Source organism: Salmonella sp. A1325 (assembly GCF_056991255.1).
The window spans coordinates 484,381-541,721 of sequence record NZ_JAMLWO010000001.1; the positions used below are offsets into that span (position 1 = coordinate 484,381).

General features: G+C 48.5%; 62 protein-coding genes and 2 tRNA genes (2 of these 64 only partly in view). 20 read left to right on the forward strand and 44 right to left on the reverse strand.

The features are described from left to right. Positions 1-502, forward strand: the 3' end of a protein-coding gene (gene punC / locus NAZ64_RS02510) for a purine nucleoside transporter PunC (RefSeq protein ID WP_076935191.1). It extends 665 nt beyond the left edge of the window; only the last 502 of its 1,167 coding nucleotides appear in the window; its start codon lies beyond the left edge, outside the window; it ends in the stop codon at positions 500-502. A 328-nt stretch (positions 503-830) separates the two neighbouring features. Then, the gene (gene cfa / locus NAZ64_RS02515; protein WP_000098879.1) at positions 831-1,979 is read left to right on the forward strand and encodes a cyclopropane fatty acyl phospholipid synthase; all 1,149 of its coding nucleotides are present in this window, start codon (positions 831-833) and stop codon (positions 1,977-1,979) included. 41 nt (positions 1,980-2,020) lie between these two features. On the opposite strand, the gene NAZ64_RS02520 is transcribed toward cfa, so the two are convergent. Continuing rightward, positions 2,021-2,662, reverse strand: coding sequence for a riboflavin synthase (locus tag NAZ64_RS02520; protein WP_000493971.1), 642 nt, complete (start codon positions 2,660-2,662; stop codon positions 2,021-2,023). Between the two features lie 216 nt (positions 2,663-2,878). Between NAZ64_RS02520 and mdtK the strand changes: the two genes are divergently transcribed. The 3 genes from mdtK (at position 2,879) to NAZ64_RS02535 (ending at position 4,567) form a co-directional block, all read left to right on the forward strand. Further along, positions 2,879-4,252, forward strand: a complete 1,374-nt coding sequence (gene mdtK, locus NAZ64_RS02525) for a multidrug efflux MATE transporter MdtK (RefSeq protein ID WP_001175081.1) — start codon at positions 2,879-2,881, stop codon at positions 4,250-4,252. A gap of 151 nt (positions 4,253-4,403) precedes the next feature. Further along, positions 4,404-4,480: transfer RNA gene (locus tag NAZ64_RS02530), tRNA-Val, on the forward strand. Positions 4,481-4,490: 10 nt separating this feature from the next. Further along, positions 4,491-4,567: transfer RNA gene (locus NAZ64_RS02535), tRNA-Val, on the forward strand. 158 nt (positions 4,568-4,725) lie between these two features. Here the strand turns inward: NAZ64_RS02535 and ssaU are convergent. From ssaU to spiC, 30 genes are all read right to left on the reverse strand, one after another. Further along, the gene (gene ssaU / locus NAZ64_RS02540; protein ID WP_220569220.1) at positions 4,726-5,784 is read right to left on the reverse strand and encodes an SPI-2 type III secretion system apparatus protein SsaU; all 1,059 of its coding nucleotides are present in this window, start codon (positions 5,782-5,784) and stop codon (positions 4,726-4,728) included. Beyond that, the gene (gene ssaT, locus NAZ64_RS02545) at positions 5,781-6,560 is read right to left on the reverse strand and encodes an SPI-2 type III secretion system apparatus protein SsaT (RefSeq protein ID WP_000193733.1); all 780 of its coding nucleotides are present in this window, start codon (positions 6,558-6,560) and stop codon (positions 5,781-5,783) included. The genes ssaU and ssaT overlap by 4 nt, the downstream gene beginning before the upstream one ends. Next, a complete protein-coding gene (gene ssas, locus NAZ64_RS02550) occupies positions 6,561-6,827 on the reverse strand; it encodes an SPI-2 type III secretion system apparatus protein SsaS (RefSeq protein WP_000999982.1) in 267 nt (88 codons plus the stop codon). Further along, a complete protein-coding gene (gene ssaR / locus NAZ64_RS02555; protein ID WP_000056367.1) occupies positions 6,824-7,471 on the reverse strand; it encodes an SPI-2 type III secretion system export apparatus protein SsaR in 648 nt (215 codons plus the stop codon). The genes ssas and ssaR overlap by 4 nt, the downstream gene beginning before the upstream one ends. A gap of 67 nt (positions 7,472-7,538) precedes the next feature. Then, positions 7,539-8,507, reverse strand: coding sequence for an SPI-2 type III secretion system cytoplasmic ring protein SsaQ (gene ssaQ / locus NAZ64_RS02560; RefSeq protein ID WP_220569221.1), 969 nt, complete (start codon positions 8,505-8,507; stop codon positions 7,539-7,541). Then, the gene (gene ssaP / locus NAZ64_RS02565; protein ID WP_115286055.1) at positions 8,488-8,862 is read right to left on the reverse strand and encodes an SPI-2 type III secretion system apparatus protein SsaP; all 375 of its coding nucleotides are present in this window, start codon (positions 8,860-8,862) and stop codon (positions 8,488-8,490) included. Before ssaP ends, ssaQ begins: the two co-directional genes overlap by 20 nt. Continuing rightward, positions 8,843-9,220, reverse strand: coding sequence for an SPI-2 type III secretion system apparatus protein SsaO (gene ssaO / locus NAZ64_RS02570; RefSeq protein ID WP_000449092.1), 378 nt, complete (start codon positions 9,218-9,220; stop codon positions 8,843-8,845). Before ssaO ends, ssaP begins: the two co-directional genes overlap by 20 nt. A gap of 2 nt (positions 9,221-9,222) precedes the next feature. Further along, on the reverse strand, positions 9,223-10,524 hold the full coding sequence (gene ssaN, locus NAZ64_RS02575) for a SctN family type III secretion system ATPase SsaN (RefSeq protein ID WP_115286056.1): 1,302 nt from the start codon (positions 10,522-10,524) through the stop codon (positions 9,223-9,225). Next, on the reverse strand, positions 10,514-12,559 hold the full coding sequence (ssaV, locus tag NAZ64_RS02580) for an SPI-2 type III secretion system apparatus protein SsaV (RefSeq protein WP_001258216.1): 2,046 nt from the start codon (positions 12,557-12,559) through the stop codon (positions 10,514-10,516). The genes ssaN and ssaV overlap by 11 nt, the downstream gene beginning before the upstream one ends. Continuing rightward, a complete protein-coding gene (gene ssaM, locus NAZ64_RS02585; RefSeq protein ID WP_000383706.1) occupies positions 12,544-12,912 on the reverse strand; it encodes an SPI-2 type III secretion system apparatus protein SsaM in 369 nt (122 codons plus the stop codon). The genes ssaV and ssaM overlap by 16 nt, the downstream gene beginning before the upstream one ends. Before the next feature lie 57 nt (positions 12,913-12,969). Then, complete coding sequence (gene ssaL, locus NAZ64_RS02590; protein ID WP_000238886.1) at positions 12,970-13,986, reverse strand: SPI-2 type III secretion system apparatus protein SsaL; 1,017 nt, start codon at positions 13,984-13,986, stop codon at positions 12,970-12,972. Next, positions 13,952-14,626 carry an SPI-2 type III secretion system apparatus protein SsaK gene (ssaK, locus tag NAZ64_RS02595; protein WP_115286059.1) on the reverse strand — a complete coding sequence of 225 codons (675 nt, stop codon included), beginning with the start codon at positions 14,624-14,626 and terminating at the stop codon, positions 13,952-13,954. Before ssaK ends, ssaL begins: the two co-directional genes overlap by 35 nt. Continuing rightward, positions 14,623-15,171, reverse strand: a complete 549-nt coding sequence (locus NAZ64_RS02600) for a type III secretion system domain-containing protein (protein WP_115286796.1) — start codon at positions 15,169-15,171, stop codon at positions 14,623-14,625. Before NAZ64_RS02600 ends, ssaK begins: the two co-directional genes overlap by 4 nt. A gap of 17 nt (positions 15,172-15,188) precedes the next feature. Next, positions 15,189-15,938, reverse strand: coding sequence for an SPI-2 type III secretion system apparatus lipoprotein SsaJ (ssaJ, locus tag NAZ64_RS02605; RefSeq protein WP_151353810.1), 750 nt, complete (start codon positions 15,936-15,938; stop codon positions 15,189-15,191). Next, positions 15,935-16,183, reverse strand: a complete 249-nt coding sequence (gene ssaI, locus NAZ64_RS02610; protein ID WP_001562742.1) for a SctI family type III secretion system inner rod subunit SsaI — start codon at positions 16,181-16,183, stop codon at positions 15,935-15,937. Before ssaI ends, ssaJ begins: the two co-directional genes overlap by 4 nt. Positions 16,184-16,194: 11 nt before the next feature. After that, a complete protein-coding gene (locus NAZ64_RS02615; RefSeq protein ID WP_000444713.1) occupies positions 16,195-16,485 on the reverse strand; it encodes an EscG/YscG/SsaH family type III secretion system needle protein co-chaperone in 291 nt (96 codons plus the stop codon). After that, a complete protein-coding gene (ssaG, locus tag NAZ64_RS02620; RefSeq protein ID WP_000350226.1) occupies positions 16,463-16,678 on the reverse strand; it encodes a type III secretion system needle filament protein SsaG in 216 nt (71 codons plus the stop codon). Before ssaG ends, NAZ64_RS02615 begins: the two co-directional genes overlap by 23 nt. A gap of 93 nt (positions 16,679-16,771) precedes the next feature. Next, a complete protein-coding gene (gene sseG / locus NAZ64_RS02625) occupies positions 16,772-17,461 on the reverse strand; it encodes a pathogenicity island 2 effector protein SseG (protein ID WP_000805835.1) in 690 nt (229 codons plus the stop codon). Then, a complete protein-coding gene (sseF, locus tag NAZ64_RS02630) occupies positions 17,458-18,240 on the reverse strand; it encodes a type III secretion systems effector SseF (protein WP_220569222.1) in 783 nt (260 codons plus the stop codon). Before sseF ends, sseG begins: the two co-directional genes overlap by 4 nt. A gap of 15 nt (positions 18,241-18,255) precedes the next feature. Beyond that, positions 18,256-18,690 (reverse strand): SycD/LcrH family type III secretion system chaperone SscB, encoded by a 435-nt coding sequence (sscB, locus tag NAZ64_RS02635; RefSeq protein ID WP_000979963.1) that lies wholly within the window; start codon positions 18,688-18,690, stop codon positions 18,256-18,258. A 51-nt stretch (positions 18,691-18,741) separates the two neighbouring features. Then, complete coding sequence (gene sseE / locus NAZ64_RS02640) at positions 18,742-19,158, reverse strand: LcrR family type III secretion system chaperone SseE (protein WP_000249602.1); 417 nt, start codon at positions 19,156-19,158, stop codon at positions 18,742-18,744. 2 nt (positions 19,159-19,160) lie between these two features. Further along, positions 19,161-19,748 (reverse strand): SPI-2 type III secretion system translocon protein SseD, encoded by a 588-nt coding sequence (gene sseD / locus NAZ64_RS02645; protein WP_220569223.1) that lies wholly within the window; start codon positions 19,746-19,748, stop codon positions 19,161-19,163. A 15-nt stretch (positions 19,749-19,763) separates the two neighbouring features. Beyond that, positions 19,764-21,218 carry a type III secretion system translocon protein gene (locus NAZ64_RS02650; protein WP_220569224.1) on the reverse strand — a complete coding sequence of 485 codons (1,455 nt, stop codon included), beginning with the start codon at positions 21,216-21,218 and terminating at the stop codon, positions 19,764-19,766. A 3-nt stretch (positions 21,219-21,221) separates the two neighbouring features. Beyond that, positions 21,222-21,695, reverse strand: a complete 474-nt coding sequence (gene sscA / locus NAZ64_RS02655) for a SycD/LcrH family type III secretion system chaperone SscA (RefSeq protein ID WP_220569225.1) — start codon at positions 21,693-21,695, stop codon at positions 21,222-21,224. After that, positions 21,692-22,282 carry an SPI-2 type III secretion system translocon protein SseB gene (gene sseB / locus NAZ64_RS02660; RefSeq protein WP_076935180.1) on the reverse strand — a complete coding sequence of 197 codons (591 nt, stop codon included), beginning with the start codon at positions 22,280-22,282 and terminating at the stop codon, positions 21,692-21,694. Before sseB ends, sscA begins: the two co-directional genes overlap by 4 nt. Positions 22,283-22,288: 6 nt before the next feature. After that, the gene (gene sseA / locus NAZ64_RS02665; RefSeq protein ID WP_076935179.1) at positions 22,289-22,615 is read right to left on the reverse strand and encodes an SPI-2 type III secretion system chaperone SseA; all 327 of its coding nucleotides are present in this window, start codon (positions 22,613-22,615) and stop codon (positions 22,289-22,291) included. A gap of 210 nt (positions 22,616-22,825) precedes the next feature. Then, positions 22,826-23,068, reverse strand: a complete 243-nt coding sequence (gene ssaE / locus NAZ64_RS02670; protein ID WP_000210201.1) for a YscE family type III secretion system co-chaperone SsaE — start codon at positions 23,066-23,068, stop codon at positions 22,826-22,828. A 7-nt stretch (positions 23,069-23,075) separates the two neighbouring features. Next, positions 23,076-24,287, reverse strand: coding sequence for a SctD family type III secretion system inner membrane ring subunit SsaD (gene ssaD / locus NAZ64_RS02675; protein ID WP_076935178.1), 1,212 nt, complete (start codon positions 24,285-24,287; stop codon positions 23,076-23,078). Then, a complete protein-coding gene (gene spiA, locus NAZ64_RS02680; RefSeq protein WP_483640868.1) occupies positions 24,268-25,761 on the reverse strand; it encodes an SPI-2 type III secretion system protein SpiA in 1,494 nt (497 codons plus the stop codon). The genes ssaD and spiA overlap by 20 nt, the downstream gene beginning before the upstream one ends. 1 nt (position 25,762) lies before the next feature. Then, a complete protein-coding gene (spiC, locus tag NAZ64_RS02685; RefSeq protein WP_001562740.1) occupies positions 25,763-26,164 on the reverse strand; it encodes an SPI-2 type III secretion system protein SpiC in 402 nt (133 codons plus the stop codon). A gap of 400 nt (positions 26,165-26,564) precedes the next feature. Here spiC and NAZ64_RS02690 point away from each other — a divergent pair, with 400 nt between their 5' ends. The 4 genes from NAZ64_RS02690 to mlrB all read left to right on the forward strand — a co-directional run bounded on the left by NAZ64_RS02690 (position 26,565) and on the right by mlrB (position 32,035). Beyond that, positions 26,565-29,327, forward strand: a complete 2,763-nt coding sequence (locus NAZ64_RS02690; protein ID WP_220569226.1) for a two component system sensor kinase — start codon at positions 26,565-26,567, stop codon at positions 29,325-29,327. 30 nt (positions 29,328-29,357) lie between these two features. After that, positions 29,358-29,996, forward strand: a complete 639-nt coding sequence (locus tag NAZ64_RS02695; RefSeq protein WP_000666335.1) for a two component system response regulator — start codon at positions 29,358-29,360, stop codon at positions 29,994-29,996. Positions 29,997-30,174: 178 nt separating this feature from the next. Then, positions 30,175-30,903 (forward strand): MerR family transcriptional regulator, encoded by a 729-nt coding sequence (locus NAZ64_RS02700; protein WP_000122320.1) that lies wholly within the window; start codon positions 30,175-30,177, stop codon positions 30,901-30,903. 172 nt (positions 30,904-31,075) lie between these two features. After that, complete coding sequence (gene mlrB / locus NAZ64_RS02705; protein ID WP_220569227.1) at positions 31,076-32,035, forward strand: transcriptional regulator MlrB; 960 nt, start codon at positions 31,076-31,078, stop codon at positions 32,033-32,035. 95 nt (positions 32,036-32,130) lie between these two features. Here the strand turns inward: mlrB and fumD are convergent, their stop codons facing one another. From fumD to ttrS, 3 genes are all read right to left on the reverse strand, one after another. Next, entirely contained in the window at positions 32,131-32,343 is a 213-nt protein-coding gene (gene fumD, locus NAZ64_RS02710; protein WP_000165779.1) for a fumarate hydratase FumD, read from the reverse strand. Between the two features lie 97 nt (positions 32,344-32,440). Further along, positions 32,441-33,061, reverse strand: a complete 621-nt coding sequence (ttrR, locus tag NAZ64_RS02715) for a tetrathionate respiration response regulator TtrR (protein WP_220569228.1) — start codon at positions 33,059-33,061, stop codon at positions 32,441-32,443. After that, the gene (gene ttrS / locus NAZ64_RS02720; protein WP_220569229.1) at positions 33,036-34,814 is read right to left on the reverse strand and encodes a tetrathionate respiration histidine kinase TtrS; all 1,779 of its coding nucleotides are present in this window, start codon (positions 34,812-34,814) and stop codon (positions 33,036-33,038) included. The genes ttrR and ttrS overlap by 26 nt, the downstream gene beginning before the upstream one ends. Positions 34,815-34,995: 181 nt before the next feature. Between ttrS and ttrB the strand changes: the two genes are divergently transcribed. The 10 genes from ttrB to lpp all read left to right on the forward strand — a co-directional run bounded on the left by ttrB (position 34,996) and on the right by lpp (position 46,784). Beyond that, entirely contained in the window at positions 34,996-35,730 is a 735-nt protein-coding gene (gene ttrB, locus NAZ64_RS02725) for a tetrathionate reductase subunit TtrB (RefSeq protein ID WP_001531132.1), read from the forward strand. Beyond that, positions 35,731-36,753: a tetrathionate reductase subunit TtrC gene (ttrC, locus tag NAZ64_RS02730; RefSeq protein WP_220569230.1), complete on the forward strand. Its 1,023-nt coding sequence runs from the start codon at positions 35,731-35,733 to the stop codon at positions 36,751-36,753. Beyond that, complete coding sequence (ttrA, locus tag NAZ64_RS02735) at positions 36,746-39,808, forward strand: tetrathionate reductase subunit TtrA (RefSeq protein ID WP_483640869.1); 3,063 nt, start codon at positions 36,746-36,748, stop codon at positions 39,806-39,808. The genes ttrC and ttrA overlap by 8 nt, the downstream gene beginning before the upstream one ends. Before the next feature lie 322 nt (positions 39,809-40,130). Beyond that, complete coding sequence (locus NAZ64_RS02740) at positions 40,131-41,357, forward strand: ribokinase (protein ID WP_437144550.1); 1,227 nt, start codon at positions 40,131-40,133, stop codon at positions 41,355-41,357. Between the two features lie 11 nt (positions 41,358-41,368). Further along, a complete protein-coding gene (locus NAZ64_RS02745; RefSeq protein WP_220569233.1) occupies positions 41,369-42,106 on the forward strand; it encodes a glutamine amidotransferase in 738 nt (245 codons plus the stop codon). A 58-nt stretch (positions 42,107-42,164) separates the two neighbouring features. Further along, positions 42,165-43,058, forward strand: a complete 894-nt coding sequence (locus NAZ64_RS02750) for a proline iminopeptidase-family hydrolase (protein WP_020839384.1) — start codon at positions 42,165-42,167, stop codon at positions 43,056-43,058. A 21-nt stretch (positions 43,059-43,079) separates the two neighbouring features. Further along, entirely contained in the window at positions 43,080-44,423 is a 1,344-nt protein-coding gene (locus tag NAZ64_RS02755) for an APC family permease (RefSeq protein WP_131046365.1), read from the forward strand. A 163-nt stretch (positions 44,424-44,586) separates the two neighbouring features. After that, the gene (gene ynhH, locus NAZ64_RS02760; protein WP_418143684.1) at positions 44,587-44,817 is read left to right on the forward strand and encodes a protein YnhH; all 231 of its coding nucleotides are present in this window, start codon (positions 44,587-44,589) and stop codon (positions 44,815-44,817) included. A 7-nt stretch (positions 44,818-44,824) separates the two neighbouring features. Continuing rightward, entirely contained in the window at positions 44,825-46,237 is a 1,413-nt protein-coding gene (gene pykF, locus NAZ64_RS02765) for a pyruvate kinase PykF (protein WP_000751447.1), read from the forward strand. A gap of 310 nt (positions 46,238-46,547) precedes the next feature. Beyond that, positions 46,548-46,784 (forward strand): murein lipoprotein Lpp, encoded by a 237-nt coding sequence (lpp, locus tag NAZ64_RS02770; RefSeq protein ID WP_001082307.1) that lies wholly within the window; start codon positions 46,548-46,550, stop codon positions 46,782-46,784. A 67-nt stretch (positions 46,785-46,851) separates the two neighbouring features. Here lpp and ldtE read toward each other — a convergent pair whose 3' ends face one another. From ldtE to sufA, 7 genes are all read right to left on the reverse strand, one after another. Further along, on the reverse strand, positions 46,852-47,853 hold the full coding sequence (gene ldtE, locus NAZ64_RS02775) for a L,D-transpeptidase LdtE (protein WP_131044837.1): 1,002 nt from the start codon (positions 47,851-47,853) through the stop codon (positions 46,852-46,854). A 154-nt stretch (positions 47,854-48,007) separates the two neighbouring features. Further along, entirely contained in the window at positions 48,008-48,424 is a 417-nt protein-coding gene (gene sufE, locus NAZ64_RS02780) for a cysteine desulfuration protein SufE (RefSeq protein WP_000729468.1), read from the reverse strand. Positions 48,425-48,436: 12 nt separating this feature from the next. After that, entirely contained in the window at positions 48,437-49,657 is a 1,221-nt protein-coding gene (gene sufS / locus NAZ64_RS02785) for a cysteine desulfurase SufS (protein ID WP_220569234.1), read from the reverse strand. Then, positions 49,654-50,925 (reverse strand): Fe-S cluster assembly protein SufD, encoded by a 1,272-nt coding sequence (gene sufD, locus NAZ64_RS02790; protein WP_220569235.1) that lies wholly within the window; start codon positions 50,923-50,925, stop codon positions 49,654-49,656. Before sufD ends, sufS begins: the two co-directional genes overlap by 4 nt. Further along, the gene (gene sufC / locus NAZ64_RS02795; protein WP_220569236.1) at positions 50,900-51,646 is read right to left on the reverse strand and encodes a Fe-S cluster assembly ATPase SufC; all 747 of its coding nucleotides are present in this window, start codon (positions 51,644-51,646) and stop codon (positions 50,900-50,902) included. The genes sufD and sufC overlap by 26 nt, the downstream gene beginning before the upstream one ends. A gap of 16 nt (positions 51,647-51,662) precedes the next feature. Further along, positions 51,663-53,150, reverse strand: coding sequence for a Fe-S cluster assembly protein SufB (gene sufB / locus NAZ64_RS02800; protein ID WP_220569237.1), 1,488 nt, complete (start codon positions 53,148-53,150; stop codon positions 51,663-51,665). Positions 53,151-53,158: 8 nt separating this feature from the next. Next, complete coding sequence (sufA, locus tag NAZ64_RS02805) at positions 53,159-53,527, reverse strand: Fe-S cluster assembly scaffold SufA (RefSeq protein ID WP_000418969.1); 369 nt, start codon at positions 53,525-53,527, stop codon at positions 53,159-53,161. Between the two features lie 426 nt (positions 53,528-53,953). On the opposite strand from sufA, the gene NAZ64_RS02810 reads away from it, so the two are divergent. Then, on the forward strand, positions 53,954-55,300 hold the full coding sequence (locus NAZ64_RS02810; RefSeq protein WP_220569238.1) for an L-cystine transporter: 1,347 nt from the start codon (positions 53,954-53,956) through the stop codon (positions 55,298-55,300). A 287-nt stretch (positions 55,301-55,587) separates the two neighbouring features. On the opposite strand, the gene NAZ64_RS02815 is transcribed toward NAZ64_RS02810, so the two are convergent. The 3 genes from NAZ64_RS02815 to ydiJ form a co-directional block, all read right to left on the reverse strand. Then, positions 55,588-55,776 (reverse strand): YdiH family protein, encoded by a 189-nt coding sequence (locus NAZ64_RS02815; protein ID WP_001537749.1) that lies wholly within the window; start codon positions 55,774-55,776, stop codon positions 55,588-55,590. 98 nt (positions 55,777-55,874) lie between these two features. Beyond that, the gene (gene menI / locus NAZ64_RS02820) at positions 55,875-56,285 is read right to left on the reverse strand and encodes a 1,4-dihydroxy-2-naphthoyl-CoA hydrolase (RefSeq protein ID WP_000637930.1); all 411 of its coding nucleotides are present in this window, start codon (positions 56,283-56,285) and stop codon (positions 55,875-55,877) included. Then, positions 56,282-57,341 carry the 3' portion of a D-2-hydroxyglutarate dehydrogenase YdiJ gene (gene ydiJ, locus NAZ64_RS02825; protein ID WP_220569239.1) on the reverse strand. It continues 1,997 nt past the right edge of the window, so 1,060 of the gene's 3,057 nt are visible here — the last part of the coding sequence; its start codon lies off the right edge, out of view; the stop codon is at positions 56,282-56,284. The genes menI and ydiJ overlap by 4 nt, the downstream gene beginning before the upstream one ends.

Here is a 57,341-nt window from a genome sequence, read left to right on the forward strand (position 1 = left end):
GCTAACAGGGTCCCCGTTTATTCTCAGCGCGATGGGTTACAGCCCGGCAGTGATTGGCCTGAGCTATGTTCCGCAAACCATCGCTTTTCTGATTGGCGGATATGGTTGCCGCGCGGCGCTACAAAAATGGCAGGGCTACCAATTGCTTCCGTGGCTGTTAGGGCTGTATGCGCTGAGCGTTATCGCCACCTGGGGAGCGGGCTTCCTGAATAATGCCTCACTGGTGGAGATACTGATTCCTTTCTGCGTAATGGCGATTGCTAATGGCGCCATCTACCCTATCGTCGTCGCGCAAGCGTTACGCCCTTTCCCTCAAGCCACGGGACGCGCTGCGGCGCTACAAAATACGCTGCAACTGGGGTTATGTTTCCTGGCAAGTCTGGTAGTTTCATGGCTCATCAGCACGCCGCTGCTGACCACCACCAGCGTAATGCTCTCTACCGTTGTTCTGGCGGCGTTAGGTTACAAAATGCAGTCTCATGCAGATTGCGCTGAGACCTGATTTCCCCATGCCAATGTCGCCCACGACAAGTCCCACTAAAGACTTGTTAACTGCCAGTAATTAGCACGCTAACAATTTTCGGTTGAATCATCAAAAATTGCGGCCTATACTGATTCACGGTTGTTTATATTACGATAATTATTAGGCATTAACGGGAACCGGAGCGTTCCCGATTCACCATGGATGGCCTTTTCGGCAAGGGTTCCTCCCTTCCTCTGTTCTACGTCGGATAACTGGCTCACGGAATTGCCCGTGGGATTTCTCACAAAGCCAAAAAAGCGTCTACGCTGTTTTAAGGTTCTGATCACCGTCCAGTGATGGAGAAGCTATGAGTTCATCGTGTATAGAAGAAGTCAGCGTACCGGATGATAACTGGTACCGAATCGCCAACGAATTGTTAAGTCGCGCGGATATTACAATTAATGGTTCCGCCCCGTCTGACATTCGTGTTAAGAATCCCGATTTTTTTAAACGCGTCCTCCAGGAAGGTTCGTTGGGGTTAGGTGAGAGTTACATGGATGGCTGGTGGGAATGCGAGCGTCTGGATATTTTCTTCAGCAAAGTCTTACGTGCCGGTCTTGAAAATCAACTCCCCCACCATGTTAAAGATACGCTCCGTATCCTCGGCGCGCGTCTGATTAATCTACAAAGTAAAAAACGCGCCTGGATTGTCGGCAAGGAACATTACGATCTTGGTAATGACCTTTTTTCCCGTATGCTCGATCCCTATATGCAATATTCTTGCGCCTACTGGAAAGATGCCGATACGCTGGAAGCGGCACAGCAAGCCAAGCTGAAATTAATTTGCGAAAAGCTACAGCTACAACCGGGGATGCGTGTGCTGGATATCGGCTGCGGCTGGGGCGGCCTGTCGCAATATATGGCGACCCATTATGGCGTTAGCGTGGTGGGCGTAACGATCTCCGCTGAACAACAAAAAATGGCGCAGACGCGTTGCGAAGGTCTGGATGTCTCCATTCTCCTGGAAGATTATCGCGACCTTAACGATCAGTTTGACCGAATCGTCTCCGTCGGTATGTTCGAACATGTCGGGCCAAAAAACTACAACACCTATTTTGAAGTTGTTGACAGGAATTTAAAACCGGATGGTCTTTTCCTGCTCCATACTATTGGTTCTAAAAAAACCGATCATAATGTCGATCCGTGGATTAATAAGTATATTTTCCCCAACGGTTGCTTGCCGTCTGTTCGTCAAATCGCCGAGGCCAGCGAATCACACTTTGTAATGGAAGACTGGCATAACTTTGGCGCCGACTATGACACGACTCTGATGGCGTGGCATGAGCGCTTTATCAATGCCTGGCCAGAGATTGCGGGCAATTATAACGAGCGCTTTAAACGTATGTTCAGCTATTATCTCAACGCCTGCGCGGGTGCGTTTCGCGCGCGTGATATCCAGCTTTGGCAGGTGGTATTTACGCGCGGCGTTGAAAACGGTCTGCGCGTTCCTCGCTAATCATCTCCCCCGCATTTCATGCGGGGGAATCTTATTTTCCGTTAGCCAATGTCGGCCTGATTTCTGACCGCATTTTCTCGTGCAGCCAGTACGCGTTCTACGGTATCGACAACCGCCTGCGTTTGCGGATCGATCTCAATATTCACACGCTCACCCAGTTTTTTTCTGCCAAGCGTAGTACGCTCCAGCGTTTCCGGAATGAGATGCACGCAGAAGCGCGTTGGCGTTACCTCGCCGACGGTCAAACTGATGCCGTCGACGCCGATAAAGCCTTTGTACAGGATATACTTCATCAGGGACGCATCCTGCACTTTAAACCACACCTGATGGTTATTTTCGGAGGTCAGGATTTTCGCGATCTCCGCCGTCGTAATAATATGCCCCGACATCAGATGTCCACCGATTTCATCGCTGAATTTGGCGGCGCGCTCTACGTTGACCTCATCACCTACCCTCAACGCGCCCAGATTGGTGATGCGCAACGTTTCTTTCATCAGATCAAAACTTATCTGATTGCCGTTTATTTCAGTCACCGTCAAACAGCATCCGTTATGCGCTACCGACGCCCCCGTCTCCAGCCCCTCCAGCATGTAGTCCGGTAACGTCACCACATGGGTGCGAAAGTTGGGTTTTTCATCAATCGATACCAGTTTCGCGGTACCCTGTACGATCCCCGTAAACATATCTTCAACTCCTGAAATAAATAAAAGCAGAACTGTTCAGCACAATAGCAGGTGGAAAAACAGCTTGCCAGCAATGCGCCGTTAACAACTGTTTTTTCGCTGGAGAAATAGTAATACCCCGCTACAATAGACTGAAATTTCCCCTGCTATTTCTTTTGGCTGCCACTACGGCGGCTTTTTAGTCTTTCATATAACAACAAAATAAAAGGTGAATACGTGCAGAAGTATACCAGTGAAGCGCGTCAGTTATTAGCGTTAGCGATACCGGTGATCCTTGCGCAAGTGGCACAGACCGCAATGGGATTCGTCGATACCGTCATGGCAGGAGGCTATAGCGCTACGGACATGGCTGCCGTCGCTATCGGCACCTCTATCTGGCTTCCCGCCATTTTGTTTGGTCACGGCTTACTGCTGGCCTTGACGCCCGTGATTGCGCAACTCAATGGCTCCGGCCGTCGCGAGCGTATCGCGCATCAGGTTCGACAAGGATTCTGGCTGGCGGGCTTTGTCTCCGTGCTGGTGATGATTGTCCTGTGGAATGCCGGATACATTATCCGCTCCATGCATAATATTGATCCGGCGCTAGCTGATAAAGCCGTGGGTTATCTTCGCGCGCTACTGTGGGGCGCGCCAGGATACCTTTTCTTCCAGGTAGCGCGAAACCAGTGCGAAGGTCTGGCCAAAACCAAACCGGGTATGGTGATGGGATTTTTGGGCCTGCTGGTGAATATTCCGGTGAACTATATTTTTATCTATGGCCATTTTGGTATGCCGGAACTCGGCGGTATCGGCTGCGGCGTTGCAACCGCGGCGGTCTATTGGGTGATGTTTATCGCCATGCTTTCTTACATTAAACACGCGCGTTCAATGCGTGATATTCGTAATGAAACAGGCTTTGGCAAACCCGATAGCGTCGTCATGAAGCGCCTGATTCAACTGGGGTTGCCGATTGCGCTGGCGCTGTTCTTTGAAGTGACGTTGTTTGCGGTCGTTGCGCTGCTGGTTTCGCCATTAGGTATTGTGGATGTTGCGGGTCATCAGATTGCGCTTAACTTTAGCTCGCTGATGTTCGTACTGCCAATGTCGCTGGCTGCGGCGGTAACGATTCGAGTGGGTTATCGTCTGGGCCAGGGCTCAACGCTGGATGCGCAAACCGCAGCGCGCACCGGTTTAGGTGTCGGCATTTGTATGGCTGTGGTTACCGCGATCTTTACCGTTACTCTGCGTAAGCATATTGCTTTGCTCTACAATGACAACCCTGAGGTCGTGGCGCTTGCCGCGCAATTAATGCTGCTCGCTGCGGTTTATCAGATTTCCGACTCTATACAGGTTATCGGCAGCGGTATTCTGCGCGGTTATAAAGATACGCGTTCCATCTTTTTTATCACCTTTACCGCCTACTGGGTGTTAGGTTTACCCAGCGGTTATATCCTGGCGTTAACGGATCTGGTGGTTGATCGTATGGGACCGGCGGGCTTCTGGATGGGGTTCATCATCGGCCTGACCTCGGCGGCGGTGTTAATGATGCTACGGATGCGCTATCTACAACGTCAGCCGTCCGCCATCATTTTGCAGCGCGCTGCGCGATAATACGACGATAGCCGTCGCATGGCGGCTATTTTCTCGACATGTTGCATATTTCCACCGCAATCAGGTGATTTCAGGAAGAAAATTGCGATTTCCCTCTTGCCTCATTGCGGTTGTGACGCTAATATTCGTCCCCGTTGTCACCTACAACGTTGCGTTCATAGCTCAGTTGGTTAGAGCACCACCTTGACATGGTGGGGGTCGTTGGTTCGAGTCCAATTGAACGCACCATCATTTTAATGCGTCTGTAGCTCAGTTGGTTAGAGCACCACCTTGACATGGTGGGGGTCGATGGTTCGAGTCCATTCAGACGCACCAATCCATTATCTTGTGTAATTTTAAAATACGCTATCTGGTGCTTGTGCCAGGCTAAAAGCGATTATTTTCAGTCTCTCACCTTTATCGTCAAGCGCTGCTCTATACTGTATTACCCCTCTTAACCTTCGCAGTGGCCTGAAGAAGCATACCAAAAGCATTTATGGTGTTTCGGTAGAATGCGCATAATCTATCTTCATCACCATACGTAACAAGGCTGCAACGGGTTCAAATAACGTTTCAGGAATTTTATCTCCACGTTCCACTTCAAAAAATAATGAGCGGGCCAGCTCAACATTTTCAACAACGGGGATGCAGTTGCGTTCAGCGATGTTAACAATATAGTTAGCTTGAGCATCACTACCTTTTTCCAGAACGCGTGGTATTGGCATATCGGTGGGATGATAGCCAAGACAAACCGCAATATGCGTTGGATTACGCACTACCGCAACAGATTGTTTAACAGATTGAGCTAAACTCCCACTTTGTATTTCACTCTGCATTTCCCGACGCCGTGTCTTCATTTGAGGATCGCCCTCCAGATCTTTATGCTCCTGTTTTACGTCATCTTTACTCATTTTTAGATCTTTTCTAATCTTATAATATTGAAAAGAATAGTCCAGTATGCCAACGACGATATAAAAAGCCATCACCCCTACCCATAACCATTTTATTAAAGAAGAAACTACAAGCAGGCCACAGGCTAACCCACAGTACGGTAGCGCCCGAAAAGTACTGGCATAATAATAAAAGAAAAAGGCAAAGATAAGAGATAGCATGATAACTTTTAGGCTGGATTTACATAATTCCACTACGCTATGTAAAGAGAATATCTGCTTAAAATTACTTACCGGATTTATATGCTCACTTTTAAAACCAATGGCCTTACTGGCAATAACCACCCCCACCTGAAGAAACACGCTACCCACAGTAGCAACTATTACCCCTGCGCCCAGAAACAGCAGTACAGAAGTCAATGACTCTATCAAAGCATGAGTCAATTGCGTTAATGCATAAGAAAATGGTTTATTTACTAATTGTAATGTGAAAGTTATTGACGCAATCAGTATCAAAATCATCTTTTCAGTAAAGAAATGAAAATACAAATAAAGCGCAATCAGCTGAAATAATGATGTTATTTCAATGCTTTTGACGACCTGCCCTTCCTTACGGCCATCACGTAATTTCTTTTCTGTAGGTTGTTCTGTTTTCTCGCTCATACAGATGGAAACCAGTCTTTTAGATAAATATAAAATTTATCGCTTTCAACCAAATAGTGATGAAGAGCATAAGGGAATGAGATCAGGAGCGTGAGTAGAACCAATATACTTTTGAGCGGCATTGAGAAGAAAAACACATTCAATTGCTGTGCCGACCGATTTAAAAGACCTAAAGCCAGATCGGCTAATACCATACATATTATGGCAGGAAGGGAGAAACTGATGCATAATTGATAAAGCGTTCTCCACTCTGCCTGGATATATTTTAAAAATTGCCGGTCAAATAATAAAGTACGCCCTGGCGGTAAATATTGGTATGACTCATACAGAATGTTTAATATAAACTCCATGCCGCCGCTTATAAAGAAAATAACACACAAAAACTGGCTGAAAAGCAAGCCAAAAAGTGAGGTTTCAGCTTCCATTGTAGAATTGAATATCGTACCCATTGTCGCGCCACGTAAAGTATCAAGCAGAAACCCCGCCATATCAACGGCCCAAAAGGGAACCGCCGCACAAAACCCAATTAAAAAACCAATAATCACCTCTCCGGTGACTAACCCTAACCAACTGTAATCTTTACCAATATGCATAATAATCTTCTGCTGGTAAATGATTGGTAATATCGGAAAGGTAAGTGACATAAGCACGCCATTACGTAAAAGTGCGGCCCCTAAACTGCCACTTTTTAATAGGGGAAGTAATAAAGAAAGGCTCAATGGTCGAATAAAAGCCACAGCCAATGCAATAAGCCACTCATTTAACTGTTGTGTCATTCAACCATGCTCTCCAATTCGTAACATTATCTGCCGGGTATAATTCAACAGGATACCGCTAAGCCATGGGTAGCTGACCATTAAGGTTATTGCAATTGCCAATAATTTAATCATGAACTGTAGCGTTTGGTCCTGTATTTGAGTCAAGGCCTGAACAAGGCTTACGATGACACCAACTACCGATGCCACCAACACCACCGGCATAGACGTAAAAAGGACGATCCATAAAAGTTGCGTTACAAATTGCGTCAATTCAGAATCATTCATGAAAAGCTCTGTACCAATTGCGCCAGTGTCAGATCCCAACCGCCTGCCAGTAAAAATATTAGCAGCTTAAACGGTAATGAAATGGTCATCGGCGACACCATCATCATTCCCATAGCCAGCAGTATATTTGAAATAAGCAGGTCAATAGCCAGAAAGGGAAGATAAATAAGTAATCCAATCCGAAATGCCTGCGTTAACTGACTCACCGTAAATGCCGGAATTAATATGAGCAAAGAATCAGGTTTTATCTTTCTTTTTATGTCTTCAGGCCAGGTTCGTTTTATCAAATTCCGAAAATAATTGGCTTCCTTCTCTTCAGAGTTTTTTTGCAAAAACTGTCGATAAGGCGCTAATGCTTTACTGTCCCACTCAGACGTCCAGAAAGGAGCGCCAGCGACCTGAACCGGATGCCAGCGCTCTTTTACAGCTAATAGCGTCGGCCCCATAATGAATAAGGAAAGTACAAGCGCAAGGCCATACAGTGCGATATTTGGGGGAACTTGTTGAATACCCAGAGCATTTCGTAAAATCGAAAATACCACCGCCAGTTTAAGGAAAGAAGTTCCCATGACGATAATGAGAGGCAGTATTGAAAGCAGAAACAATATACCAATCAGTTGCAAAGGCGAATCGGGTAAAGACATACTGTATCTCTCATGACACGACCTGGAACGCTATTATATTGTTCGCATATTATTTTTCTTATCAGGTTTACGCTGTATTTTTGGAAAGATACCAACGTGTAATACGCACCATAAATTCATTACCACAGGCAATCAACTCACCTTGCCCAATAATACGGTCATTTACTCTTATCGTCACCTCTGGCGCAAAACATCCCCCTACAGGCAAAACGTCCCCCGTTTTAAGTTGTCGTAATTGTCCAATTTCCAGACTCGCACGTCCGACCTCAAAGAGCACCTGTTGTGGTATCTGCTCAAGTTCGACTGAAGACGTTCCGTCACTCTTTGACATTGGACTCCCTGACGCAAGTAGCGTTTCGATATCCTGGACTAATTCGTCAAATTTCATCGTGTTATCCTCTGTCAGCAACACCCTTGCGTAGATTCCCCCAGGTAGTTGAATAGCAAAAAAACCGAGTCTGATGTCGCCGAAGCAATGAATCCGAACGCCCATGCCGATTTCGATAGACTCAAGTTCGATTAATGTAAGCTGGCACCAACCTGAATATACAGGGACTACCACAGGAGGGGCAGGATAAATCTGTTGACGCTCAGCAGAAAGCTCTCCGACTATATTGCGCAGAAAACCCGTTGGCCATGTAAAAATAATGCTATGGAACTCATGTTCTTCAACTGTCCATTTAATATGCAACGCTAGCTGATGTGGTAGATTACTGCAGGATGTTGGCGGTTCGTTCTGACAGAGGGTGGCATCACTGGCTTGCAATAACGGCGCCAGCCCCCATTCAGCTATTCCATATAGCAATTCAGGATCGATAGCCGATCGATTAGCGGTGCCAATTAACCCTTCACACCAGCGCTGCCAGCATTGTTCTGCAATCCACACCCTACCCAGCTCATTATGATAATTTATGGTAAATAATATCCCTTGCTGTACTGGATATTGTTGCATACTCAATGTCAGCTCACCAATGGTAGCGCCTTGCGTTGGAAGCATCTCCACCCACGGACGCTCTTCATTCGCTATTCTTAACATAGAATATCTCCAGGGAAATTATATACCCCATATGCAGCAACTGAGACTCCAGCCACTGCTTTAGCGCTTTCATCGAACGGTAAATTTCATGATGAGGGACATTGATTTTTAGCTGGATTAGCCCCCCTGATTCACATACTTCACACTCTACACCGTCAAGATAACCGCCACTAACACGATAACGTTGCGTGAAAACCACGTTTTTATGCAATGTTGCAGGAGGATTATTCTCACCAATGGGTAATGCCTGGTGCATGAGTTGTTCAAAGTCCATACGTTCCGCCTCCGCCTCGTTATCATCCTGATAAGACTGGCATGGCAACCCAAGACTTCCCTCAACTTTGGTAATACGCATCGCTTAATACCATAGTAATTTTTTCTTTCTTTTTCATAAGCGCATTAAAATTCTTCTGTAATTCGCTTCGCCGGGAGACAAGCTGCTGATACTGATTCTCTAACTGCTGCCGTTGCGTCAAAAAGCTCTGCGCCTGTGTGAATAGTCCGGCCATTTGTTGTTTCTTATCCAACAATAAATGACAAGATAACGTACCTTGCCAGCCCATTAATTCTTTCAGTCTGGTAGTCACTGCTAAAGCGCGCGTCTGGCAAATCTGCTGTTCCGTAATAATCGCCTGTTGCTGCTGATCAAGTACGGTAAGTTTGCCGCGTAATTGCTTTTCACGCCGCGCGATTATCTCCAGCAAAGTTTCCATGATCACTCGGTGAGTATTTGATGTAATTTTTCTATGAGTAGCTCGGGTCCGCATACTTCATCCTTACTTTGTCGCAAAAATGTGCAAATATCCGGATAGGTATCAATGGCTTTGTCAGTATCTGTATCAACTCCTCGCTGGTATTCCCCAATGCGTATTAACAGCTCAACCTCCTGGTAAAGCGCCAGGCGCCGTCGCAATATCGCCGCCAGTTGATGATGCTCATGGCTGGTAACGACTGGAAAAACGCGGCTGAGCGTTGCCAGCACGTCAATGGCAGGATAATGCCCCCTCTCTGCAAGCCGCCGGGATAGCACAATATGTCCATCAAGCAGTGAACGGACTTCATCCGCCAACGGCTCATTCATATCATCGCCTTCCACCAGTACCGTATAAAATGCGGTAATACTGCCTTTTTCTCCCATTCCTGTACGTTCTAAAAGTCGTGGCAATGCACTAAATACGCCTGGCGGATATTCTCCAGAAACCGCGGTCTCTCCGGCGGCCAGAGCGATTTCCCGTGCGGCCCTGGCATAACGCGTCAGTGAGTCGGCAAGCAAGACGACTCGCTTTCCATTATCGCGAAAAAATTCTGCTATCGTGGTGGCCACAAACAGCGCCCTCACGCGCTCTAAGGCGGGTCTGTCAGAAGTTGCGACAACAATGACACAACGTTTTCGGGTCTCTTCAGACAGTGTAAAATCGATGAACTCGCGGACTTCTCGTCCACGTTCACCAATTAACACCAGAACATTGCTGTCTGCGTCTGGCGCATTACACAGCATCGCCAGAAGCGTGCTTTTCCCCACGCCAGGAGCAGAAAAAATACCCACTCGTTGCCCTTCGCCACAGGTCGCAACGCTATCAATAGCGCGAATCCCCGTCATTAATGGTTGAGTGATAGGCTGTCGAACCATTGCGGGAGGAGGCATTGCATCATAGTCTTTCCAGCAGACTTCGGGCAGTTCGCGGCCATCAAGGGGACGACCAAAACCATCAATGACTCGCCCTAATAACGCTTCGCCCACGGGAACCTGATGGCGTCGCCTTAAGGCCATCACTTGCTGCCCGCAGTGAAGCCCGATAGTACTCGTAAAAGGAGATAGCAAAGCTTTGCTGCCATTAATCCCCACGACCTCAGCAAGTTCTTCTCCAGGCTTTATACAGCACAACTCTCCCATAAATACCCCAGGCAACCACGCATTTAACAACGTTGCGCTGACATCCTGAATTCGGCCCCATCGACAATAACCATCGGGGGGCGGATATTTCAGCCTCAGACGTTGCATCAATTCATTCTTCATTGTCCGCCAACTCCTCTTCGCTAAGGTCAATACTTTCTACCACTTGTATAAGGCTCTCCTCTCCTAATTCCTGCCATGACAAAATCGGTACGTCGAACAAGGTGGCTTCTGTAATTTTTCGCAAGAAACGTCGGGTGTCGACAGAAGTGACAATGAATAATTTGGCTGACTGCTTCAGCGCCTGCTCGATAAGTTGCAGGATCTGCGTCTTATGACGAGACGACAGCGCAGTATAGGTCCCCATTGCCGTCTGGCGAATGGATTCACGCACGAGGTTCTCAATACCTTCTCCTATCCGCAAAATCGGCAGCGGTTTTCCTTCCGGATTAAGACGACGCAGAATATGACGGCGAAGCGCGATACGGACATATTCTGTCAACATCAGGACATCTTTTTCACGTGGCGCCCAGTCAATTAAGGTGCCGAAAATAAGACGTAAATCTCTAATAGAAACCCGCTCTGATACAAGCCGTTGCAAAGTTTCAGCGATTTTATTAATGGGTAACTGGCGCTGAAGTTCTTTCACCAGCTCAGAGTAGTTTTTTTCCATCGCATTCATTAGATAACGCGTTTCCTGAACACCAATAAACTCTCCCATATGCCGAAGCAGGACACATTTTAATAAGGCAGAGATACGTTGGCTGCCCGCGAAAACGTCCAGTCCAAAACCTTGCGCCTTATGGGCCATGTCTTTTGTAAGCCAACAGATCTGCCCCATCCCGTTCGGTAACGTCTGGCTGTCACCCACCACACTAGCGTCCGCGCCTATCAATAAATAATCCGCCTGGGCGGGAATAGATAAACTAAATACGGGTTCCTGATATAGCAGTACCGTCAATTTTTCGGTGGGTTCAGGCAAAACCTCAATATTCACCTCAGGGAGAGGGACGCCGGTATCCTCAAATAAAAACCATCTCATGGCGTCAATATCACGAATCAGGTCGGCAGAATGTAACGTCGGGCTAAGACGTAAGATTAGAGGACATGCGCCGGGAACCATACTATCTTTTTCCGGTGCTTCGACGCCATTTGCGGAAACGACAGACTTTTTGCGGCGAATGAGGATAATTGGCAATGCTAACAACGCTGAAAAGAAAGCGAGAGTGATAAAAGGAAAACCAGGAATTAAAGCAAGGAGCATTAAAACCACAGCGGTTAATATGAGCGACTGAGGTTGTCTGGCAATTTGAGAACTCAACTCTGTCGCCAGGTTCTGGCGTTTCTCACCCGGAACACGGGTGACAATAATTCCCGCGCTAAGGGAAATCAGCAGCGATGGAATTTGCCCACATAAACCATCTCCGATTGACAGTACGCTATAAGTGTGAACAGCCTCACTCATTGACATATCATATTGCACGATAGCGATAATGATACCGCCGATAATGTTCACCAGAACAACAATAATACCGGCAATCGTATCGCCTTTAACAAATTTCATCGCACCGTCCATCGCACCGAGAAAGCGGCTTTCCTGCTGGACGTGCTGTCTTAATGTACGGGCATGGTCTGCATCGATAACTCCGGCACGCAAATCGCCATCGATACTCATTTGTTTGCCTGGCATCCCATCAAGCGAGAAACGTGCGCTAACTTCCGCCACCCTCTCGATACCTTTTGTAATGACAATAAACTGCACGATAGTAATGATGGTAAATACGACCAACCCAACGGTGAGATTTCCTCCTACGACAAACTTACCGAAAGCATCCACAATATTACCGGCATTATGTTGTAACAGTACCAGCCGTGATGTGCTGATTGTGAGTGACAAACGATATAATGTAGTAATAAGTAATAAAGACGGAAATACCGATAAATCGAGAGGGTCACTAAGATAAATAGCAATTAAGAGCAGGATCACTGAAAACATAAGGTTAATAGTAATCAGGATATCAACCATCCAGGTCGGTAAAGGTAACAGCATCATCACAATAGCGATTAATAACACCGTCGCCAGAACCATATCCTGCCGACCCGCGCATACACTGAGCCACTGTTGCGCCCTGATTCCCTCACCTAACCATGAACGCATTGCGACTCCAGAAATTTTATTTGTCGATGATGTAATCGTAACCAGAGCTCGGCGGAGCTGGAAAGAGGAGGAGAACAACTCATTGCCAGCCCATCGCGCAACAAAAATAATCGTTGAGGAATACCCTGGAACGCTGCAGGTTTCCAGTGAGTTAAGGCTTTAAAAAGCAGATCTTCGTCTAAGAAGGTTTGCTTGAGTATCTGACATAAGTGAATACGACCGTTATGATAGTTTAGATAGGTTTCATATTGCCCTTGCCGCCAGAACATATTGGTTGCTAAAGGCCGTTGAGCTAATCCTGCTAATTGAATAAAAAGCTGAATATTACGTTCAGTAATGAGATCCCAATCCATCCTGCCGCCTCATGATGAGCCAGAACGCCAATTTACCTAAATATTGAAAGCCAGGTATCAGAATAAAACCTGATTTACCTTTACTTCACGAAGCGTTTCGAGAATTTGTTCACGTTGATCTTCGTCGTTAAAACAGTTATCGGGTATCAGCATAAACTGCGCATCAAGTTGTTGGAGTAACCGATTGAACATCTTCGATGAAGAAACTATAGCGGTAAGTCTATCAAGCAACCAATCACTGAAAAGCCAACGCTCACAAATGATATCGAGTAGTAGCGGCAGTAATGTATTAGGCGGCAACTGGCAAATCCACTCCTCACGCTGGCACTCTTTTTCAAGGCCAAGGAATAACAACAAACGACGCAAACGTACTAATGCTGCGGCCAAACGACTTTGCTCCGAGGGTTCGATGCATATGCTAAGTTCAAAGGCTATTGCTCTTAGCAAAATACGGACCCGCTCACAGCGATCCGGCCAGTCTGCCACGCGTCTGAACCACTGCGATAAGGGCATTTCATCGTTGTCTATCGCCTGTTGCATAAAACGCTTCAGCGAGGACAGCGTAGCGGTATCCACTTCGCCAAGTTCCAGTAAACTAAAAACGGCGAGTTCCCATCCCTCCTCCGCTGTAAGCGTATCCAGTTGCGATTGCAAATCGCGTTTTTTCTTTTTTGACAACCCGCCGGCAGTAAGCGCCATTGCAAGAGCGATAATTTGATACGCATTCTGTAAATCAGGATCACTATTCTCTTCGGTAAGCGGACGCAACGTTGCCCCATTATCCTCCTGTATTTGTTTTATCAAACGCAGCAAAGCCTGCTGTCTGCGTTCCAGTTTCTCAGCATCAGTGAATTTATAACTTTCGCGCAGTTTACCACTCAGCGCCATTCCTATTTCTTCCATCGTCTCATAGAGCGCTGCCCCCGTCGTTTCCTGTAACTCCTGGAGAGCTAACATTGAAGGCGAAATAACCTCTTGTTCCTCTATAACCTGGCCAGGGGTAAATGCTGTAGGGGGCGTCATTTTTATCTCATTAATTTTAATATTCATCGCTACCTCTTTTATCTTCACCATTACGTAACCATTTCAGTAACGCGTTGAAATGACGAGAAAGTGAAAATTCAACGGCATATCGTGTTGAGGAAAGTTCAGCCTGATCGGGAGAGAAACCAGGCTCGATAATCAACGTAAACCGCTTGCCAAAAGTTTCACGCATCAATGCCTCTTTTTCAGGATGAATACGCAAATAAAGCGCTCCCTCTTCCGCCATAGCCGTGGCCTGGTGTGCCAGACGATGGCACATAACACTGTCTACCGACTGTTGGTCGAACCAGGCCAACAGAACCTGTTCTATACTATTTTTAATATGATGCGCTGCTTGATCGACCAATGAACGAAGTTGATTTTCATCATCTTGTAAATGTTTTACATGCTGTTCCAGCCATTCCACTTCCATTTTTTCCAGCGTATTTTTACGCAACCACGCTATTTCTTGTTGCTGCTCAACTTTCTGTTCACGCTGATAACGATAGGCGTCTCGGATGATTTTTTCAGCCTTACGGTAAGCGGAGCTTACAATAGCATGTGAAACTCTCTTAGCTTGTTGCTCTTGTGCAAATAAAGTTAATTGTAATGTTATCCACGGTGACTCAATAATATTTCGAGCGGGTAGCTTATGGTTAATTTCCGTCAGAGGAAGTGAAGTGAAACTCATAGCAAATGCTCCATGAAGATAATCTCGGTAAGAGAAGTCTTCGGCCAAAGTATACGCTGCGGAGGGGGTAATAATACTAATAGCGCATGTAAAACCGCATCGTCATGTGCTTCCCGATTAAGAATGGCGGTACCGATCTGCAATGCAGTTTGTTGCATCACTTGCGGAGGAAGTAATTTGCCATCTCTTTGCCCCAACCAACCATATAGCTGCCAGATCTCATCCTCGCTAAACCACTGTAGAAGTAATTGCCGATACTCTGGTAGCATAAAATAGTCACTACACCTGAGTTTGAATAATCCCAGCCCAAAAGCAAATGCTGATATACGCGGCGCAAGACGAATCTGCCGTTTTTGCCTGTCATTTAAACAGGCTGGAATAACAGAGCTTCCCCTTAGTCTATTTAACGCTCTGTCAAGAAGACGATCCAACTCGGGCCGATCGCCATAACGCCAGCAGTTTGAAAAATGAAAGCCCAGCTTATCCAGCCATTCCGGCACAGCGTAACGAGCAGGTTGCCAGAAATAACGATAAAGTTGCAACACCTCGGGATCAGGTCGGCTCAAAAACGGCGTCTCAGGCAAAAATAGCCGATCAGGATGCCCACTCCTATTAACAGTCCTGTCAACGATAACATCAACTGATAAGGGTATTTCATCAACCACTTCTCCACCTTCCCTTTATTGGCGTTGATCACGTCCATAATCCAGAATGTTTGTCTCGCGGGTACGTCAGGTACCATTCTGAATTCAGCAGGCTGCATCAAGATACTAATCTTACTGTATTGCAACCCAGGGATTGACATCTCTATTAAATCTTTAATTTTTACCCGAAAGGCCTCCATATTGACCTGAGGTGAATATTTTATAAATACGGCAACTGAGCTCGGAGAAGCGTTACTTCCCTCATCATAAGTCGGTAGCGCAATGGTCACTTTTGCATTAATCACGCCCTCCATCTGACTCAGCATTCCTTCAATTCTTTGTTCTTTTAAAAAATTAATCTTCTGCTGTTCTTCCTGGGGTGATACCACTAACTGATTAGCCGGAAACATCTTATCCGCCGTTGTAAACTGCCGATGCGGATAACCGTTAAGTCTAAGTAGCTCAACCGCATTAATAAACTGCGACTGCTCGACACGTAAGGTTACACCATCCTCTTCCTGTTTTTTTTCCGCATCAATATGATGCTGCATAAGTAATGCCAGCATTTGATTCGCCTCATCTTCTGGCAATGAGCGATAAAGATCCACATCACATGCCGTAAGAAAGAACGTAAGGACAGTAAGAAATACTATACGATGAACCTTCATGTCATGCTATCCAGCTTATTAAGCGCTTGCGATGCTGCGCCTGATATTCTGGCAAGATAATCGACGCCTACCGTTAACTGCATATAATCCATTTGTCTGGTCAACATAACCTGCGGTAATAAAGCACTGGCGTTACTGGTGGATGCATCATCTTTCAGCAATTGTTCAAAAAAATTAATTTGCTCCTGGCTCGGTTCTGCAGAGGACTTTACATAAGATTGAGTGCTTACAGGCACTACGCTCATATCAGAAATATTCAATTTTCAAACCCCTCATTTGGTGCAGGAAATAACAGACGCAGCGCCATAGCCTCTGGCAAATCAATATCCGATAAAATTTTCGCGGCTTTTAGCGGCTCATTTAAACCCGCCAACAATAATGCCAGACATACCAACTGTAATTTTTTATCCGGAACAATAACCGTTAGCGCTGGTAACATCGCATGTACCTGGGAAATCAGGCTATGGTTAACGCCCGCAAACATGATTTCCAGCAGCAACCGTCGAACATCGTCGCTAATAACTTCAGATTTTAGCAATGATTCCACTAAGCATATCCTTGATCATTTTGATCAGTGAACTTTCGTAATTAATAAATGTAGAATACTGCTGTAAGGCAAATTGCGCTTTAATCATCGATTCTGGGTTGAGCAAATCATTACCATTCATTTTGTCATTAATGGCCTGGCCTGCCTGGTGCGCCATGTGGGAGAGCATATCCACTAATTGTGCAATATCCATAATGCTTTTCCTTAAAATAAATACATCGTAAGGATACTGGCAACATAGCAAAATTTAGAAATCAATGAACATCCGGTATATACCTGAAAACGATTACTCCGGCGCACGTTGTTCTGGCGTCACCTGAGCCAGCAAACGATATAATGGGCTGCTGACCTGCATACCGGTCATTGCCATCCCATCCATACCGAAGCGAGTAAAACTCATTAGTCCGTAGGTAATATCATTAAGGCGCTCTAATAAATGAGGCTGTAGCCCCAAACTACCACTCCAGTATGAATGCGTCATTACCGTCGCGGTTAAGGCTAATCTACCGCCCAGGGAGACGGCTTTAGCAATCGCCATACTTTTGCGTTGATTGGCGAAACAATTAGCAATATAAAAAACGGCATTGCCTATACTGTCGTGAGCCATAGGCAAATGATGTTTATGATGGTAGATAAGGCAGGCGACATCCGCGATAGCAATAGCAAGGCCAATTCCCGCCAGGGCTACGAGCGGCGCGCCTCCACCACTTAGCACTGTTAATGCTATTCCAGCGGAACAGCATAAAATCTGTCCGCCCAAAATGACCGTTTGCCAACTAAAAATTTCTTTTGGAAAACACTCTATCACTCGTTTCGCAAGCCCGGCCAATAACCGCTCTTTTCCTTGTTGAGGACCTATTCTACCACTCTCCATATTGGTTTCCGGATGTGGCAATGAGGGACATGGAGGGGATTCCTCAGGCGCGTTAACAGGACGTTGCCCTGCTACCTGAGCATTTGGGCTAACAGGTTTCATGGTTCTCCCCGAGATGTATGACCAGAACTGTCCATTAATGCAGGTGCAGTAGCAGATTGACAGAGCGATGCCATTTGTTCCGCCAATAACGCACTGGGATCGGCATGAAGTTCATCAACAGAATTTTCCTGATCGTCGCCAGAGGGGCGGGCAAGGCAATAATCCAGTACCGCACCTATCGCCGTCAGGCTAACGGAGGTAATTACACTCCCCATGTCCAAAGAGGCTGCTATATTTTCAGCCGTGGGCAGTGGAAACTGTAGGGGTAAAACCAACATAGAAATAGCGATTCCTGAACGTATTAATAAAGAAAGGCAATTAGCAAGGGGGTTAGCGCAGTTAAGACTTGCCCCACATTTTAAGGCCAGCGCACTGACCACAAGAGCAACGCTATCACTGGCGGTTTGTAACGGCTCCTTTTGCTGACATATCAATTGATAATTATGATATGCACAACAAGCATCCCCAATAGCAATCACGAGCGCCGCCCCCGCAAGAATAGCAATGGGTAATCCTGCCCCGCCAGAAATTACCGCTGCAGCAACCGATAACCCAAACACGACTGTCGCACCCAGCGCACGAATAGTGTATTGCATAAAATGTATCGCATAATCCCTCTGCTGCCTTATTTGTTCAGGCGTAAGCAGCACTGGGGCTGCGGGGGTACCTGGGGCTGGAATTTCAGGGGGAGGAAGCGATACCTCCTTCGCTTGTATATCGGAAGGAGGACTATTACCATCGACTATATTACTTGCCGCTGACGGAATATGAATTTTCATATTTCGTTCTGTTATTTAAGCAATAAGAGTATCAACCATTATTTGCGCATTCTGGCGAATCTCACTCCATGAGGCATCCGCATAACTCATCTTGATTGCGGTTTGAAAAGCCTCTCTCGCCAACCCGGGTTCCCCCATCATTTTGAGACAAACGCCCGTTTGGTAAACCGGTTCTGGATGGCTGGCATCCAGCATTAAGGCATGTCCATAGAAATTAATGGCCGTCGTGTATTCTTTAAGCATCATCCAGGTGCCAGCCAATGCAATATGGGCACGCCAACTCCATGGCTGGGCCATCACCAGCCAACTAAAATCGATTACGGCGCGCGAATAATCCCCCTCCTGCCATGAGGCGTAACCACTGGCATAAACGGTTTCCGGATCAACGGATAATAGCTGTTTCAGAATGTCTTCGGGTATTTTATTTTTCTGATCTTCTTTCATCATCATACCTATTGATTGTTATTTTCACGTGATAATGATTTACGTCAGGAAGGTTATTTAAAAACGTCGCTGGATAAGATGCTCGGCGGATAAAACTGTCCAGTTATCGCCATCAAGCTGTGTAAAGGTCGCTCCCATTACTGTCAGGATGCGCAATAATTTCCTGCGTAGCAGGGCTTTTTTTTCATCCAGAACGTCGGTAATTATCAACATCTTTAAACATGTTAACTGCGGGTGATGCACAAATATCCCGCGTAAAAGTCCCAGTAAGTGAAACAATTGCTGTGGTCGAGGTTGCCCGGGCGTCAGGCGTCTAAACTCACAAATAATCATTTCTTTTGCCTCAATACGATAGATCACCAGGTAAGGCGATAATATAAACTGCTGCCCAAGTAATATGGCGGTCTCCCCTAAATATGCAGGCTCAGTAAACACCTGATGCCGACGCAACCATTGCTCTATTTCTTGCACCATGTTTACCTCGTTAATGCCCGGAGTATTTCAGCAAGAACCGCGACTAGTGACGACCCCACACCGATGATTTGCTGCATAATTTCACCTGCTTTCTCCATAATATCCATCAGGGATTTATTATAAGATTGGGTCCCATTTTGTTGCAGGTCGGCAATCGCTTTATCTTGATCACTTTGACGTTGCGCTACACCGGCCCCCAGGCTCATGACTCCCCCAGCTGTGTGTCCTACGGCTTGACCCGCTATAAGACCGGTTTCCCCGCCTACAGCCCCTAATCCTATCGTCAGCACTCCCGACAATATTGCGCCACCCGCAGTAATCATTGATGCTTTAAACGCTTCATCAATTGTTTTCATTTGCGTCTGTAAAACATTGACTTGTAGTTCCCAGCCCAGCCGTTGTTTTACTACGTTATAGCTGCGCATGATATCGCGCAACTTTTTGGCAAGCTCCATTAGCTTCATCCAGATATCATCAAATAACAGAAGCATTGATTCAGTACCCATTCCCTCCCCGGAGGGAGATTGAGTGGAAGAAGACGTTACCAAGGAAGGCGCTGGTAATACCAGTGCTACATTACTCGCTTCCATATTTTTATCCTCAGATTAAGCGCGACAGCCAGCTATTCTCGCCTGAACGCTACTATAGTGATCAATGGTATCTAATACATCTCTAAGCGCTGTACCGCTCCCCTTATAAAGCTCCTCTAAGCGTTTTTGTTCCATCTTTTTTTGGTTTTCCGTTTGTTGCATTATGAAATCCAGAAACCGTTGCTGAGTTATTAATTGCTCTATTTTCTTTTCGAGCTTCGTTTTCTCTGCGTTAATCACGCCAGTATTCGTCTGACTGGCGCCCTCGGTTGCACATCTGATAGCCTGTAAGCCTTTAAATGAACAATCCCTCAGTAAGGCATACAGGATTTTTTTGAACATATTCCAGAGAACTTTCTTACGAAAATTTTTTAACAGAAATTTTTCCCCTTCTTGCGCATATTTTTCCAGGGCTTCTTTTGCCGCTTCTTTTGCCATGGCTTTCACCCCCTCTTTCGTAAAGCTTTTTCCCGCGCTTCGCGTCATATTATTTTCTACCTCACGAGAAAACTCGGCAGACTCCTCTGCCATCTCATTCGCCATAGCCATTTCACGTTCAAGCGGCTCAAATTGTTTGGAAAAACTTTCGCTCACTTCTTCGCCAAACTTTTCAGCCAACTCCTCTATTTCTGCTTCCCCTGCACCAACCATACGCTCAACCACTTCCTCGCCAAAACCGGAGTCAAGCACTTTTGCAGCTGCGCCAGATAAACCTCTCGTCGCCATAAAAGCACGGCCAATCTGGAAAATATCCAGTGCCAGCGCGACGGCTTCACAACCAAATTGAATTTTACTTGTTACGTCAATAATCGCCTGACAGGTATCGGGGTCAGCACCGCACATCATTGCTGTTTCAGCTCCGGCTTTAACCATTCCTGCACAACCTGCGGCTATATAAGCTACGCCGCTAGCCATTTCTGCGGGATTACCGGACAGAAAACCTTCCACAACTTTTAAGGCGCCAATCACGGTTTCAAATATGCCGGTAAGCCAGTCAAAAATAGCGCCAAAAATGCCCGCTTTACGCGCTTTATCCTCCTGCTCTATCGCTTTCTGGATCTGCTCCTGATACTCCTTTACCTGCTTATCACGTAATGCATTTTGCACCTCAGTTGCCCGCTCAAGCTGTTGGCATAACGATTGAGCGTTATTACCAAAGACGCTGAGTATTAATGTCGTCATCATCATTGATAAAACCGCGGGATTGGTCTGCAAAAAGTCAGGCAATGATGGACGCTTATGATTTCCGGGTACGGCATCAAGCAGTTGCTTCAACGCATTGCTTGCCTCCTGAAGACTAATTCTCCCTGTTAGCACATACGCGGCGTTGCCATCGCCAAAAGTAGAATTCACACGATGCTGGCGCTTTCCCAGCGAGCCCGAGGAAACGCAACTGACATTGTTCAAGTGATGATGTGATAAGGCGTATACTCCCGCGGCGCTATCGCTATTACTGGGAATTCGATTCATTTTTTAGCTCCTGTCAGAAAGTTGCTGTAACATCTTTTCTGCACGCAGTCGGAGGATTTGATGTTCACTGACCTCGCCGCAAATACGCACCACGGCCTTTAACGCTTTTATTGCATAACAAACGTTATCACACGCGAGGTAGCATTCCGCTGCGGCCCACGGCGCCTGCGGCGCATCGAGCTTAATCTGCGCCGCGCGTCCATAGGCGTATATCGCTTCCCCCCAATGTTTTTGAGCCTGGCAGCATTCCCCTAACCGAAACCAGTAGTCAAATGACCAGGCATCATATATCGTCAGTAATTGAAAAAGTCGCGCTGCGCCGGCGAACTCTTTTACATCCATAAGCTGCATGGCATAGCGATACAGAGTATTAAGCGGCTGTGTAACATCGTCATCCAACAACATACGCAGCGAGCCGCCACGCCGGAAAAACCGCATCGTTTCATGTGCCTGTTGTAGGGTCGGGTCTTTTTTCATGAGTACGTTTTCTGCGCTATCATACTGGAAATTTCTCCCCACTTACTGATAAGCCCTGTCAGTTGGGTAAGAACAGCGTTAAGCTCCTGAGACATTTTTTGAATTGTTATCTGCCCCTGACTCATAAGATCGGTATTCCGGTTGGCATCGTTATCCAAAGCCGCTTTGACCGCCTGTAGACCACCTTTATCCAGCTTCCCATGATCGCCATATTTAGCCATATATTCATCAATGGTCAGACCATCGATGAGTATACCGTGTTCACGCATGTATTTAATTACGTCATCAGGCACTTCCTCTTTGGTTTTAGCATCTCCCTTGGCTGCTTTAGCAATCACCTCATCCATCTCATTTGATTTTTCCTGGGTATTTCTGGCACGTTCAGCGTTCTTCTGGACTTCAATAAATTTATCGTTTGCGATAGCCTGAATAACCATAAGAAGAATAAGCAAAACACCATACCCTTCGGCAAACGGATTTTGCTGGGATAAGTCATCCTGACTCCCGGTATCAGCGTTGCTGACGCCGAAGCTATTTTTAAACACAATAGGGTTTTGACTTCCCCATAAGATGTTTCCTGAAGACATTATGCTTTACCTTTTTGTTTTTCCTGACGGTATCTCCACCGGGGCTTGAGCATTCAGTTGTTTCAGTCGTACTTCAAGTTGTTTAAACAAACTTACTATTTTCTTTAAATCCTTCTCGGCCTCCTGGTTAACCCCGGCAACGCCTTGTGGAAATAGGTTATGAAGAATACTCTCTGTCTCTCTGCTCTTTTTGGGGCTCTCTGCTCTTTCAGCAAGCTGTTGACTCACCTTAGCCCGAATTTGGTGAAACTTTTTAAGACTGTGATTTAGCTGCATGTAACTTTGCTCTAAATCACGATATTCACTAAACGCAGCCTTTTTCTTTATCATCATTCCCCTCCATATACACGATAGATAATTAACGTGCTAACTAAGAGCCTATCCCACTATCCCATTAGGGCTATTTTACTTGCCATTTTTGGACTGGACAGTGCTCAAAATCCTCACGTACTACGTGTACGCTCCGGTTTTTGCGCGCTGTCCGTGTCCAAATTGGCTACGCCAATTAACGCCTGGTGGGATAGGCTCTAAGATATTTTTACTTTACTCTTGCTCACTCACTACAAGTGCGCTGTTATGGTAACGATAATAAATAATGTTGATGATATTTTCGGCCTGCTCGATCGCTTCAAGCAATAAGGTGTTTTGCTGATATTGCTGCGGATCCTTTAACTTACCGTTGTTCTCTTCTAACTGTTTCCGGGCAGCCCTTAATTGTAAAATTATGCCTTTGGCCTCTTCACGCGAATGAAGCAGCAAATCTTCTAACCGGGTCAGAGTTGTCATTTTCCACTCACTTAAAATCTAATGGATAGTTAATCAAAGTATCATGATGTTTAATCGTTACCACATCGGCACTCAGATGGACAATTTCTCCCCCATTGGGTAACAATGCCCCTACACGTAAACGCTCTTTATTCGTCAGTAATAAGTAATTACCATGGCGACTCTGTACAAAGCCAGCCACTGGCGCAGGCAGATACTTGTTTTCATCATGAGAAGGCGCAATATCCTGATAAATTAAAGAAAGAGCGGGGTCCTTTTTCTTTAATGCTGCTAACGTTTCTTGCAAAATGCGTTGATGAGATTCATCCAGTACGCCACTGATAACAAAAGAGCGCCGCATTGGCGTAACATTGACAAGCCCCACTAAACCGTTCTCTATTATCGCAGAAATAATATCATCCCCCTGAGACTGATGAGAGTGACTAATCTGCCAGTGCAATAACCCGGGAATATCTGCAAGTAATGGTTGAACCTTACGCCATCGCTGATCCATTTGTATATCATCATGAATTAACACGCTCCCCGGCCCTTCGCTGGATACTTCAGCATGCGGGTAACCCATTTTTATCAAAACATCCTGCACTTCTCGTATCAATAAGTCATCACAGATTACACCATCCCGATACATGACCCCCCATGATTCGAGAGTCGCTCTCACCTTTTGCATCTGTTCGCTTGACGAGCAATAACCGGACAACTGCAGGCTTCCATCTTCTTTCCATTGCGCCCGCACATAATGAATATTGCTTTTGTCTAATAAAAACTTAACCCGTAAAGGTAAGTCATTTACCGTTTCAGGCTGACCACTAATACTTAACAGGACACCCATTCCACCGATGAAAATCAAGAATACGCCAGCCAACCACCAGTACCCTGATCTGGAAACGGGTATTTGATAATCAGCAAGTTCACAATCCTGTTTACCAAACGCGATAGCCACTCCCGCAACCTGCAAAACCCCACTGGATGGTAGCGGCTTATTTGGATTAAATCTGCGACCGTTAACTTTAACTCTGGCTTTCCCGGCATCAACAAATAAACTATCTGCCTGTTCTCTCAGAATAATTTTTTCATTTATAGTAAGCGGAATACAAATATCGCATCCTTTCTCCCCCAGTGACAGGTTACCTTCATTCAGCCATACTTCCCGGCCTTGTAAAACGTGACCTAAAAAACGTATTTTCCAGGAACTCTTTGGATTAACCATGAGATATGCCATTATTTACTACTGAGGCTTTAATCAAAAAAAGCCTGATTACACTATGTACTTGAGTCGTATCATTGCGAAAAAAATGACCTACGACAGGAATATCGCCCAATAAAGGAATTTTGTTTTGCGAGTGGATTTGTTTACCTTGTTTAAATCCTCCCAGCAATAGACTTTGTCCGGCCAATAATGTGGCCTGCGAAGCAATTTCAGAATTTTGCACTTCGGGCAGCGGGTCTGTTTCGCTTTGCGTATCACTTTGTTGTCCATCCTGAATATTAAGATTAAGCATTATTTTTTGCGTGCCATTGTCATTTAACAAGCGAGGTGTAACGCGCAACAAAGAACCCGTAGTGATAGATTCAAGTTTAGCCACTTTTTCTCCCTGCAGTTTGGTATAGAAAGTAATATTCTTATCCAGCACAGCCTGGATATTATTTAAAGTCACCACAGATGGCTGGGAAAGTACATAAGCCTGAGAGCTTTTTTCCAGGGCATTCAAACGCACCATAAAGTTTGAGGTATCGCTGATTACCGTTGAAAAACCGCTAGCTCCACCGTCATTCAAACCTGTATTGAACGCAATTTTCTTGCCACCCAGCGACACTGCCGTTCCCCAGTCGATGCCTAACTGGTTAATATCGCCAGCATTAACATCGATAATTTTCACCGAAATCTCTATCATCTGCTGGCGTTGATCTAATTCTGTGATGAGTTTCCGATACCCGGCCATATTGGCCGCATAATCACGAACGATCACTGCATTCTGGCGTGGGTCGGCAGCAAACATGGGCAATGCCTGTGTAGCGGGTGAACCATTGTTCGTCGATGACGCCGGGACGCTGGTTTTACTCATCTCACGCAATACACTCACGACCCCAGGAACCACGACGGACTGATCGCGATATTGGTATTGGGTATCCATCGCAGTGGCATACTTAAGCATATATATACTTACACTAACCGCACTGTCTTTTCGTTTGATTAACGCATTATCCAACACCGAAGCTAATTGACTAATACGAGTCAGGCAACTGGGAACACCGCTCACCTCCACAGCTCTGGTACCGGTAATTTCTTTAACCTCGCATCCCGGTGATGAAAGGATATTCTGGCTGCGTAAGTAATGAATGAACCGTCCAGTAGATAAAATATTGAAAGTGATAACCTGATGTTTTAATAACGATGCAGGATATACATATAACATGCTGCCATCAAACCAGGTAAGCAAATCATATTGTGCTGCCAGGTTATTCAAAATATCGACCGGTGGTCCAGGCGGAATTTTCCCACTAAATGTAGCGGTTATCAATGGGCTAATAGTAATAGCCGTATCATAGTTCTCTGAGAGCAGATGTAAAACCTCTGCTAATGGCATTTGTCTGGCATAAAGGGTGAAGTCATTACCTTTCCATGATAACTCATCACTCTTTGCCGTATTGAGTATAAATAGTAAAATTAAGATTAAATGTTTATTTACTACCATTTTATACCCCACCCGAATAAAGTTTATGGTGATTGCGTATTACATTTTTTAAAATGCAAGTTAAAGCCAGGTGTTTTTCTATCTCAATAGCAATAAGCTCAGAGCTACTACTTGTGGTATAATAACCGTTTAACCATCCCCCATCCGCTGTGAGCTGTATAGCATAATCATGGACATCCGGGTGTGCTGCAAGCAGTAGTGTCACATAGGCAAGACAAGGCTTAGGTAAGCTTTCCAGGTCATTTAAGAACAAAGAAATAGAAAATGCTTCTGAGAAAATTTCTCCTCTGGCAGGATGCCCATCAATAGTCATTATCCAGGATCGGCTATTACCTTCGGCCTTGATATCCTGAATTAATGGAATGCCTTTTAAAACTGCCAGCATGAATCCCTCCTCAGACATAAATGGGAGTTTCTATCAAATTCGCTCACAACCACATCCATAAAAAGCCTGATTCACATTTATTTCGACTATACTCTTCTTGTACAATATCAGGATGCTGTCTACATATACCTTGTGACAGGCGATTCTATCATTCGGATTTTCCGATAAATTCACAATTACACTTTCAGTATTGACACAAAAAATTACAATTTGAAAAATTATTTATTAAATAAACTGTTACGATGTTTTTACATCACCGCCTTATTAAAAATTAATTGTAGTCATCGACTGGGTTATATATGAAGAAATTTATCTCCCTAATGATAACACCATCGATTAATCTTCTGATGAAACTATATGTACTGCGATAGTGATCAAGTACCAAAGATTTTGCAACAGGCAACAGAAGGAAAGCATTATGAATTTGCTGAATCCCAAGAATACGCTGCAAACATCTTTAGTAATCAGGCTAACATTTTTATTTTTATTAACAACAATAATTATTTGGCTGCTATCTGTGCTTACTGCAGCTTATATATCAATGGTTCAGAAACGGCAGCATATAATAGAGGACTTATCCGCTCTATCCGAGATGAATATTGTACTAAGCAATCAACGATTTGAAGAGGCTGAGCGTGACGCTAAAAATTTAATGTATCAATGCTCATTAGCGACTGAGATTCATCATAACGATATTTTCCCTGAGGTGAGCCGGCATCTGTCTGTCGGTCCTTCAAATTGCACGCCGACGCTAAACGGAGAGAAGCACCGTCTCTTTCTGCAGTCCGCTGATATCGATGAAAAAAGCTTTCGTCGCGATAGTTTTATTCTTAACCATAAAAATGAGATTTCGGTATTATCTACTGATAACTCTTCAGATTATTCAACTCTACAGCCTTTAACGCGAAAAAGCTTTCCTTTATACCCAACCCATGCCGGGTTTTACTGGAGTGAACCAGAATACATAAACGGCAAAGGATGGCACGCTTCCGTTGCGGTTGCCGATCAGCAAGGCGTATTTTTTGGGGTGATGGTTAAACTTCCCGATCTCATTACTAAGAGCCACCTACCATTAGATGATAGTATTCGAGTATGGCTGGATCAAAACAACCACTTATTGCCGTTTTCATACATCCCGCAAAAAATACGTACACAGTTAGAGAATGTAACGCTGCATGATGGATGGCAGCAAATTCCCGGATTTCTGATATTACGCACAACCTTGCATGGCCCCGGATGGAGTCTGGTTACGCTGTACCCATACGGTAATCTACATAATCGCATCTTAAAAATTATCCTTCAACAAATCCCCTTTACATTAACAGCATTGGTGTTGATGACGTCGGCTTTTTGCTGGTTACTACATCGCTCACTGGCCAAACCGTTATGGCGTTTTGTCGATGTCATTAATAAAACCGCAACTGCACCGCTGAGCACACGTTTACCAGAACAACGACTGGATGAATTAGATAGTATTGCCGGTGCTTTTAACCAACTGCTTGATACTCTACAAGTCCAATACGACAATCTGGAAAACAAAGTCGCAGAGCGCACCCAGGCGCTAAATGAAGCAAAAAAACGCGCTGAGCAAGCTAACAAACGTAAAAGCATTCATCTTACGGTAATAAGCCATGAGTTACGTACTCCAATGAATGGCGTACTCGGTGCGATTGAATTATTACAAACCACCCCTTTAAACATAGAGCAGCAAGGATTAGCTGATACCGCCAGGAATTGTACACTGTCTTTGTTAGCTATTATTAATAATCTGCTGGATTTTTCACGCATCGAGTCTGGTCATTTCACATTACATATGGAAGAAACAGCGTTACTGCCGTTACTGGACCAGGCAATGCAAACCATCCAGGGGCCAGCGCAAAGCAAAAAACTGTCATTACGTACTTTTGTCGGTCAACATGTCCCTCTCTATTTTCATACCGACAGTATCCGTTTACGGCAAATTTTGGTTAATTTACTCGGGAACGCGGTAAAATTTACTGAAACAGGAGGGATACGTCTGACGGTCAAGCGTCATGAGGAACAATTAATATTTCTGGTTAGCGATAGCGGTAAAGGGATTGAAATACAGCAGCAGTCTCAAATCTTTACTGCTTTTTATCAAGCAGACACAAATTCGCAAGGTACAGGAATTGGACTGACTATTGCGTCAAGCCTGGCTAAAATGATGGGCGGTAACCTGACACTAAAAAGTGTCCCCGGGGTTGGAACCTGTTTCTCGCTAGTATTACCCTTACAAGAATACCAACCGCCTCAACCAATTAAAGGGACGCTGTCAGCGCCTTTCTGCCTGCATCGGCAACTGGCTTGCTGGGGAATACGCGGCGAACCACCCCACCAGCAAAATGCGCTTCTCAACGCTGAGCTTTTGTATTTCCCCGGAAAACTCTACGACCTGGCGCAACAGTTAATATTGTGTACACCAAATATGCCAGTAATAAATAATTTGTTACCACCTTGGCAGTTGCAGATTCTTTTGGTTGATGATGCCGATATTAATCGGGATATCATCGGCAAAATGCTTGTCAGCTTGGGCCAAGACGTCACTATTGCCGCCAGTAGTAACGAGGCTCTGACTTTATCACAACAGCAGCGATTCGATTTAGTACTGATTGACATTAGAATGCCAGAAATAGATGGTATTGAATGTGTACAATTATGGCACGATGAGCCGAATAATTTAGATCCTGACTGCATGTTTGTGGCGCTATCCGCTAGCGTAGCGACAGAAGATATTCATCGTTGTAAAAAAAATGGGATTCATCATTACATTACCAAACCAGTGACATTGGCTACCTTAGCTCGCTATATCAGTATTGCCGCAGAATATCAACTTTTGCGAAATATAGAGCTACAGGAGCAGGATCCGAGTCGCTGCTCAGCGCTACTGGCGACAGATGATATGGTCATTAATAGCAAGATTTTCCAATCACTGGACCTCTTGCTGGCTGATATTGAAAATGCCATATCGGCTGGAAAAAAAATCGATCAGTTAATTCACACATTAAAAGGCTGTTTAGGTCAAATAGGGCAGACTGAATTGGTATGTTATGTCATAGACATTGAGAACCGCGTAAAAATGGGGAAAATCATCGCGCTGGAGGAACTAACCGACTTACGCCAGAAAATACGTATGATCTTCAAAAACTACACCATTACTTAATATTATCTTAATTTTCGCGAGGGCAGCAAAATGAAAGAATATAAGATCTTATTAGTAGACGATCATGAAATCATCATTAACGGCATTATGAATGCCTTACTACCCTGGCCTCATTTTAAAATTGTAGAACATGTTAAAAATGGTCTTGAGGTTTATAATGCCTGTTGCGCATACGAGCCTGACATACTTATCCTTGATCTTAGCTTACCTGGCATCAATGGCCTGGATATCATTCCCCAATTACATCAGCGTTGGCCAGCAATGAATATTCTGGTTTACACAGCATACCAACAAGAGTATATGACCATTAAAACTTTAGCCGCAGGTGCTAATGGCTATGTTTTAAAAAGCAGTAGTCAGCAAGTTCTGTTAGCGGCATTGCAAACAGTAGCAGTAAACAAGCGTTACATTGACCCGACGTTGAATCGGGAAGCTATCCTGGCTGAATTAAACGCTGACACGACCAATCATCAACTGCTTACTTTGCGCGAGCGTCAGGTTCTTAAACTTATTGACGAGGGATATACCAATCATGGGATCAGCGAAAAGCTACATATCAGTATAAAAACCGTCGAAACACACCGGATGAATATGATGAGAAAGCTACAGGTTCATAAAGTGACAGAGTTACTTAACTGCGCCCGAAGAATGAGGTTAATAGAGTATTAACCAGGGGCATCCGATGGTATTAAGCATTGGTCATATTTTGATGAGCCTTACGCCACGCAGTATTGCTCATCATCGACAAAATCCATACGGATGCCCTGGTATGCCGCACCATTTATCACTACCTTAGTCTTCATTTAATCATGATATAGTAGAATCCCCTTATTTAACGGGCTTTACCATGTCGTATTCTATCGGCGAATTTGCCAGACTATGCGGTATCAATGCCGCCACGCTAAGGGCATGGCAGCGACGCTATGGTTTATTGAAACCGCAGCGTACTGATGGCGGGCATCGCTTATACAGCGATGACGATATTCGACAAGCGCTTAGCATCCTCGACTGGGTGAGAAAAGGCGTACCGATAAGTCAGGTCAAACCCTTACTGTCGCGTCCGGTCATTCGCCTGGGCGATAACTGGATAACGATTCAGGAGACGATGCTTCAACATCTCCACGAAGGGCGAATTGACGCGCTGCGGCAGTTGATTTATGACTGTGGCCGGGAATATCCCCGCGCAGAACTGGTGACCCATTTATTGCGTCCGTTGCGCAGCAAAGTGTCCGCGCACCTTCCCGCCGTGATGACGCTGCGCGAAATACTGGATGGCATCATTATTGCCTACACCTCTTTTTGCCTTGAAGGCGACAGAAAAGCGCCTGGCAACAATGCCTTTATTAGCGGATGGCATCTCTCGGATCACTGTGAAATCTGGCTGGAAGCGTTGACTCGTACCGGACAAGAGCTGCGACTCAATGTTCTTCCCTCTCCACCAGCCGTTCTGGCGCCCGAACTGTTCGCCCAGAGAAAATGGTTCCTGGTGACCACCGGAAAGCTCACTGCCGGGCAGAAAAAACAGCTTGCCCAGTGGCGCAACGTGGTCGCTTCGCTGGAGGTTATCACACTATAAGCGCTGAAATAGATTTCTCCCCCTCATTCTATCTTATTGATATTTAACTACGTCAAAAAAAATCCCCGCGAAAACTTAGACAAAAAAACAAAGTTGTGTAAGTTTTAAATCAGCGTGAGATAACATTTTGCGCCATTGGCGTCAGTCGTCGTACTTTCAATAAGGGGGAATCATGAATAACAAACCCGTAGTCGGCATTAGCGGATGTCTGACTGGCGCCGCGGTACGCTTTGATGGCGGACATAAGCGTATGGATTTTGTCATGAACTCTCTGGCACCGTGGGTGGACTACAAACCGATCTGCCCGGAGATGGCGATCGGCCTGCCCGTGCCTCGCCCTGCGCTGCGTCTTATCCAGACGACCTGTGGCGACATTCGGATGCGCTATAGCCATGCCCCGCACGATGACGTTACCGAGCGAATGAATGCCTTTGCCGATCGGTTTCTGCCAACAATAGGCGAACTGGCGGGGTTTATTGTGTGTGCAAAATCGCCCAGTTGCGGAATGGAGCGCGTTCGCCTGTATGATGAAAAGGGTAACAGGGGCCGCAAAGCTGGCACGGGGCTGTTTACCGCCGCGATGATGGAGAAATATCCCTGGCTGCCGATAGAGGAAGATGGTCGCCTGCACGATCCGGTACTACGCGAGAACTTCATCGCACGTATCTTCGCGCTACATGAATTAAATGCGCTACGCGCGCAGGGCTTGAGTCGTCACAGTTTGCTCGCGTTTCATAGCCGATACAAACTTCAGCTTCTCGCCCACCACCAGGCCGGCTACCGCGAAATTGGCCCTTTCGTCGCGCGTCTGCATGAGTGGGATGATCTGGATGCCTTCTTTGTCCGATACAGAGAAAAACTGATGGCTATCCTGCGCCACCCCGCTTCACGTAAAAACCACACCAATGTGCTGATGCATATCCAGGGCTATTTTCACCGCGCGTTGAACAGCAGGCAACGCGCGGAATTACGCGAGGTGATTCTCGGCTACCGGGCGGGCCGACTACCTATCCTGGCACCGTTAACGCTGCTGAAGCACTATCTGGCGGAACATCCAGATGACTATCTACGCAGCCAGAATTATTTTGAGCCGTACCCTGATACATTAGGGCTGCGCTTAGCCATCAACTGATAACCCTGCGCATCGCTAACGGCGGGCAACCTGCCCGCCATGGTGACAATCGCGACAATTCAAAGGCGATTTCGTTATTGCCCCCCTGATAGCGGCTATGACCGCGCCAGAGCGTTAATCACGGTTTCCATCGCCTGTTTTTCTAACGCGCTACGTTGGATGCGTTGATTCGCCAGCGCGGTTCTTAACACGCCCGCAATAACAATATATTTAGGCTCCTGCCCCAAATCGCGCATTTCCAGCACGACCTTGCCCACCACCCGGCACATCTCGCGGTACAGTTCGTCATCTTTTGTCGGTTTTGTCATACGTTTTACTCGTCGCCAGCTCAAACCAACAGAATATAACAGTCTTCTCTATTAAACAAAATTTGATGCAAATCAAAGAAATAACGCGGTTTATTATTCATGGCTCATACGTTGTTCGTATTCTGGTCTCTGGCGAGGCCATTTTTTCGAAACGCCTAATCAGTTCCGCCAGACTACCGGCCTGCATTTTTTCCATGACTCTGGCGCGGTGCACCTCTACGGTACGCACCGCGATATTCATCGCTTCCGCAATTTCACGGTTCATAAATCCTTTTGCCACCAGGCTGACCAGCTCACGCTCTTTCGGCGTCAACTGCTGGTAACACAGTATAATCTCACGGCGCGCCACCGCTGCCGATGAAACCGTCAGCGCACGCTCCAGCGCCGCCTGTAGCGGTTTTACCGATACCGGTTTTTGCAGAAAATCGACGGCGCCGCGTTTCATCTGCTCCACGGCCATCGGTACATCGCCATGCCCGGTAAGAAAAACAACCGCCAGGGTACTTCCGCACTGGCGCAACGCATCATGAACGCCCTGCCCATCCAGTACCGGCATTCGCATATCCAGTAATACGACCCCGGCCTGATACAGACTGGCCTGCGCCAAAAAATCCGCCCCCTGCGTCCAGCATTTTACGTCATATCCCAGGCTTTCCAGTAAAAACGCGCACGCGTTAGTGACCGCCGTATCATCATCCAGTAGATGAATTGTCGCCATCCCTGCCCCCATGTTCATGTAAGAAATGTATCGTGACCACCGTTCCCGACAGACCGTCCGGCGCGGTCTGGTTCCTGATGCTGATATCGCCCCGCCCATACCGCACCAGCCGCTGGCAAATCGCCAGCCCTAAGCCCATCCCCTCTTTGCGGGTTGTCATAAACGGCTGAAACGCCTGACGTAATAGCGCCTCATCGATTCCCCCGGCGTTATCCTGTAAAACGATGCTGATGCCGTTTTCAGTATGTTCAGCAACGACCCATAAATGGGTGGCGCCCGCCTGAGCCGCATTAAGAATGATATTCGCCAGCACCTGTTCCAGCAGCATTGACGGCAGCGTTACGCGCAGCGCAGCGCTAACCTCGGTATGCAGAGTCACTGTCGGAAACTGTTGCGCCATACGCAACAATTGCCAGACATGATCAATCGCCTCGCGAATGGCTATGGCCTTCCACGCTTCGGTTAGCACCGGGTTGCCCTGCGCCTGGCTGACCCAGTGACGCAGGTTACGCAGAGTATCCGCACCGCGTTGCGCCTGCTGGTCAATCTGCTCCAGCGCCGGCAGCAAGGGATGCTGTTCATCTGCAACGCGCAGTCGAATCAGGCACCCCTGGGCATAATGTCGAATCGCGGAAAGCGGCTGATTAAGCTCATGGGCAAACCCGGAGGTCATTTCACCCAACACGCTCATTTGCCGGGCGGTTTCCAGCGCCCGCTCATGCTGATGAAGAACTACGCTATTACGTTCCAGTTGCTTTCCACGTCGACGCACCAGCAGCATGACCCAAATATAATTGAGCGTGAGCAACAGGAACGCCAGAATCACGCCGCCGACCATTAGCTGGTGCTGGATTAACCAACTTTTGACATCCAGCCACAGTCGACGCTGCTGAGGGTGCTGACGAACATCACGCAGCAACGCTTCCACCTGACTGGTCGACGCAGGCGCGCCCCAGTGAAATGACGCGGCGGCGGGCGCGTTGAATAGCGCTCGCGTTACGCGATCCGCCAGCGCATCGCTTACCGCAGGTAGCGCCGCGAACGACCAGTCAGGATATAACGGCGTACTGGTTAAGCAAGGCAGGGGCGTCGGGCGGGAAAGCAGCGCGATAAAGTCCTTTTTATTAATCAAGCCTTCCTGATCCATATTTTCTAACAGGCACACTGGCACAATTGCCGCCTGCACCGCTTTTTCGCGCAGCATATAGACTAAGGCATCGCCAGGAAATCCGGTAAAACGAAGATGAAAATCGCGCTCCGGGCGTAAGCCCGCGTCGCTGAGCGCTTTATAGCCTAATAAATAGCCGCCAAACGCCTGAGCATCAATCGCGCCGACTGTCTTACCGATGAGATCATGCGCCGTGGTGATGCCGCTATCGCGCCGGGTCAAAATCACGCTGCCAATAACATTACTCACCGCTTTCCCATCGCGCGTGGAACGCAGGGAAGCTAACCAGCGCAGCGGCGCATGGCTGTTCAGTTGGACAAATTGCGCCGGGTTGGTTATCACAAACTGCACGGTTCCCTGGTTAACGGCTTCCTGCATTTGATGCAGATCCAGCGGCTGGATGTGAAAGGTTTCGCCTGGAAGCTGTTGGCTTAATGTCTTTGCCAACGGTTGCCAGTGGCTACGCGTAGACGCCTCGCCGCGCATGGCCAAAATACCGATATTCCACGTCCCTGCCCACGCGCCATGACAAAGTAGCCCTACTGCCGCCAACACCGCCAGGCGCCTTACGGTTTTACCTCTCACCCCAATATCCCTGTCAATTATGTTGTTTTAGATCAACAACAAGCCGGGTATGTGGTTAACCACAATAGAGCGCACCCCGTCTCGATTTTTACACTGTAAATCATCAACATTTTTTATTCATTACACATGAACCAACATCGTGACAAATGTTTCATTGTTGGCAATGTGGACGGGAGCAAATATGGACAGCAGTAAACGGCAATTTCTCCAGCAGCTCGGCGTCCTGACCGCTGGCGCCTCGCTGGTTCCGCTGGCTGAAGCGAAATTTCCTTTTTCGCCGGAGCGGCATGAAGGCTCTCCCCGACACCGTTACGCCATGCTTATCGACCTGCGGCGTTGTATCGGTTGTCAGTCCTGTACCGTAAGTTGCACTATTGAAAACCAAACGCCGCAGGGCGCGTTTCGTACGACGGTGAACCAATACCAGGTCCAGCGTGAAGGTAGTCAGGAAGTCACGAATGTACTATTGCCGCGTCTGTGCAACCATTGCGATAACCCCCCCTGCGTGCCGGTCTGCCCGGTACAAGCCACCTTTCAGCGGGAAGACGGCATTGTGGTGGTGGATAACAAACGCTGCGTCGGCTGCGCCTATTGTGTCCAGGCGTGTCCTTACGACGCCCGATTTATCAATCATGAAACGCAAACTGCCGATAAATGCACGTTTTGCGTCCATCGTCTGGAAGCCGGGCTGTTACCCGCTTGCGTAGAGTCCTGCGTCGGCGGCGCGCGTATTATTGGCGATATCAAAGATCCCCATAGCCGCATCGCCACCATGCTTCATCAACATCGCGACGCTATCAAGGTATTAAAGCCGGAAAACGGCACCTCGCCCCATGTTTTCTACCTGGGTCTGGACGACGCCTTTGTCACCCCATTACTGGGCCGTGCGCAGCCCGCGCTTTGGCAGGAGGTCTGAATGACGCATTCACTCATCATTGAAGAAGTGCTGGCTCACCCGCAGGACATTAGCTGGCTGCCGTGGGCGGTACAATATTTCTTTTTTATTGGCATTGCCGCCTGCGCCGCACTGTTTGCCTGTTATCTTCACTGGCGGAAAAAAGACGCCGCAACAGAAGAAAATCGGGCATTACTGATTGCCATTACCTGTGCGATTACCGCACCGTTGGCGCTGACGGCGGATCTGCACCAGACCGCCCGCGTCTGGCATTTCTATGCCTGGCCGACGCCCTGGTCGTGGATGCCCTGGGGAGCGTTGTTCCTGCCGCTGTTTACCGGATTTCTCGCTCTGTGGTTCCTGGCGCAGCAAATAAAACGATTATTCAATAAAAGTTACAACGTCACCAAATGGTTGGCGTTAGCCAGCGCGCTTTGCGCGGTGGGCCTGTTGGTTTATACCGGCCGCGAAGTCTCCGTTGTGCTGGCGCGCCCAATCTGGTTTAGCTACGCCTTCCCCGTGGCGATGTTTCTTAGCGCCTTACAGGCGTTCTTCGCGCTGATGATTGTCGCCGCCCGACGCGACTCGGTAAGGCTGCCAAAAATATTGTGGGGACAAATCTGGACGCTGGCGGCGCTGGGGCTGGTTGTGGCTATGTGGGTTAGCGGCGATACGCTTTCCGGCACGGCAATCCGTCAGTGGATTACCGTCGCCCTGTCAGCCAAATATTACGCTATCGGCTGGCTAGCGCTGTGGGTATGCACACTGCTGTTCTGTAGCCTGGCGCTACGTCATCCGTTATCGCAGCTAAGACGCGTCCTGCTGGTTCTGAGCGCGCTGGCGCTATGTTGGCTGATGCGCTGGACATTGTTGATTCAGGTACAAACCGTACCCAAGTTCAACGCGCAATTTAACCCTTACTCGTTACCAGGCGGAACGGATGGCTGGCTGGCTATTCTCGGCACCTTCGGCCTGTGGATAGCGCTACTGATTATTATTCGTGAAACGCTGAACGGACTCACCAGGAGATTACAACATGGCTAATTTAACCCGTCGTCAGTGGCTAAAAGTCGGTCTCGCCGTCGGTGGGATGGTCACTTTTGGTCTGAGCTACCGTGATGTGGCGAAACGCGCAATTGATGGCCTGTTAAACGGGACGTCCGGCAAGGTAACGCGCGACCGCATCTTTGGCAATGCGTTAATTCCGGAGGCGCAGGCGCAAACGCACTGGCAGCAAAATCCACAACAAACCATCGCCATGACGCAATGCTTCGGCTGTTGGACACAGTGCGGTATCCGCACCCGGGTTAATGCCGATGGCAAAGTGATACGCATCGCCGGCAATCCCTATCACCCCTTGTCGCAGGAACACCCGATTGACTCATCCGTGCCTTTTAGCGAAGCCATGGAGCAACTGGCGGGAGAAAGCGGTCTTGACGCCCGCTCAACCGCCTGCGCGCGCGGCGCCACGCTGCTGGAAAGCCTGTACAGTCCGCTGCGACTGCTTGAACCAATGAAACGCGTGGGTAAACGCGGAGAAGGGAAATGGCAACGCATCAGCTTTGAGCAGCTTATTGAAGAAGTCGTGGAAGGCGGCGATCTGTTTGGCGAAGGTCATGTGGACGGACTGCGCGCTATTCATGCGCCGGATACGCCAATTGACGCAAAGCACCCCAGTTTCGGGCCCAAAACCAATCAGTTACTGGTCACGAATACCAGCGACGAAGGCCGCGATGCGTTTCTGCGTCGTTTTGCGCTAAATAGCTTCGGCAGCAAGAATTTCGGCGCGCATGGCGCCTACTGTGGACTGGCTTACCGGGCCGGCTCCGGGGCGCTGATGGGCGATCTGGATAAAAACCCGCATGTCAAACCCGACTGGGAAAACGTGGAGTTTGCGCTCTTTATGGGCACCTCCCCGGCACAGTCCGGCAATCCGTTTAAACGCCAGGCGCGTCAGTTGGCGAGCGCCCGGCTGCGTGAGAATTTTCAATACGTCGTGGTCGCCCCTGCCCTGCCCTTATCAACGGTGCTCGCCGATCCTCGCGGTCGCTGGCAACCGGTCATGCCCGGCAGCGATTCGGCGCTGGCAATGGGAATGATCCGCTGGATCATGGATAATCAACGTTATAATGCTGATTATCTGGCGATTCCCGGCGTACAGGCGATGCAGCAGGCCGGCGAGCAAAGTTGGACCAACGCCACGCACCTGGTCATTGCGGATGAACTGCCGACGCTTGCCGGACAACACCTGACGCTACGCCATCTTACGCCCGATGGCGAAGAGACCCCTGTCGTACTGAATACCGACGGCGAGTTGGTCGACGCGTCCACTTGCCGACAGGCACGGCTTTTCGTGACACAGTACGTTACGCTCGCCGACGGCCAACGGGTCACGGTGAAGAGCGGGTTGCAACGCCTGAAAGAGGCGGCAGAAAAGCTCTCGTTGGCGCAATACAGCGAACAGTGCGGCGTGCCGGAAGCGCAAATTATCGCGCTGGCGGAAACCTTTACCAGTCACGGACGTAAAGCTGCGGTCATCAGTCACGGCGGCATGATGGCCGGCAATGGGTTTTATAACGCCTGGTCGGTCATGATGCTTAACGCGCTGATCGGCAACCTCAGCTTGTCCGGCGGCGTCTTTGTCGGCGGCGGCAAATTCAACGGCGTTAGCGACGGCCCCCGCTACAACATGAACAGTTTTGCCGGAAAAGTGAAACCGTCCGGGTTAAGTATTGCCCGTAGCAAAACCGCTTATGAAGCATCGGAAGAATACCGCGACAAAATTGCCGGCGGGCAATCCCCTTATCCAGCCAAAGCGCCGTGGTATCCCTTTGTGGCAGGCCAGCTTACCGAACTGTTGACCTCCGCGCTCGAAGGCTATCCTTATCCGCTTAAAGCCTGGATTTCCAATATGAGCAACCCGTTTTACGGTGTTCCCGGTCTACGCGCCGTCGCGGAAGAAAAGCTAAAAGACCCTCGCCGACTGCCGCTCTTTATCGCAATTGACGCCTTTATGAATGAAACGACGGCGCTGGCAGATTACATTGTGCCGGATACGCACAATTTTGAGAGCTGGGGCTTTACGGCGCCCTGGGGCGGCGTAGCCAGTAAAGCCACTACCGCCCGCTGGCCGGTTGTCGCCCCCGCCACTCACCGAACGGTGGACGGGCAACCTGTCTCAATGGAAGCATTTTGTATTGCGGTAGCAAAACGGCTCCATCTGCCCGGCTTCGGCGACCAGGCGATAACCGATCCGCAGGGCAATACTTTTCCACTGAACCGGGCGGAAGATTTCTATCTGCGCGTAGCCGCTAATATCGCCTTTATGGGCAAGACGCCGGTCGCGCCGGCAAATCAGGAAGATATTTCGCTTACCGGCGTCAGCCGCATTCTGCCAGCAATTCAGCACACGCTTAAAGCTGATGAGATCGGTCGCGTGGCGTTTATCTACTCGCGTGGCGGCCGGTTTGCGCCCGAGGATAGCGGCTATACGGAGCAACGGTTAGGTAACGCGTGGAAAAAACCCTTACAGATCTGGAATGCAGATGTCGCCGCCCACCGTCACGCCATCACCGGGGAGCGTTTCAGCGGTTGCCCGGTCTGGTATCCGGCGCGTTTGTCAGATGGTCATGCGATTGACGACCAGTTTCCCATTGGGCAATGGCCGCTGAAACTGATTTCATTTAAATCAAATACCATGTCCAGCTCAACAGCCGTCATCCCGCGCTTACACCATGTGAAGCCAGCAAACCTGGTGGCGCTGAATCCGCAAGACGGCGAGCGTTATGGACTGCAACATGGCGATCGGGTACGGATCATTACGCCGGGCGGTCAGGTCGTGGCGCAAATCAGTTTGTTAAATGGCGTGATGCCAGGCGTCATCGCCATCGAACACGGATATGGTCACCGCGAGATGGGTGCAACGCAGCACTCTCTGGATGGCGTGCCTATGCCGTATGATCCACAAATCAGGGCAGGCATAAATCTTAACGATCTGGGCTTTGCCGATCCGACAAGAACCATTACCAATACCTGGCTCGACTGGGTTTCTGGCGCGGCGGTACGTCAGGGGCTGCCGGCAAAAATCGAGCGTATATAACCCCAGGGCCGGAGAGCGATATCGTCTTATTTCGTCGAGGGTAGCGACTGATAAGCGAACGCTGTCCGGCTGCATATACTCACTGAATCGTGCAAGCCTAACTATTTTACGTTCACCCCGTCATATTACATAGAAAATATATGACAACACTCACAAAACTATTTTCCCCTTCTGTAAGCAATTAATATTTAACACATTGACTGCGCTTCTGATTATTGACATTCATTTGGGGTTACTTCCGGTTGACCGCATAATCTGTGATTGAATTCACCGCATAACAACATTGCCATAAATACAATTCAACTCACTACCCGGAGGCAATATGTTTAAAGAAGAAAGACGTCATGCCATCATTAATTTACTGATAAAGGATAATAGTGTTAGCGTCAGTAAACTTTCAGACCTTTATAAGGTTAGCCAGGAGACTATTCGTTCCGATCTACGCTATTTCCAGAAATCAGGTATGCTTCAGCGTTGCTATGGCGGAGGGATTTTAAACCGTGACGCGCTGAGTAAGCTTATCACTGAAAATAAGATTGATATTTCCAGCACTATCGCCACGCCAATCCATCAGGATGCAAAACTGCGCCGGGAAAACACAAAAAAAGCAGGCAAGGTGTGTGTTTTAGGCTCCTTCAATATTGATGTTTCAGCAACCGTGCCGTGGTTTCCACAAAGCGGAGAATCCATTCTGGCCAGTCAATTTGGATTCTATCCTGGCGGTAAAGGAGCCAACCAGGCTTTAGCGGCGAACAATGCTGGTGCTGCGGCACATTTTATTTTTAAAGTGGGCAAAGATCAGTTCAGCGCATTTGCTATGAATCATATTATTCAATCAGGTATCACCTCATACAGCGCGTATCAAACAGATAAAGCGCCCACCGGTAGCGCATTGATCTATGTCTCCGCCGTGGATGGCGATAATATTATCGCCATCTACCCTGGCGCCAATATGATGCTCACCACGCAAGAGATTAACGAGCAACACCGTTATATCGCCGAGTCTGACGTTATGTTAATGCAGCTCGAAACGAACATTGATGCGTTGACTGAATTTATTCGCCTGGGCAAACAAGAAAATAAAATGATCATGCTCAATCCTGCCCCCTATACGAAACAGGTGATGCATTTATTATCTGATATTGACATCATCACGCCGAATGAAACTGAAGCCTCTTTTTTATCCGGCGTAACCATTACTGATATTAATGATGCGAAAAAAGCCGGAAATATTATTCTGCAATCCGGGGTGAAAAAAGTCATCATTACCCTTGGCGCCCGTGGTTCTCTGCTCTGTGAGCACGCCCGCACGTTGTATATTCCTGCGTGGAGCGCCGTGGTAAAAGATGCCGCTGGGGCCGGTGACGCTTTTAATGGCGCCTTAGCCGCCGCGCTGGCGCGACAAGCAGATATGGTCGCAGCCATTCAATATGCCTCCGCTTTCGCTTCTCTGGCGGTGGAACAAGTCGGTGCGTCGAGTATGCCTCAGCACTTGCAGGTTTTACATCGAATGCGTACCCAATCTAATAAAGTCATTAACATTAATTAACAGGTGACATAATGAAAATTTTATTTATTGGCGAATCCTGGCACATTCATATGATTCACTCTAAAGGTTTTGATAGCTTTACATCGAGCAAATACGAAGAAGGCGCAGACTATTTATTATCCTGCTTACGCCAGGGTAATATCGATGTGGACTACATGCCTGCCCATATTGTGCAAACTCGTTTTCCACAAACCGCCGAAGCATTAGCCTGCTATGATGCGATCGTCATCAGTGATATCGGTAGCAATACGTTCCTGCTACAAAACAGAACGTTTTATAATATGGACATTATTCCTGATGCATTACAACTTATCGCCGATTATGTTGCTGAGGGTGGCGGTCTGTTGATGATCGGCGGCTATTTATCCTTTACGGGAATAGAAGCAAAAGCCAATTATAAAAATACGGTTCTGGCGGAGGTATTGCCGGTTGATATGCTGGATGTAGATGACCGCGTAGAACTACCGCAAGGATGTAAAGCAGTAAATACTGCGGTAGAGCATGTTATTACCCAGCCATTTAGCGAATGGCCGCCGCTGTTGGGCTATAACAAGCTTATCGCCAAAGAAAATAGTCAGGTCCTTGCTGAAATTAATGGCGATCCACTGTTAGTTATGGGTACTTACCGTAAAGGGAAAGTATGTTGCTTTGCCAGTGATTGTTCGCCGCACTGGGGAAGTCCGCAGTTTCTGCAATGGGAACATTACGCCACCTTCTGGTGTAATGTTTTACACACAATAAAAAAATAATATTACCCAGGCGAATATAAATTTCGCCTGCCCTGCCACACACTGAGTCATTAAGAATATGAATGATACTTATCTCTATGGCGAAATGTTTTCTGAAAACATATTGACAAGCTATCGGATTTATGGAGACAGAAAATCATTACTCACGCCGCTCATTATCCTTCACGGCGGCCCTTCTGGCGGCTTTGATTATTTATTAAATTATCGCCGTCTGGCTGATGACGGGCGCATGGTAATATTTTACGATCAATATGGTTGCGGTCGTTCAACGCATTTTCCTCATGCCGACGCGTCTTTCTGGACTATTGCGCGTTATCTCCGTCAATTAACCCAATTAATTCATCACCTGGGTATTGGGCACGGGTATTCGATACTGGGACATTCCTGGGGCGGAATGCTTGCCGCAGAGCACGCCTGCTTACAGCCTGCCGGGCTTCGCGGGGCGATACTGGCCAGTTCGCCGGCCAGTATCGCCCTGTGGCAACAGGAAGCCATACGGCTCTTTAACGCTCTGACGCCAATGTCCGATGACGATATCAAAAACGTCATTATGCCCGCCGTCATTTATCAAAACCCACCGGAACAGCTGGTCGCTTATTATGCCAGGCACGTTTATACCCTCGCGGAAGAAGCCGTTCATGTTCAGCGATCTAATGCGCAGTTCGCCGCCGACCCTACGGGTTATCACATTTTATGGGGAACCAATGAACTGGCGGCAAATGGCAAACTTGCCGACTGGGATATTACGCCCCATTTGTGCCAGATACGCTGTCCTGTTCTGGTACTGCGCGGCGAAAACGATCAGGCAACCGAGCGCGTCGTCTCTCCGCTGCTCTCTCACATTTCAGACTGCCGCGCGGTCACTATTCCCGGCAGCAGCCATAACCCGCATGAAGAAAATATCGCGCCCTGCCTCGCAGCGGTAAGCGCGTTTTTACGCGATCTGGCATAAAAAGCCATTAAGGTATTTATCATGAAAAAAGTCAAAAAATTGTCTCTTACCGATTTAGTGCTTTATGGTCTGGTGTTTATGGTGCCTATCGCGCCAGTCTCCCTTTATGGCGTCGTTTATAATCTTTCGCACGGTATGGTTGCGCTGGTTTATATTATTGGCGCGATCGCGATGTTTTTTACCGCGTACAGCTACTCTACCTTATCGCAGCATATCTCCTCGTCGGGTTCGGCCTATGCGTATGCTGGCGTATGCATTAATCCCGCCGTAGGTTTTCTCACCGGATGGATATTACTGCTGGATTATCTTTTGTTCCCTACGCTCGTGGCGGTGCTGGGCGGCGTCGCGGTCCACGCTATTTTACCGCAAATCCCGGTCTGGGTCTGGCCGTTGATTTATGTGGCTATTGGCACCGGAGTCAACTATCTCGGGATACAGCAAACGGCGAAATTTGATAAGTTACTGGTCTTTATTCAACTCGGTATTCTGGCGATTTTCGTGCTACTCATTGTCCGTCTGATGATGATGGACAGTAGTCAGATAACGCTTTCCTTCCGGCCTTTTTTCGATTCACAGTGGTTCACTCCTGGGCTCATCGCGACGGCGATTTCGGTGGCTGCGCTGAATTTTCTCGGCTTTGATGCTATCAGTACATTAAGTGAAGAAAGCGAAGGCGGGGGACGCGCCGTCAGTAAAGCAACGCTGTTGGCGTTAGTTTTGGCGACGGTATTGTTTATTATCGTTGTAGCGTTTGCGGCGTTCGCCACCGGTAACGTCGACCGCTTCGCGGAAGGTAATGCGACGAATGAAGCATTTTTCACCATTGCCGGCAACGTTGGCGGTATCTGGCTCAAAGTGGCATTTTCCATCATTGTGGCGTTTGTGTGCGCCGTCGGCAACATTATTACCGCGCAAACGGCGGTGTCCAGAGTGCTATTTTCAATGGGGCGCGACCGAATGTTGCCCGCCTTCCTCGCTCACGTCCATACCACGCGTAAAACGCCGGATTATGCCATTCTGTTTACCGGCGGCGTCACCCTGCTGCTCAGCTACCTGTTTTCCGGCAAGATTGAATCTATCTCCACGCTGGTGAACTTTGGCGCGCTTTTCGCTTTTTTTGTCGTGAACCTGTGTGTGTTTATCCTGTTCAATTTCCGGATGAAAGCCCAGCGGCGCATTTTCGCCCATGTCATTTCGCCGATCATGGGGATGATCGTCATCGGCTACGTCTGTTTAAACATGAACATTCACGCTCTGATACTCGGAATTAGCTGGGCGGCGATCGGGATAGCGATACTGTGCTACCGAAAAGCACACAACCAAAACATCGCCATCGACCTGGAAGGCAAAAAGTTGCTCGATTGACATTATGCGCAACAACACCCACTGTTGCGCAACGCCGCCCCTATTCGGGCGGCGTCATCGCCAGCGACATCGTAAACAGCGTAATAACAAACCGTTGTGGATCTGCACAGATGTCTTTTGAAACAGGGTTTTCATTTTCCTTTTTTGTAAATTTCAGCGTATAATGCGCGCCAATTGTCTCTTGAATGGTTTCAGCGCATTGGACTGTAAAACTCAACGACTAAAATTATCCCCTTCCCGTTGGGCTGAAACGCGAGCACACATTCCTCTGCACGCTCTTTCGATGTCACCTATCCTTAGAGCGAGGCATCATCACTTTAGCAACACAGGCTTAGCTTCCGGGCCGTGCGCGCCCGAAGCCAGATTTCCATATCCTCCTCAACTTAAAGACTAAGACTGTCATGAAAAAGACGAAAATTGTTTGTACTATCGGTCCGAAAACCGAATCCGAAGAGATGTTAAGCAAAATGCTGGACGCGGGCATGAACGTGATGCGTCTGAACTTCTCTCATGGCGATTATGCAGAACACGGTCAGCGTATCCAGAACTTGCGCAACGTGATGAGCAAAACTGGTAAAAAAGCCGCTATTCTGCTTGATACTAAAGGACCAGAAATCCGCACCATTAAACTGGAAGGCGGTAACGACGTTTCGCTGAAAGCGGGCCAAACCTTTACTTTTACCACCGACAAATCCGTGGTCGGTAATAATGAAATCGTTGCCGTCACCTATGAAGGCTTCACCAGCGACCTGAGCGTTGGCAACACCGTCCTGGTTGACGATGGTCTGATCGGTATGGAAGTGACCGCCATCGAAGGCAATAAAGTCATTTGTAAGGTGCTGAACAACGGCGATCTGGGCGAGAACAAAGGCGTTAACCTGCCGGGCGTTTCTATTGCTCTGCCGGCGCTGGCTGAAAAAGACAAACAGGACCTGATCTTCGGTTGCGAACAGGGCGTTGACTTTGTTGCGGCGTCCTTTATCCGTAAACGTTCTGACGTTGTCGAAATTCGCGAGCATCTGAAAGCCCACGGCGGCGAAAACATCCAGATTATCTCTAAGATCGAAAACCAGGAAGGCCTGAACAACTTCGATGAAATTCTCGAAGCTTCCGACGGCATCATGGTTGCGCGTGGCGACCTGGGCGTAGAAATCCCGGTTGAAGAAGTGATTTTTGCACAGAAAATGATGATCGAAAAATGTATCCGCGCACGTAAAGTCGTGATCACCGCGACTCAGATGCTGGATTCTATGATCAAAAACCCGCGTCCGACCCGCGCAGAAGCAGGCGACGTAGCGAACGCCATCCTCGACGGTACGGATGCGGTTATGCTGTCCGGCGAATCCGCAAAAGGGAAATACCCGCTGGAAGCCGTTTCTATCATGGCGACCATCTGCGAACGTACCGACCGCGTCATGAACAGCCGTCTGGACTACAACAACGACAGCCGTAAACTGCGCATTACGGAAGCAGTATGCCGCGGCGCGGTAGAAACCGCCGAAAAACTGGAAGCGCCGCTGATCGTGGTAGCGACCCAGGGCGGTAAATCCGCTCGCGCCGTGCGTAAATACTTCCCGGACGCCACCATCCTGGCATTGACCACCAATGAAGTGACCGCCCGTCAGTTAGTACTGAGCAAAGGCGTGGTATCGCAGCTGGTGAAAGAAATCAATTCTACTGATGATTTCTACCGTCTGGGCAAAGATGTCGCCCTGCAAAGCGGCCTCGCCCAGAAAGGCGACGTCGTAGTGATGGTCTCCGGCGCGCTGGTTCCAAGCGGCACCACTAACACCGCCTCTGTTCACGTACTGTAATAATTGTTGTGTGAATTAATTTGTTTAAAAAAGCGCCCTTCCGGCGCTTTTTTTATTTAATCGATAGCCACTATTAATAAAAAAATCAAATCGGATTTTACTATCTAATTGCGGATTATCTAAGAAGAATCCGATGGAAGCCCCCTGTTTTCTTTCGGTTTTTTAGGGACTTTCATGCATTTCGATGCTTCTTTGAGCGAACGATCAAAAATAAGTGCATTCCCATCAAAAAAATATTCTCAACATAAAAAAGTTTGTGTAATACTTGTAACGCTACATGGAGATTAACTCAATCTAGAGGGTATTAATAATGAATCGTACTAAACTGGTACTGGGCGCGGTAATCCTGGGTTCTACTCTGCTGGCTGGTTGCTCCAGCAACGCTAAAATCGATCAGCTGTCTTCTGACGTTCAGACTCTGAACGCTAAAGTTGACCAGCTGAGCAACGACGTGAACGCAATGCGTTCCGACGTTCAGGCTGCTAAAGACGACGCAGCTCGCGCTAACCAGCGTCTGGACAACCAGGCTACTAAATACCGTAAGTAATAGTACCTGCGTAATAAAAATGGCGCACATTGTGCGCCATTTTTTTGTCCGTCGTTTGCTGCGAAGACTACTGCGTCGCGCGTGTTTGCCCCTCTTCCCCGACAAAACCGTTCTGAGCGGATTCGACTGCGGTCGTATTTACCGCTGGCGTCTGCCCGGCGCTCACGCTTACTGGATACCCGGCTCGCCGGTATAGCGCCTTATCGACCAGGCGACTATCCACCCCTTGCGCGTTTCTGAACGCGGTAAATTCCGCAGGCAACACGTAAGGCATTGTCTGCACGTTTTGCTCTTCTTCCGGCGATAGCGGCCTGTGTACCTCTACATAACGAATGCCATTCGGCTCGACAGAGAATTTCACCGGCTGGTTAATCACTTTTACCGGCGTCCCCGTTCTGACCTGCGCAAATAACGCTTTGATGTCCGGCGCGTTCATGCGAATGCAACCGGAACTCACGCGCAGACCCACGCTATCCGGCGCGCTGGTGCCATGAATGAGATATTCCCCATTACCGTGCGCCAGACGCAGCGCATAGCGTCCCAGCGGGTTATTTGGCCCGGCAGGGATCACCGGTGGCAGCGTGATCCCCCGCTCAAGCGAACGTTGGCGTATGCCCGCCGTCGGCGTCCACGTCGGGTTGGGGATCTTTTGCCCTATCCGGGTGTCCATGACGGGAGTTTCCAGCCCCTGCAAACCGATGCCGATGGGATACACCTGAACGCGGTTTTCTCCCGGCGGGTAATAATACAACCGTAGCTCCGCGAGGTTGACGATAACGCCTTCCCTGGGCGCATCCGGCAATAGCATCTGCGAGGGAATGGTAATTAGCGTACCGGGCTTAGGCACCGGCGCAATCGTATTGTTCGCTTCAAGAATGAGCATCGCCGCCGTATCAAAACGCCGGGCGATAGCCTGCAGGTTTTTATCACCGTCCTGTACGGTATAGGTTTGATTCTGACCAATAAGACGGCTGCCTTCGGGCGGTAATGGATAATCAACCGCCCAGGCTACCTGTAACGCGCTATACGCGCCGATAATAGTTAGCGTAATGAAAGACGCACGTTTCATACCAAACCTCCTGTATTCCTGGTGATGCCCTCTGCGACGACTGGTAGCGCTTCGCTTATCAGAACAACAAAATATACGCTCTGTCCACTCTGGATAAAGCGACGTCGCCGTCCGACAAAGGATTTGACATCAGGTAGAACGCTGTCTGTACAGTTTAGCTAAGAGTGGCGGCCTTAGCGCGAATTGCGCGAATCATTGCTTCCAGCCCCTGAGAACGAGAAGGCGTGAGGTGCTGCGCAAGCGCCATTTTTTCGAACCATGGCCGGACATCAAAATGCACAATATCCTGCGCCGTCATTTGGTGGTACAAAATAAATACCACCGCCATAAGGCCTTTAACGATCGCCGCGTCGCTGTCGCCCTGCAATTCGATAATGCCGTTGGCGTTTCGCCGCATCACGATCCACACCTGGCTCTGACAGCCATGAATCGTATTTTGCGGATTACGATCCTGCGGATTTAACTCCGCCAGGCGCTGCCCCAACTCAATAATATATAAATATTTCTCTTCCCAATTAGCGCAACGCGTAAAGTTACGCAGCAATTTTTCTTTATCCGGTAGCGCAGCCATAAAACCTCACTGTTATCCCAATAAGCGGTGGATACGCGTTAATCCTGCCACCAGTCGGTCCACTTCTTCATGGGTGTTATACATCGCCAGCGAAGCCCGGCACATTGCTGGCACGCCATACCAGGCCATGAGCGGCATCGCGCAGTGATGTCCCGTTCGTACCGCGATACCGTAATTATCAAGAAAGCTGCCAACGTCGTAAGCATGGTGTTTACCCAGATTAAACGCGATGACGCCCAACCGCTGCGCCGGGCCATATAGCGTGATATCAGGCACCTGCGCCAGTTGCTCCAGCGCATAGCGCATCAGCATCTGCTCATAATCGCCAATCTTATCCAGTCCCAGCGACGTCACATAGTCAATCGCCGCGCCCAGACCGACGATGCCGCCAGTATTCGGCGTTCCCGCCTCAAAACGCCAGGGCGCTTTCGCCCATGTCGTTCCCTGCGTCAGGCTGACGGTCGAAATCATCGATCCGCCCCCTTCCCACGGCGGCATTTCTTGCAGCAACGCCTCTTTAACATACAGAATGCCGATGCCGGTCGGCCCGTAAAGTTTATGGCCGGAGAAAACGTAAAAATCGCAGTCCAGCGCCTGGACGTCAACAGCATGGTGCATCACGGCCTGGGCGCCATCCACCAGCACTTTCGCCCCATGCTGGCGCGCCAGCGCAATCATGTCCGGCAGCGGGTTTTCCGTCCCCAGCACATTGGAAACGTGGGTAATGGCCAGCAGTCGAGTCCAGTCATCGAACAGCGCAGCTAAGGTCTCCAGCCGCAGCGTACCGTCAGGATGCAACGGGATCACGCGCAGTTCAGCGCCTTTGCGCTCGCACAGCATCTGCCATGGAACGATGTTGGCATGATGCTCCATCTCGCTGATGATAATGTTATCCCCGGCGCGAATATTTTCCGTTCCCCAACTGTTGGCGACAAGGTTAATACCCTCCGTCGTACCGCGCACGAACACCAGTTCTTCTGCGGAGCGGGCGTTAATAAACCGCGACGCCTGCTTACGCACATTCTCCATGCTTTCGGTCGCCTGCGCGCTTAACGTATGGATACCTCGATGTACCGCAGCATAGCCGTGACGGTAGAAGGCAGATTCAGCGTCAATCACCTGATTGGGTTTTTGAGCGCTGGCTGCACTGTCCAGGTAAGCCAGCGGCAGGCCGTTAACTTCACGCTGCAGTATGGGAAAATCCGCCCGTACTTTTTCTACAGGAAATGTCATACCAGGCCTCCGGGCAGTCGCTGGCCGATTCGCGCCAGCACCTGCTGTTTAAGGGCGCTATCATGGATAGCTTCCGTTAACTCTGCGGCAAACGCGTAAAGAATCATGTGCCGCGCCTCCTGCTGCCTGATGCCGCGTGATTGCAGATAAAACATCTGCTCATCGTCAATACGCCCGATCGTCGCGCCGTGGCTGCACTTCACGTCATCGGCATAGATCTCCAATTGCGGTTTGGTATCGACTTCAGCCAGTTTCCCCAACAACAGGTTATTATTGGTCATCTGGCCGTCGGTTTTAATGGCGTGTTGCGCCACGTTAATCAGGCCATTAAAGACCGCGCGTCCTTTGTCGCTGACGATGGTCTTGTGCAACTGGCGGCTGTTACAGTAACCTTTGTTATGTTCCAGCCATGTCCGCGTATCGCAGACTTCATTTTTCACCGGCATCGCCAGACTATTCAGTCGAAGCGTCGCGTTTTCGCCATTCAGTTGTGAGCTGCTGTGGTGACGTAGTACTGCGGCGCCCAGCAGAAAACTGTGGCTAAACGCCGAGGCGTCTGTCGCCAGCAGAAGATCGTTATGCGCAAAGTGATAGCTGGACGCATTTTCAAACGCCAGTTTGATATGGCGCAGTTGCGCATTGTCTGCAACGTTCATCGTCAGACGCGCGCCGGTAAAATGTTTTGCCGCTGTAAGGCTGACATAATGCTCAATAACCGTCGCTTCCGCGCCTTCCGCCAGCGCCAGATGGTGGCGATAATGCGCGGTATTCAGCTCGTCGCCATCCACACCCTGCGTGATATGCATTAACAGTAACGGCCTGGTCGGACGCTGATTTCGCCGTACCTGTATATACGTGACACATTGCGCCAGGCTTTCCGTCAGATGCAGAAAAACCTCAGGCTGCACCGGCGCGGCAAGCGCCTGGCGCTCATCCCTGACGCTAACGTCAAATCCGCTGTTTTGCGTGCTATCACTGAGCTCTGGCATAAACCGACCATCGACAAACACCAGCCGCACGGCATCGATTTGCAGCGCCAGCGCATCACGCTGTGCGGCGCTGATAGTCGCACACTGCTGGATAAACTGGCTATGGGTTAAGCCCTCCAGCGGCGTGTATTTCCAGTCTTCATGTTTACGCGTCGGCAATCCCAGACGTAACATCTGTTGTAAATGTTGTCTTGCCTGCTCAGTTCGACTTTCTCTTTTTTCCTCAAAGAGATGCTGCCATTGCTGTAGCGCTTTACTGCTGTTCGGTAAGCCAGCCATAACCCTGCTCCTCCAGTTGTTTGACCAGAGTAAAATCGCCGGATCGGACAATTCGCCCCTGATAGAGGACATGGACGTAATCAGGCTTGATGTAGTCCAGTATGCGCTGATAGTGGGTCACGATAATAAAAGCGCGTTTATCGTCACGTAACGCGTTGACGCCTTCCGCTACAATTTTCAACGCATCGATATCCAGTCCGGAGTCAGACTCATCAAGGATGCACAGTTCCGGCTCCAGCACCGCCATTTGCAAAATATCATTGCGCTTTTTCTCCCCGCCGGAAAAACCGACGTTTACCGAACGGGTCAGCAAATCTTCCGGCATTTTCAGCAATGCGATCTTTTCTTCCATCAGATCCTGAAAATCAAAGCGATCCAATGACGCCTGCCCGCGGTAGGCGCGCACGGCATTCAGCGCGGTTTGCAGGAAAAACTGGTTACTGACGCCGGGGATTTCTACCGGGTACTGGAAGGCCATAAAAATCCCTTCACCCGCCCGTTCCTCCGGCGACAGTTCAAGCAGATCTTTACCTTTGAACGTAACCGAGCCGCCGGTGACCTCGTAATCTTCACGTCCCGCCAGGGTGGCGGAGAGCGTGCTTTTCCCGGAACCGTTCGGCCCCATAATGGCGTGAACTTCGCCGGGGTGAATCTCCAGATTCAGGCCACGCAAAATCGCTTTTTCTTCCACACTGACCTGTAAATCTTTAATGCTTAACATGAGTTTTCCTTCATCATTAACCGACGCTGTGCTCAAGGCTAATCGCCAGCAGTTTTTGCGCTTCAACGGCGAACTCCAGCGGTAGTTCCGAGAAAACGTCTTTACAGAAACCGTTGACGATCATCGAAATAGCGTCTTCTTCACTGATGCCGCGTTGCAAACAATAGAAAAGCTGATCTTCACCGATACGTGATGTTGTCGCTTCGTGCTCCAGCTGCGCGCTGTTATTGCGGCATTCAACATACGGGAACGTATGCGCGCCGCAGTCCGCGCCAATCAACATGGAGTCGCATTGGGTGAAATTTCGGGCGTTGGTCGCCGTCGGCATAATTTTTACCAGCCCACGGTAGCTGTTCTGGCTGTGGCCGGCGGAAATGCCTTTTGAAATAATGGTTGAGCGTGTGTTTTTACCGATATGGATCATTTTGGTGCCGGTGTCAGCCTGCTGATGTCCACTGGTCAGCGCAACGGAATAGAACTCGCCGATAGAATTATCACCGCGCAGAATGCAGCTCGGGTATTTCCAGGTAATCGCCGAACCGGTTTCCGACTGGGTCCACGACATCTTGCTGTTTTCCCCTTCGCACAACGCACGCTTGGTCACAAAGTTCAGAATACCGCCCGTGTTGTTGTCGCCCGGGAACCAGTTTTGTACGGTGGAATATTTTACTTCAGCATCTTTATGGATGATGACTTCCACTACCGCGGCGTGGAGCTGATAACTGTCGCGTACGGGCGCGGAGCAGCCTTCGATATAACTCACATAGCTGCCTTCATCCGCCACCAGAATCGTGCGCTCAAACTGACCGGTTTTCTCAGCGTTAATGCGAAAATAGGTGGATAACTCCATCGGGCAACGCACGCCTTTGGGAACATAGATAAATGTCCCATCGGAAGCGACTGCCGCATTCAGCGCGGCAAAAAAGTTATCGTTCCCCGGCACGACGGTGCCAAGATATTTCCTGACCAGGTCAGGGTGATCGTGTATCGCTTCGCCAAAAGAACAGAAAATAATGCCCTGTTCCGCCAGTTTTTCACGGTATGTGGTCGCTACGGAGACCGAGTCAAAAATCGCATCGACGGCGACCTCTTTCCCTTCGCGAACCGGAACGCCAAGTTGCTCGAAGGCGTCTTCAACCTCTTTACTCAAAAAGGTATTCGCGCCCGTTTGCTGTACGGCTCCCGGCGGGGAAACGCAGCTATCGTCGCAGTTTCCGCATGATGGCGCAGAGTAATAACTGTAGTCCTGATAATTCAGTTTATCGTAGTGCGCCTTCAGCCAGTGCGGTTCATCCATGTCCAGCCAGGCTCTATAGGCATTGAGACGAAATTCCAGCATCCACTCAGGTTCGTTACGCTTTGCGGAAATCGCGCGCACCACCTCTTCGCTGATGCCTTTTGCCAGTTCATCAGTGGGTAGTTGCGTGAAAAATCCTTCTTTGTAATTAAGGCGTCCGCCTGTCCAGATGCCGACCTCTTCCGTTGCTTCAGTATTACGAGACATAGTACCGCCTATACCCCAAAACTTTCGCCGCAGCCGCATTCATTCTGGGCTTTGGGGTTATGAAATTTAAATAACTGGTTCAGCCCTTCCTGTACGTAATCCACTTCTGTTCCGTCAATAAAAGGCATCGCCTGTAACGGTGCGAAAAGCTTTGCGCCTTCGGCTTCAAAAACCAGATCGTCTTTATCCGGCTCCCGAACGGTATCCAGAACATAGCCAAATCCGGCACATCCCGTCTGTTTTACGCTTAACCGCACGCCCAACATGCCCGGCTGCTTTGCTGCCAGTTCACGTATGTGCGCAGCCGCCGCTGGCGTTAGCGTCAGCCCTTGCCAGGGGAAGTCCTCCGGGTTAAACGTGTCTGAATGCAATTCCATAGAGTTACCTCGCGTTCTAAATCACCAGGATATAACAGCATGTTAGTGATAATGATTATCACTTCAACCCCTTAACCGCAGGGGCTTTCCAACAAATGGTTATATTGAGCGCCTTTTATTAAGCATAGACCCTGTCCGCCAGGTCATACGACAGACAAAAAATCGCTTAACTTTTTGATAAATAATGATTTATAAGACGTTAACCGTTCTGGCAGGTCAAAAACGAAAAGATGTATAGAAAATGACTATTTAATTAATAGGCTGTCGACATTGTCAGGCGGCGAGGTCAGAACCCCATTTTTTGTATGGATACCTGGCGTTGCGCTCTTTATAATCCGCTGCGGTTCTATAACTCAGTTTGGGCTATAGGTTTATGTAAACTCTTTCCGGCATTTCAGGTGCTGAATGAGGCAAGAGGCTTAAAATATGGTTGTTACGCTCGCGTATATCGCACTTTTTTTGGTTTTCTCGTGGGTCATCTTGAGAATTAATCAAAAAAGCGATTCCCTGTCGAAAAGCGTTTTTATCGCTATCTTTTTAGGGGCTGTTATTGGTTTATCCCTGCATTTTATTTCAGCAAATCACACTAAAACTATTATCGAATGGTACAGCATCGTCGGCAATGGTTACGTCCACCTGCTAAAACTGGTCGCTATACCGCTAATTTTTATTTCTATTCTTTCCGCCATCAATAAACTGGAAAATAGCGCCGGCATCGGAAAAATGTCGCTGACGATCGTCGGATGCATGTTATGTCTGGTGATGGTTGCCGGTTTTATCGGATTACTGACCGCTCATGTGCTGAGGCTTGACGCCAGCGCTTTTGTGCACATGCCGTCAATGTTAACTACGGAAGAAGTCAATAAGACTGCCGCGGTGTCGATTCCCCAGTTAGTGACATCGCTGATCCCAACTAATATTTTTCTTGATCTTACGGGGGCCAGAAGTGTTTCCGTTATCGGCATCGTTATCTTCACGCTAATAGCGGGGATCGCTCTGTTAAAGGTCAAAAAAGAGGCGCCGGAAGAAGGTCAGAAATTAAGCGCAGGCATTAACGCTATTCAGATCTGGGTCATGAAGATGGTACGTATCGTTATTGCATTAACGCCCTATGGCGTCATGGCATTAATGACTACCGTATTTTCATCATACCACCTTGAACAATTCGCCAGCTTACTTGGTTTTATCGGCGCCTGTTACATCGCGATTTTCATGATGTTTATCGTGCACGCCATTTTGCTGATCCTCAGCGGTAATAATCCAGCGCGTTATTTCAGAATGGTCTGGCCCGTCTTAACCTTTGCGTTTGTTTCCCGCAGCAGCGCAGCCTCTATCCCGCTGGCCATTTCCGCCCAGGAAAAATTTGGCGTACAAAGCACCATTGCCAATATTTCCGCCTCGTTTGGCTCCAGTATGGGGCAAAATGGCTGCGCCGGGATTTATCCGGCTATTATGGTAGCGATGATTGCGCCCACCATCGGCATTGATCCGCTCTCGCTACATTTTCTGGCAGCGATGTTGCCTGCCATTGCGCTAGGGTCTATTGGCGTAGCCGGCGTCGGCGGCGGCGGTACGTTCGCGGCGCTGATTGTCCTGTCGACGTTGAATTTTCCCGTTGCGCTGGTCGGTATTTTTATTGCCATCGAACCTATCGTTGATATGGCCCGCACGGCACTGAACGTTAACGGATCGATGATGTCAGGTGTGCTGGCTAACCGTATTTTGAATAATCATACGGCTGACGACATGCCAACGGTTATTGACAGACCTTAGTTTTTTACGCGCCCGGAAAAGAAAAACCCTTAAGTCTGTTCAATACAGGCTTAAGGGTTCCGGCCCCATCCGGCGCTTATCTCCGGCACTCTTAATGGCTTAGCTCTTGAAGGGGCATAAGAATAATCTCATAAAGAGCGCGCGCCTTTTTAGCACAAATGGCGATCTGTATTTTTTTTAAACAAAATCAAGGGGGTTATCTATTACCTGGGGACAGGGTCTGGTGAGATTGCCTGGTAACATAGCCGGATGGCGGCTAACGCCTTATCCGGCCTACACAGACTTTATTAATGCACGCCCAACCGCCAGGCGAAATAGATCTCTTCTTTCAGTTCGGTTGCAGAGAGGGTGAGGAGATCGGCAAACTCTAACTCCAGCTGTTTTAAACGCTTCAAATACTGCGCGGGAGAAAGTTCGGTTTTATCACGGCGTAAAAATTCAATCGCCAGTTGGGTTGGGTCTAAATCAGTAGACATATCATCCTCGCTTATGTGTAAACGTGCACAGTATATCACCTTTTTCTGCGCATATTTTGACCAAAAGCAATATGCATCACACTTTTATGGTGACAACGTCACACAATCGCCGTAGTAAGGCGCGAAGAACAGCACAGACGTCCCTGTTCATCAAAGATCTCTATCTGCCAGACCTGATGGCGAGCCCCGGTATGCAACGCTTTACAGACGCCTCGTACGCGCCCCTGACGCGCCGACCGTACATGGTTGGCATTCACCTCCAGCCCCACCACCTTTTGCTCCCCCTGCGTACACAGATAGCCTGCGACCGAGCCGATACTTTCCGCCAGCACCACAGACGCTCCGCCATGCAGCAAGCCGAACGGCTGTTTGGTGCGATGATCGACGGGCATTGTCGCTTCCAGCGTATCGTCCCCAATACGCTCAAAGCGGATATCAAGCAGGCCAACCATATTCCCTTCCCCCATCGCATTAAGCGCATCGAGGGTCACTTCACGTTTCCAGATCAACCTATAATCTCCAGTAATGCCTGCAACGGGTGACGCACGCCCGTACCTTCAATGCGTTTGACCTGGCTTCGGCAGGAATAGCCGGTTGCCAGGCAACGATTTCGCGGTAGACGTTGCATCGCCTGATGCCAGGATAGCTCATAAATTCCCAGCGAATTTTTATGATTGGTGAGTTCATGTCCATAAGTGCCCGCCATACCGCAGCAGCCTACGCTGACATTTTCCAGCTTCGCGCCAAAATGGGCAAAGATGGCGGCCCACTGCGCAGGCGCGCCGGGTAAAGCCGTGACTTCCGTACAATGACCAAAAAAGTACCACGGTTCGCCGCTCACCTCGACGGACAGTCTTGCATTTATTTCCTGCGCCAACCATTCATTCACCAGCAACACATGAAAATCGCCGCGCTGTTCGCCCATCGCCAGTTTGTATTCGTCGCGATAACACAGAACCAGTGCCGGATCGACACCCACCATCGGCATCCCCAACGCGGCGATCCGATTAAGGAACTCAGAGGTTTTTTTCGCCGTTTTCGCAAAGCGATTAAGAAAACCTTTAATATGCTGCGCCTTACCATTCGGCGAGAACGGTAACAATACCGGCCTCCTGCCCAGTTTTTCCGCCAGGCGGATAAAGTCCGCTACGACCCGAGCGTCGTAGTAGCTGGTAAACGGGTCCTGAACCACCAGTACCGTTTTCGCTTTTTGCTCGGCGCTCATGCGCTCCAGTTGCTCAAGCGTCATATTGGCGGACGGATGGCCCACCAGTTGCTGTTGCAATGAAGGGGCAGAAAGCAGAGGTAAATCCACCATACCGATATGTTTTTTCGCCAGATTGCGAACCACCGGTTGGTTAATAAAAAAGTTAAAGGTCTTTGGCGCACGCGCCATCAGCGGCGCGTAGGTCTCGACCGTCGCCACCAGATGATCGCGTACCGGACGCAGATAACGCGTATGGTAAAGCTGTAAGAAACGTGAACGAAACTCCGGAACATCGATTTTAATTGGACACTGGGTCGTACAGGCTTTACACGCCAGACAGCCGGACATGGCCTCTTTA

Coding starts and splice junctions, on each gene's coding strand:
- cfa (WP_000098879.1), top strand. CDS start 831: ATGAGTTCATCGTGTATAGAAGAAGTCAGCGTACCGGATGATAACTGG.
- NAZ64_RS02520 (WP_000493971.1), bottom strand. CDS start 2,662: ATGTTTACGGGGATCGTACAGGGTACCGCGAAACTGGTATCGATTGAT.
- ssaU (WP_220569220.1), bottom strand. CDS start 5,784: ATGAGCGAGAAAACAGAACAACCTACAGAAAAGAAATTACGTGATGGC.
- ssaT (WP_000193733.1), bottom strand. CDS start 6,560: ATGACACAACAGTTAAATGAGTGGCTTATTGCATTGGCTGTGGCTTTT.
- ssas (WP_000999982.1), bottom strand. CDS start 6,827: ATGAATGATTCTGAATTGACGCAATTTGTAACGCAACTTTTATGGATC.
- ssaR (WP_000056367.1), bottom strand. CDS start 7,471: ATGTCTTTACCCGATTCGCCTTTGCAACTGATTGGTATATTGTTTCTG.
- ssaQ (WP_220569221.1), bottom strand. CDS start 8,507: ATGTTAAGAATAGCGAATGAAGAGCGTCCGTGGGTGGAGATGCTTCCA.
- ssaP (WP_115286055.1), bottom strand. CDS start 8,862: ATGCGTATTACCAAAGTTGAGGGAAGTCTTGGGTTGCCATGCCAGTCT.
- ssaO (WP_000449092.1), bottom strand. CDS start 9,220: ATGGAAACTTTGCTGGAGATAATCGCGCGGCGTGAAAAGCAATTACGC.
- ssaN (WP_115286056.1), bottom strand. CDS start 10,524: ATGAAGAATGAATTGATGCAACGTCTGAGGCTGAAATATCCGCCCCCC.
- ssaV (WP_001258216.1), bottom strand. CDS start 12,559: ATGCGTTCATGGTTAGGTGAGGGAATCAGGGCGCAACAGTGGCTCAGT.
- ssaM (WP_000383706.1), bottom strand. CDS start 12,912: ATGGATTGGGATCTCATTACTGAACGTAATATTCAGCTTTTTATTCAA.
- ssaL (WP_000238886.1), bottom strand. CDS start 13,986: ATGGTGAAGATAAAAGAGGTAGCGATGAATATTAAAATTAATGAGATA.
- ssaK (WP_115286059.1), bottom strand. CDS start 14,626: ATGAGTTTCACTTCACTTCCTCTGACGGAAATTAACCATAAGCTACCC.
- ssaJ (WP_151353810.1), bottom strand. CDS start 15,938: ATGAAGGTTCATCGTATAGTATTTCTTACTGTCCTTACGTTCTTTCTT.
- ssaI (WP_001562742.1), bottom strand. CDS start 16,183: ATGAGCGTAGTGCCTGTAAGCACTCAATCTTATGTAAAGTCCTCTGCA.
- ssaG (WP_000350226.1), bottom strand. CDS start 16,678: ATGGATATTGCACAATTAGTGGATATGCTCTCCCACATGGCGCACCAG.
- sseG (WP_000805835.1), bottom strand. CDS start 17,461: ATGAAACCTGTTAGCCCAAATGCTCAGGTAGCAGGGCAACGTCCTGTT.
- sseF (WP_220569222.1), bottom strand. CDS start 18,240: ATGAAAATTCATATTCCGTCAGCGGCAAGTAATATAGTCGATGGTAAT.
- sscB (WP_000979963.1), bottom strand. CDS start 18,690: ATGATGATGAAAGAAGATCAGAAAAATAAAATACCCGAAGACATTCTG.
- sseE (WP_000249602.1), bottom strand. CDS start 19,158: ATGGTGCAAGAAATAGAGCAATGGTTGCGTCGGCATCAGGTGTTTACT.
- sseD (WP_220569223.1), bottom strand. CDS start 19,748: ATGGAAGCGAGTAATGTAGCACTGGTATTACCAGCGCCTTCCTTGGTA.
- NAZ64_RS02650 (WP_220569224.1), bottom strand. CDS start 21,218: ATGAATCGAATTCCCAGTAATAGCGATAGCGCCGCGGGAGTATACGCC.
- sscA (WP_220569225.1), bottom strand. CDS start 21,695: ATGAAAAAAGACCCGACCCTACAACAGGCACATGAAACGATGCGGTTT.
- sseB (WP_076935180.1), bottom strand. CDS start 22,282: ATGTCTTCAGGAAACATCTTATGGGGAAGTCAAAACCCTATTGTGTTT.
- sseA (WP_076935179.1), bottom strand. CDS start 22,615: ATGATGATAAAGAAAAAGGCTGCGTTTAGTGAATATCGTGATTTAGAG.
- ssaE (WP_000210201.1), bottom strand. CDS start 23,068: ATGACAACTCTGACCCGGTTAGAAGATTTGCTGCTTCATTCGCGTGAA.
- ssaD (WP_076935178.1), bottom strand. CDS start 24,287: ATGGCATATCTCATGGTTAATCCAAAGAGTTCCTGGAAAATACGTTTT.
- spiA (WP_483640868.1), bottom strand. CDS start 25,761: ATGGTAGTAAATAAACATTTAATCTTAATTTTACTATTTATACTCAAT.
- spiC (WP_001562740.1), bottom strand. CDS start 26,164: ATGTCTGAGGAGGGATTCATGCTGGCAGTTTTAAAAGGCATTCCATTA.
- NAZ64_RS02690 (WP_220569226.1), top strand. CDS start 26,565: ATGAATTTGCTGAATCCCAAGAATACGCTGCAAACATCTTTAGTAATC.
- NAZ64_RS02695 (WP_000666335.1), top strand. CDS start 29,358: ATGAAAGAATATAAGATCTTATTAGTAGACGATCATGAAATCATCATT.
- NAZ64_RS02700 (WP_000122320.1), top strand. CDS start 30,175: ATGTCGTATTCTATCGGCGAATTTGCCAGACTATGCGGTATCAATGCC.
- mlrB (WP_220569227.1), top strand. CDS start 31,076: ATGAATAACAAACCCGTAGTCGGCATTAGCGGATGTCTGACTGGCGCC.
- fumD (WP_000165779.1), bottom strand. CDS start 32,343: ATGACAAAACCGACAAAAGATGACGAACTGTACCGCGAGATGTGCCGG.
- ttrR (WP_220569228.1), bottom strand. CDS start 33,061: ATGGCGACAATTCATCTACTGGATGATGATACGGCGGTCACTAACGCG.
- ttrB (WP_001531132.1), top strand. CDS start 34,996: ATGGACAGCAGTAAACGGCAATTTCTCCAGCAGCTCGGCGTCCTGACC.
- ttrC (WP_220569230.1), top strand. CDS start 35,731: ATGACGCATTCACTCATCATTGAAGAAGTGCTGGCTCACCCGCAGGAC.
- ttrA (WP_483640869.1), top strand. CDS start 36,746: ATGGCTAATTTAACCCGTCGTCAGTGGCTAAAAGTCGGTCTCGCCGTC.
- NAZ64_RS02740 (WP_437144550.1), top strand. CDS start 40,131: ATGTTTAAAGAAGAAAGACGTCATGCCATCATTAATTTACTGATAAAG.
- NAZ64_RS02745 (WP_220569233.1), top strand. CDS start 41,369: ATGAAAATTTTATTTATTGGCGAATCCTGGCACATTCATATGATTCAC.
- NAZ64_RS02750 (WP_020839384.1), top strand. CDS start 42,165: ATGAATGATACTTATCTCTATGGCGAAATGTTTTCTGAAAACATATTG.
- NAZ64_RS02755 (WP_131046365.1), top strand. CDS start 43,080: ATGAAAAAAGTCAAAAAATTGTCTCTTACCGATTTAGTGCTTTATGGT.
- ynhH (WP_418143684.1), top strand. CDS start 44,587: ATGCGCGCCAATTGTCTCTTGAATGGTTTCAGCGCATTGGACTGTAAA.
- pykF (WP_000751447.1), top strand. CDS start 44,825: ATGAAAAAGACGAAAATTGTTTGTACTATCGGTCCGAAAACCGAATCC.
- lpp (WP_001082307.1), top strand. CDS start 46,548: ATGAATCGTACTAAACTGGTACTGGGCGCGGTAATCCTGGGTTCTACT.
- ldtE (WP_131044837.1), bottom strand. CDS start 47,853: ATGAAACGTGCGTCTTTCATTACGCTAACTATTATCGGCGCGTATAGC.
- sufE (WP_000729468.1), bottom strand. CDS start 48,424: ATGGCTGCGCTACCGGATAAAGAAAAATTGCTGCGTAACTTTACGCGT.
- sufS (WP_220569234.1), bottom strand. CDS start 49,657: ATGACATTTCCTGTAGAAAAAGTACGGGCGGATTTTCCCATACTGCAG.
- sufD (WP_220569235.1), bottom strand. CDS start 50,925: ATGGCTGGCTTACCGAACAGCAGTAAAGCGCTACAGCAATGGCAGCAT.
- sufC (WP_220569236.1), bottom strand. CDS start 51,646: ATGTTAAGCATTAAAGATTTACAGGTCAGTGTGGAAGAAAAAGCGATT.
- sufB (WP_220569237.1), bottom strand. CDS start 53,150: ATGTCTCGTAATACTGAAGCAACGGAAGAGGTCGGCATCTGGACAGGC.
- sufA (WP_000418969.1), bottom strand. CDS start 53,527: ATGGAATTGCATTCAGACACGTTTAACCCGGAGGACTTCCCCTGGCAA.
- NAZ64_RS02810 (WP_220569238.1), top strand. CDS start 53,954: ATGGTTGTTACGCTCGCGTATATCGCACTTTTTTTGGTTTTCTCGTGG.
- NAZ64_RS02815 (WP_001537749.1), bottom strand. CDS start 55,776: ATGTCTACTGATTTAGACCCAACCCAACTGGCGATTGAATTTTTACGC.